This window comes from Gangjinia marincola (genome assembly GCF_039523415.1).
GTDB lineage: Bacteria > Bacteroidota > Bacteroidia > Flavobacteriales > Flavobacteriaceae > Gangjinia > Gangjinia marincola.
In genome coordinates this window covers 589,380-647,050 of record NZ_BAAAFG010000016.1, presented here as the reverse complement: position 1 = coordinate 647,050, position 57,671 = coordinate 589,380, and the positions used below count along the sequence as shown (strand labels likewise).

Below are 57,671 nucleotides of genomic sequence, written 5' to 3'. Positions count from 1 at the left end.
TGATAAAGGGTTTAGTATATCTGAAAAACATAAAACTGAAGGGTTAAAAAATGTAGTTGCAAATACGGGTTTAAAGGGGAGATGGCATGTCCTTCAAGAACGCCCAAAGGTGATTTGCGATACAGCGCATAATCAAGAAGGTTTAACACTGGTGTTGGATCAGCTGGCTCAGGAAAATTATAAACACTTGCATATAGTTCTGGGAACCTTAAGAGATAAAGACTTATCAAAATTATTACTTCTTTTTCCAAAGACTGCGACTTATTATTTTTGTTCACCTACCGTAGAGCGTGGACTAGCGGCAGAGGTTTTGAAGCGAGAAGCTGAAAAATACGGCTTAGCTGGTAGCGCGTTCAGCTCAGTTCTAATTGCATATAATGAAGCAATTAAAGAAGCGAATCAGGATGACGTTATATTCATAGGAGGCAGCACTTTTACGGTAGCCGAAATTGTTTGATATTTTTTTAAATTTATTTTTCTACATAGAAAAATACGCTATATTTGCACCCGCTTAGGGCAATTAGCTCAGTTGGTTCAGAGCACCTCGTTTACACCGAGGGGGTCGGGGGTTCGAATCCCTCATTGCCCACGAGAAAAATCCTCATCTTTTTTGATGAGGATTTTTTTATTTTGGGTAAATATCTGAGTCTTGAGATAATAGAGTTTAGTATATTTGTGAAGTAATAGGAGTGTTAGCTCAGTTGGTTCAGAGCACCACCTTGACAGGGTGGGGGTCACTGGTTCGAATCCAGTACACTTCACGTAAAGCATAATCCCGATCCATTGCAAAATGGGTCGGGATTTTTAGTTTTGGAACAAGTAAAGCAGAGCTTTGAGATCGTGGAAAAACTGAAAATTCCAGAGTTTGCGTTTAGCGGATTAGAAGTAGAATTGATTCTGGATGCAAAATAAATCTAGCGCACCTCTTATTAAAAAGACAGTTCAATCTATATGAACCGCATTTTTTATTCAATGAGGTCAACGATTCGTTCTAAGGCCATTCCGCGTGAAGCCTTAATGAAACAATAGGTATTTGAAAAGTTGACTCCTTTCAAAAAAGCTTCGGCTTCATTATAATCACTAAAGCGTTTAGTTTTTTGTTCTGTAGAACTAGTTTGTCCAAATGTTTCTCCAATCAAAATTAGCTGATTTATGTCACCGGATTCAGCTAAATTAACAATGGCCTGATGTTCTTCTAAGGCAGTTTTTCCAACTTCAAACATATCGCCAAGAATTGCAATTTTATAGGAATTGGCTACTTTAAATAAGTTTTCTAAGGCAGCATTCATACTGGTGGGATTTGCATTATAAGCATCTAATAAAATAGTAGCACTGTTCTTTTTAATGATCTGGGATCTGTTGTTTCTAGGAACATAATTTTCTATTGCCTTTTTTATCTCAGTAACAGAGACGTTAAAATTAGCAGCAATCGCACAAGCCGCGGCAATGTTCGAACAATTATAAAAGCCTGTGAGATTACTTTTGATTGTGACTCCATTAAACCTAACACTGGCAAATTCTGTCTCTGGTAAATAGTCTATTGGATAATCGGCAGTTGAACTACCAAATGTATTACGTTCTATTCCGGCTGATTTTTCCAGTTGAATTCGATCATCGGCATTTACAAAAGCCGTTTTATTATGTAATCTTAGATGATCGTAGAGTTCACTTTTGCCTTTTATTACTCCTTCTATTCCGCCGAAACCCTCAAGATGGGCTTTACCATAATTTGTGATCAATCCATAGTCCGGTTGTGCAATCTTAGAGAGAGCTTGAATCTCTTTTTGATGATTTGCCCCCATTTCGACTACGCCTATTTGAGTAGACGAGTTCATCGACAGCAACGTCAATGGAACACCTATATGGTTATTGAGATTTCCTTTGGTAGCTGTAATATTAAATTGTGCAGAGAGGCAGGCGGTGATGAGTTCTTTTGTGGTTGTTTTTCCGTTGCTTCCGGTTAGGGCGATCACCGGGATACCTAGATAATTACGGTGATAACTTGCCAGTTCTTGCAGGGTTTTTAAAACATCATCTACTAGTATAAGGTGATCATTTTTTTCATCTATTGTTTCATCTATTGTTTCATCTATGATGGCGTAAGTAGCTCCATTTTTTATTGCTTCCCTAGCATATTGATTACCGTTGAAATTCTCTCCTTTTAGTGCGAAAAATAGTTTATTTGGTTTAATTGATCGAGTGTCGGTAGATATTCCGCTACTGTTGAGAAATTTTTGGTGTAAATTCTTGATATCAATCATGGTATTCTATATTATAAAAAAACCCTTTTCAGGTTACTGAAAAGGGTCAAATTATGTATTATAATTCAAATAATTATCCGCGTTGACGTTTATTACCTTGAGATTTAGAACCAACTCTAGACATTGCATTTCTAAATCCAATATAATCTGTTGCCATATCTTGTGGAAAGTATCTACGTTGCGCTGGGTCTAACCAGTACGCTCTATCTCTCCATGATCCACCTTTGTACACTCGAACCTGATTGTCTATTAACGATGTTCTGGTGCCACTTCTATCATATTCTCTAGTCATTTCATCCATTTTCACCTCACGTGGGGCGATAATGGTATCTGGAACCATTACATACTCACCATCGATGTACTCTTCGCGCTCACCGTACGTTGTATCATATACTGTTCTTGTAGCTTTACCCACTGATTGAATTGGGGAGTTATACATCCTTTTTGACGCGGGTATTTCTTCTCCATTATTTCCTTGGTTGTAGTAACGCGATGAGGCTCTGTCGCCGTCTCTAAAGTCACGGTTATCACTTTCAGAGAATTGTGTTCTTAGGTACGTTTCATTCTCATCTACGGGAACATTAACGATCTCACCAGGTAAGTTTCTGGCAATAATGCGACCATTGCTTAAGGTATCATAGACAACAGTTTGCGGGTCTACAACAACTACCTGTCCTAAACTATCAATAGCGTTTTTAGTGTAAACGTTACCACGGTAGTAATTAAAATCATTAAAATCATCATCCACAACCGGGCGATAAACATCTGCAACCCATTCTGCAACATTACCTGCCATGTCAAAAAGTCCATAGTCATTGGATTCGTAAGACATTACCTCTGCTGTGATATCAGCGCCATCGTCACTCCAACCAGCTATTCCTCCATAATCTCCATCACCTTGCTTAAAGTTAGCTCTTTGATCTCCACGTCCACGTCTTGAAGAAGTACGCGTATATTTTCCGTCCCACGGGTATTTTTTTCTTCCGCGATAAGAATTATATTCTCTCAATCCTATCAGACCTAAAGCAGCATATTCCCATTCAGCTTCAGTAGGAAGTCTGTATTCAGGTTGTAAAACACCATCTTTTCGTTGAACATATATTCCAGTTGTTGTACTGTCACGTTCTAGTCTTCTTTCAACAAGTCTACCTTGTAATAGTGAATCATTACCTCCATAAACTTGAGTCGGCGCATTAATGTATGTTTCTGTGTTGAAAGGAATATCTACTTCTCCTTTTTGAGCGGCGTATCTCGCGCCTCGTGTACTATATCCCTGTTCTTCAAGAATTAATTCGTTTACACGATCTGTTCTCCATTGACTAAATTCGACCGCTTGAATCCAATTAACTCCTACAACAGGATAATTTCTATAAGCCGGATGGCGCAAGTAATTATTAATCATAGTTTCATTGTAGCCTAGACGATTTCTCCACACTAACGTATCTGGAACAGCACCATTATAAATATTCATATAGTTTGGCTCACTGGGAGGAAATGTACTCTTTAACCAGTCCAGGTATTCAAGATACATGAGGTTAGTAACCTCTGTCTCATCCATGTAGAAGGATTGAATGTGCTGTTGTGACGGGGAGTTATTCCAGTCGTGCATCACATCATCTTGAACTCTACCCATAGTAAAGGTTCCTCCTTCAATAAAAACTAAACCTGGGGCGGTAGTTTGTTCCTGATAAGAGGTATTGTACTGAAAACCTCCATCTCTACTGTTGAATTTCCAACCTGTAGCTCTGGATGAATCTTTGTAATCTCTTGAATTATTACAGCTGGTTGCGATGGCAACCATCATTATTACTGTAAAAATTCTGAAAACGACAGTCATTTTCATAGTGTATAATTTGTAGGCTTTAAGGGCGCAAGATAATAATTAACCCTTAATTAGCAATATGAATTATTTTTTTACTCCAGATTGCGCCAAATTCTTACAGAATAAACGCTATTGATACTGCATTATTACTCCTTAGGTATTATTTTTGTTTAATTGAATACTACAGCATTTTATTTAGCGTTTTACAGACTCATGAGAGGTTTTTTAACTATATTTTTATTATTTCTCTTTGTTACACTTCATGGTCAATCGAGAAAAATTGAGGTCGATTGGGGTGATAATTCCCGTATTAAAGCACGTAGTATGATTCAGCGTTTTGGTGATTTTTCCCATCCAACGCTTTACTTTTCTGCCGATGAAAAGACTATTTCATATACTTATCAAATAAAAACGACCGAACGTGGTCTAAATAGTAGCATTGAGCTTAAGAATGTAGTTTATAAAACAATATCAGCAAATGAGTTGGAGGGTCTAGATGTAGCTAACGTACCATCAAAAATAGATGCCAAGGTTTTTTATTCCTCTGCGCGTGGGGTAGGTTATAAAACTATTAGGTTCAATCCTATTATCAAAAAGGGAAATACCTATCAAAAAGTTGTTTCTTACACATTCCCTGTGCCATTGAACAGGACCTCTACTCAGTTGAAAGTAGAGAATAAAGCTCAAGCCATAAGCAATTCTGTTTTGGCAGAGGGCACCTGGAGGCGATTCTATGTAGAAGAAAACGGCATTCAACGGATTGACAGAGGCTTTTTAAGTAACCTGGGTTATAACGTAGGCACTATAGATCCTTCTAAAATTAAAATTTATAGTTACGGAGGTAGAATGATGCCTTATCTTAATTCAGATAATTTGTTCTATGACATCCCTCAACTAAGTATAGAAGTGGTGGGAGGAAACGATGGTAGTTTTGATTCGGGGGATTACATCCTATTTTATGGCGAAAGCACACGTGGCTATAATCCTGAATTTAAAACCCATGTAAATGCATATACAGATCGTGCTTACTATTATATCAGGGTAGAAGGCGACAATGGCAAACGCGTGACTCCTTACAATGAGCCAATTGGAATTCCCCAGCATGTATTGACATCATTCACTGAGCGACAATTCTACGAGTCTGATGAAGAAAACCCCGCTAAAGCCGGACGCAGGTGGATAGGTGACCGCTTTGATATTCAATCTGAACGCACCTATAGTTTTGATTTTGCTAATCTGGTTCCAAATTCTACGATGAGGGTAATTCCTTTCACAGCATCAGCGTCCAATGGCGGATCTCATACCATATCGGTCGATGGGCAGGAATTGATAACAGTGGGCTACGGGAATAGTCTAGCCAATTTTAAAGATACTAATCCTATATCAATCCCTGGAAAAGAGTCTTTTGATATTACACTCACATATAATAATGAAGGAAACCCCAGCAACATTGGGTATTTAGATTTTTTAGCGGTAGAGGCTCAGCGCCAACTTAGGTCGGCGGATAAGCAGTTGATATTTTCTAATGAAGAAGTAGAAACTCTTTCTGGTATAGGAGAATATAGGATTGAAGATGCACAAAATATTTCTGCTGTTTGGGATATAACATCTCCTTACAGTGTTTCTGCCATTTCAAACACAGATAATTCATCATTGCTTACATTCAACGCTCCAATGGGGACTAAGAAATTGTATGCTGCTATTGAGGAAGGTAAATTCTTTACCCCGAGAATAGATAACACAAGTCAGGTTTCTAATCAAAATTTAAAGGGAACCATATTTAATAACGGTCAGGGAGGTTTTGAAGATATAGATTACCTAGTGATCACGTCACAAGAATTAAAAGCCCAAGCAGAGCGATTAGCGCAACATCGCGCGGAATCAGATAACTTGACTACAAGAGTTGTCACGTTAGATCAGATTTATCATGAGTTTGGTCCGGGAGCACAGGATATCGTGGCGATACGTAATTTTGTAAAGTATGTATATGATAATGCTTCCGGAGACACTAATAGATTAAAATACTTATGCTTATTCGGTGATACATCGTTGGATTATAAGAACAGATTACGCGATAATAATAATATTGTCCCTACATATCATGCATTTGTAAGTAACTCTGGAGGAGCTGCAAATTTTATGTCAGATGATTTCTTCGGGATGATGGACGCACAGGAAGGAAGACTTGATACAGAAAATAGTGTTAACAAACTAGATATTGCTGTGGGGAGAATCTTAGCAGATACGCCCCAGTTGGCTAAAGAAATGGTGGATAAAATTATTGCATATGAGACTGAACCTTCGTACGGTCGCTGGAGAAACAACTTTGTTTTAATATCAGACGATGTTGATGAAGTTTGGGAGCATAGTGATATTCAAGTAGAGCTGGATTCTCTGGGAGATGATCTGTCTCTCCGGCAACCTTTTATTAACGTATATAAAATTCATAGTGATGCATTTCTACAAGAATCTTCTGCAGGTGGTGATCGCTACCCCAGGGTAAATGAGGCGATTGCGAATGCGGTAGAAGTAGGAGCATCTGTCATCAATTATTTTGGTCATGGAGGAGAGGATGGACTTGCCAAAGAATTTATTGTTACTAAAGGGCAAGTACAGGATTATAGCAATACAAACAAATATAATCTTCTTATCACCGTAACCTGTGAGTTTACACGATTTGATAATCCTTTGAGAAAGACCGCCGGAGAATACAATTACTGGAATCCCCAGGGAGGGTCTATTGCAATGATCACCACCACAAGAACGATTGATGCTAATAATGGTGACATCATTAATGACACCTTAGCGCGCTACCTTTTTAACTATGATAATAATCTAGTCCTGGATACTGCAGCTGAATCATTTAGAAAGGCTAAGGTAGAATTATCCAGTAGATCTAAGCGTGTCCTATTTTTTGTGGGTGATCCCGCCTTGAAAATTGCATTCCCTAAGCCAGAAATCCAATTAACGGCCATTAACGACTCCCCAATAACTAATGGAATTGAACAAATTAAGGCCCTGGATAAGGTGAAGATCTCTGGAAATTTAGTGAACAGCTCTGGTCAAGTGGTCACTAATTATAACGGAACACTAGAAACAACTATTTTTGACAAACGCATTGCCAGAGAAACATTGGCGAATGATAATGTTTCAAACGGCGGAAATGTACTAAAGCTTCAATTTACCACATTGGGGAATATCATATATCGTGGTCAGGCATCCATCACCAATGGGTTATTTGATTTTGAATTTGTCGTACCTAAAGATATTCAGCTAAATGTAGGTAAAGGGCGAATTAGCTTCTATGCCAAGCGTGAGGGAGTATTAGAAGATCAACGTGGATATAATAATGATATTTTAATTGGAGGATTAAATGAAAATGCTCCAGAGGATAATATAGGGCCAGAAATTGAGTTATTCATGAATTACGAAGGATTTGTATCTGGCGGGATTACGAATGAGAGTCCTTTTATCATTGCCAAACTTAGTGATGAGAATGGAATTAATACTACCGGTGGGGTGGGACATGATCTAATTGCTTATTTGGATGGAGATGAAAGTAATCCTTACGTGGTAAACGATTATTACGAATCTAATGTTGATGATTTTACAAAAGGAACCGTTAGTTATAAATTAAGGGATATTGAGCCAGGTTTACATACATTGACGTTTAGAGCCTGGGATACCTATAATAATTCAGCTACTTCAGAGATTCAATTTGTAGTGGCAGATGACCAGGGAATAAAAGTTGAGCATGTGTTGAATTATCCCAATCCTTTTACAAGTTATACCGAGTTTTGGTTTGACCACAATCGCCCTTTTGAACCCTTAGAAGTACAGGTGCAAGTTTTTACAGTTTCAGGGAAGATCGTTTGGTCTAGAAATCAAACCATTGTAAGTGAAGGACGGTCAAGAGACATTACGTGGGATGGCAGGGATGATTTTGGAAGCCGAATAGGAAAGGGAGTCTATGTTTATAAATTAACTGTACGATCCACTCTAACCAACAAAAAAACAGAGAAGTACGAGAAGCTTGTTATTCTCTAATAGATTTAAATATATTTGTCCTCATTAGAAAAATTATGAAAAACACGTTTTTAGTATTCATCGGTCTATGTCTAATTTTAGCACAACCTTTACGTGCACAGGATGATGAAGTAGGTATTGATGAAAGAACCATTACCACTGCTGTCCCTTTCTTATTAATTGCAGGTGATGCCCGGGGAGCAAGTATGGGAGATATGGGTGTAGCTACTGGACCAGATGCATTTTCACAACAATATAATCCTGCAAAATATGCGTTTGCCGAAAGTGGTCAGTCAATAGGATTATCGTATACACCTTACCTTAGAGAAATCGTAACAGATATTAATCTGGGACAGTTATCGTACTATAATCGCTTTAATGAGAAATCAGCTTTTGCAGCAAGTTTACGTTATTTTTCTTTAGGTGAAATTTTTTTACGAGAGAGCTTTGAGTCTGAAGAACGCCCCGTAGAGCCTAATGAGTTTGCCTTTGATGTCACATACGCATTGAAACTAAGTGAGCGGTTCTCTATGGGAGTTACAGGACGAATGATTTATTCTAATTTGAGAATTCCGTCAGGTCCGGGATCAGAGGATTCAACACCAGCAGTCACTCTTGGGGTAGATGTATCTGGGTACTATCAAAGTGAAGAAATCGTGTTCAATAATTTTGACGGTAGGATACGAGGTGGGTTTAATATTTCGAACATTGGTCCTAGATTAAGCTATGATGATAGCGGTCAGGAAAGTTATTTACCGACCAATTTAAGATTAGGTGGTGGATTTGATTTTATTTTAGATGCTTCTAACAAAATTGGAGCATTTGCCGAAATAAATAAACTACTTGTTCCTACTCCACAGGACTTCAATAACGACGGAGTTTTAGATAGTACTGATGCAGAAGAGTATTACGATATCAATGAATTTAGCGCAATTATCACATCATGGGGAGATGCACCCGGTGGATTTAGTGAAGAATTAAAAGAAATTACATGGGCTCTTGGAGCAGAATATACTTATGAAAATTCGTTCTCTCTACGTGCGGGTTATTTTAACGAAGCAGAAGATAAAGGGTTTAGAAAATACCTAACGGTTGGGGCAGGTTTTAGATATACTTCAATTAAAATCGACATGTCCTACCTTTTTAATACAGCACCGGCTGTGGTAAATCCATTAGAAGGAACGCTTAGATTTAGTTTGTCTTTTGATTTTGGACAAACGTATGACGAATACTAGTCATACTGTAAAATTTACTTAAACAACGCGTCATTACTCTGTAATGGCGCTTTTTTGTTTATCTTGGAATTTAAATTCTCAATGATATAAATGGAAACTATTACAATTACAACTTCCTTTAAGGTGTTTGAGGATGTTAACGAATTACCCGAGAAAATCCAGGCACTCATGAAGCAAGCTGTTGAGGCAAGAAACAATGCCTATGCTCCTTATTCTAACTTTCAGGTAGGGGCGGCTGTTTTATTAAAAGGGGGCACTATTGTTCAAGGAAATAATCAGGAGAATGCCTCTTATCCATCAGGTTTATGTGCAGAGCGAACCGCCATTTATGCAGCAGGCGCAAATCATCCAGGTAAGAGAATAGTAGCAATAGTTATAACAGCAGCATCAAAAAATCATCCCGTTACCGCTCCGGCAGCGCCTTGCGGTGCTTGCCGACAGGCTTTAATAGAATACGAGAAAAAACAGCAAAAAAGTATACCACTCTACTTTATGGGTGAGTCAGGCAATATTATTATGGCCAATGCTGTTGCAGACTTGCAGCCCTTAAGTTTTGATTCTGCACTACTATAACGATTTCTTTAAAAGATACGCAAAGAGTTTCAGAATGAGCATTTAAATATTATTTTTGTTACTTGTCCATACACCAACGACGCGATTCTTTAAAATCGAATTGCAAAAAGATTGAATATTATTTATGAAAAAGGTTACCAAAGAAACCTACCTTAATTGGTATGAAGAAATGCTTTTCTGGAGAAAATTTGAAGACAAACTTGCGCAGGTGTATATCCAGCAAAAAGTAAGAGGATTTCTTCATTTGTATAACGGGCAAGAAGCTGTTTTAGCAGGTTCTCTACACGCGATGGATCTTTCTAAAGATCGTATGATTACCGCTTATCGCAACCACGTCCAGCCTATAGGGATGGGTGTTGATCCTAAACGTGTCATGGCAGAGCTTTATGGAAAAGCAACGGGTACATCTCAAGGATTAGGTGGATCTATGCACATCTTCTCGCCAGAACATCGCTTTTATGGTGGTCATGGAATTGTAGGAGGTCAAATACCTCTTGGAGCGGGATTGGCATATGCAGATAAATATTCTGATCGTGATAATGTAACCTTATGTTATATGGGCGATGGAGCAGTGCGCCAGGGATCGCTTCACGAAACATTCAATCTAGCAATGTTGTGGGAATTACCGGTGGTGTTTATTTGTGAAAACAACGGTTATGCCATGGGAACCTCCGTTGCACGAACTGCGAATCATACCGATATATGGAAACTTGGATTAGGATATGAAATGCCTTGTGGTCCTGTGGATGGTATGGATCCGGTAAAAGTTGCTGAAGCAGTAGATGAGGCCATTGAGCGAGCACGAACAGGTGGCGGACCTACTTTTTTAGAGATGAAAACGTATCGATATAGAGGACATTCTATGAGTGATCCTCAAAAGTACAGAAGTAAAGATGAAGTGGGGGAGTATGAAAAAATAGATCCTATTACCGTAGTAAAGGATGTTATTTTAGAGAAGAAATATGCTAAAGAGGAAGAATTAGAAGAAATAGTGAAACGCGTAAAAGATAGGGTTAAAGAATGCGAGAAATTTGCCGAAGAATCTGATTATCCTTCAAAAAATGTGATGTATGACAGCGTTTACGAACAAGAAGATTATCCATTTTTAAACCATAAACCACAGTAATCATGGCAGAGATCATAAATATGCCGCGTTTGAGTGATACCATGGAAGAAGGTGTTGTTGCAAAGTGGTTAAAACAAAAAGGAGATAAAGTAGAGGAGGGCGATATTTTAGCTGAAATTGAAACCGATAAAGCCACCATGGAGTTTGAATCCTTTCATGAGGGAACCTTACTTCATATAGGCGTAGAGGAGGGAGAAACAGCTCCTGTAGACACTCTTTTGGCCATTATTGGCGAAGAAGGAGAGGATTATGAAAACCTTTTAAATGGCTCTAATGACTCTTCATCCCCGTCAAGCGGAAACGAAAACGATCATAAAGAAGAGGATACCTCCCAGAATGAGAAGGGAGAAAGTATTGATGATCAGGCTGAAAATTCTTCAGGCTCTGAAGCATTGCCAGAAGGCGTTGAAATTATTACCATGCCACGTTTAAGTGATACGATGGAGGAAGGTACAGTGACAGCCTGGCTCAAAGGTGAAGGCGATGAGGTTGAAGAGGGTGACATTTTAGCTGAAATCGAAACCGATAAAGCCACGATGGAGTTTGAATCATTCTATTCAGGGACTTTGCTTAAAATAGGGATTCAAGAGGGAGAAACGGCAAAAGTAGATTCTCTGTTGGCGATCATTGGGCCCGCAGGGACAGATGTTTCCGGTATTAACAGCGTTCCTTCAAAAGAGCCTAAAAAAGAAGAATCTTCAAAAGAAGAAGTGAGTTCAGATACATCTAATCAAGATGTAACTTCAGATTCATCTTCGTCTTCTCCCGACACTTCGGGATCAAATAAACGAATTTTTGCATCGCCTTTAGCCAAAAAGATGGCAGAGGATCGTGGAATTGACTTAGCTTCGGTTATTGGTAGTGGTGAAAATGGTCGTATCGTTAAAAAAGATATTGAAAACTATAAGGAAGAAGCTAAAACAAGTAGCTCAGCTTCCGCGCAAGCGAAACCTCTTTCTGAAAAAACAGCAGAGACGGGTTCTGCTGCGTCATATATTATGCCGGTAGGAGAAGAGGGATTTGATGAAGTGAAGAATTCTCAAATGCGTAAAACTATTGCAAAGCGTTTAGGAGAGTCAAAATTTACTGCGCCTCATTATTATCTTACGATAGAGATTGATATGGCAAATGCGATGGCTTCACGCAAGCAAATTAATGAAATGCCAGAGGTAAAAGTGTCATTTAATGATATGGTCATTAAAGCGAGTGCGATGGCCTTGCGAAAACATCCTAAGGTCAATACCCAATGGAGAGATGATGTTACGGTTATCGCTAGGCATATTCACATGGGAGTAGCGGTTGCAGTAGATGATGGACTTGTGGTTCCTGTGTTAAAATTTGCTGATCAAATGTCTATGACTCAAATAGGAGGTCATGTTAAAGATCTTGCCGGTAAAGCCAGAAACAAAAAACTACAACCCAATGAAATGGAGGGAAGTACTTTCACGGTATCTAATCTTGGAATGTTTGGCATAACAGAATTTACCAGTATCATCAATCAACCCAACTCGGCGATTTTATCCATTGGTACTATTGTTGAAAAACCAGTGGTTAGAAATGGTGAGATTGTGGTTGGAAACACGATGAAAGTTACTTTAGCGTGTGATCACCGTACCGTTGATGGCGCTACAGGAGCTCAGTTCTTACAGACCTTTAAAACATATATGGAGAACCCAGTTACAATGTTAGCCTAAGGTTTTACATAGAATAACATTTACACGCCTGATTAGTTTTCTAATCAGGTTTTTTTATCTTTAATTTTAATAAAACGTACATTCGTTCATGAAACCAATCAGCAATTTTTTTCTGGTAATTACTTTATGCATTGCTGCAAGCTGTTCCACTAAAATGGCCACTGCAGATGCTGTCAAAGATCATATTAACTATTTAGCCTCAGATGAATTAAAGGGTCGTGAAACCGGCTCACCTCAAATCGCAAAGGCTGCCTCGTATATTGAAAATCAATTTAAAGTCCATAAGGTTTCTCCTTATTTTGAGAACTATCGCGATGATTTTCAATCTAATGGCGACCGTGCGTTCAATATTGTTGGTGTAGTTGAAGGAACCGATCCTGAACTTAAAAATGAATTAGTCGTGATTGGTGCGCATTACGATCACATTGGAACAAAAACAGCAAAAGATGGCGATAGCATTGCTAATGGTGCTAATGATAATGCATCGGGAACTACAGCTGTTCTTGAAATGGCAAAGTATTTCGGTAAAAAAAGATCGAACAAACGAAGCTTGGTCTTTGCATTATTTTCTGCTGAAGAAAAAGGGCTGCTAGGATCTAAGCACATGGCAAAGCGCATGAAAGAAAGTGGAGCTGATATTTACACGGTCTTTAATATTGAAATGATTGGTGTTCCCATGACTACAGATTATTTGGTTTACTTAACAGGATACGAATTTTCAAATATGGCAGAAGAATTAAATGCTGTGGCAGATAGTTTGGTAGTAGGTTCGCTACCAAAAGCAAAAGAATATCAGCTTTTTAAACGTTCAGACAATTATCCTTTTTATCAGGAATTTAATATTCCGGCGCACACCATCAGCACGTTTGATTTTACTAATTTTGATCACTATCACGGCGTCAATGATGAAGCAGAATTGATGAATATGGATCATATGGCCAAGGTGATCAATGCTATGATTCCTGCAATTGAAAGGATGAGTAACACCCCTACTAAAGTGATTACATTATATGAGTAAATATATTATTATTACAGGTACGAGTAGAGGAATAGGGTTTGAACTAGCAAAATATTTTGCGATAAAAGGTCATACGGTATTAGCGCTTTCGCGGAATTCTACTGCGATAAAGTCCTTAAATCATACTAATATTATCGCTATTGATTTTGATCTATCTCTAGCTGAAGATTATAAAAAAGTAAAAAACGTTGTGTCAGACTGGCCTCGGGTAGATATTCTCATTAATAATGCCGGAAGCCTACTCAATAAGCCTTTTGCAGAAACCTCAATGGTCAAATTTAAACAAGTGTACGAAGTTAACGTGTTTGGTGTGGCTCAACTTATTCAAACTGTTTTACCGTTTATGTCAAAAGGAGGCCACGTGGTTACGATTAGCAGCATGGGTGGTATCCAAGGCAGTATGAAATTCCCTGGCCTTGCCGCCTATAGCTCTTCAAAAGGAGCAGTAATTACCCTTACAGAACTTTTAGCAGAAGAGTACAAAGAAACCGGGCCTTCCTTTAATGTGATCGCATTAGGCGCCGTTCAAACCGAAATGCTAGAAGAGGCTTTCCCCGGTTATGAGGCTCCTGTTTCTGCCCAGGAAATGGCAGACTATATTGGTCACTTTGCGCTAACGGGAAACAAATTTTACAACGGGAAGGTATTGCAAGCATCAAGTACAACCCCTTAAGATGAAGGAAACTTTACGTAAATATTTACCAGATCGTGCAATAGATCCTGTTTTTGAATTAATTAAAACTAATCAAGTATATTTAAAGATTGTCAATGAGAGAAAAACCCGCCATGGGGATTACCGTAAGCTTCCAGATGGGTTACATCAAATAACAGTTAACGGTAGTTTAAATAAATACCGTTTTTTAATTACGCTTATCCATGAGATTGCTCATCTAGTGGCTTTTCAAACATATGGAAGGAGAATTAAACCTCACGGACAAGAATGGAAAATGACATTTACGCGCTTAATTCTTCCGTATATTAATCCGGCGGTATTTCCTAATAATCTTTTGCCTTTACTGGCACGACATTTTAAGAATCCAAAAGCAAGCAGTGACACCGATGCGCATTTGACAGTAGCTTTACAGCGCTACGATCAACCTACTGACAAAAGCTATATATTTGAACTTCCTTATGGGAGTACATTTAGACTGTATAACGGTAAGGTATTTAAACGTGGTAATCAACGTGTCAAACGATATGAATGCGTCGAATTAACCACCGGGAAAGTATACCTGTTTCAGCCTAATGCACAGGTAGAATGGATAACGACCTAATGAAATCAATGAATAAAAATTATTATGCTGTCTTAATGGCAGGTGGAGTGGGATCGCGGTTTTGGCCGGTAAGTAGAGCCGCTTTTCCTAAGCAATTTCACGACATGCTGGGGACGGGGGAAACGTTGATTCAACGTACTTATAAAAGGCTCTCTAAGATCATTCCACCTCAAAATATTTTAATCCTTACGAATGCAAAATATGATGAGCTGGTAAAGGAGCAACTAGAAGGAATCACTGATCAACAAATTATCCTTGAGCCTGCAATGAGAAATACGGCTCCTTGTATTTTACTATCAGCCTTAAAAATTCAAAAAGAAAATCCAGATGCGTTGATGGTGGTAGCACCAAGTGATCACTGGATAGAAGATGAAGCCGCGTTTGTAAAGGACATTCAGGCTTCTTTTGATGCCTGTCAGCGAGAAGATATGTTAATGACCTTAGGAATCACGCCTACTTTTCCAAATACCGGGTACGGCTATATACAATATGATCAAAATGAAGCATCACAGATCAAACCGGTACTTCAGTTTACTGAAAAGCCAAATGTAAAAAAAGCTGAAGCTTTTATAAAGCAGGGTAATTATTTGTGGAATGCCGGCATTTTTATCTGGAGTGTATCTTCTATTGTACAGGCTTTTCAGCAAAATCTGCCTAAGATGTTTTCTCTGCTTTACAGTGGGATCGATTATTTAAATTCAGAGAAAGAACAAGAATTCATTAATAGCGAATATCCTAAGGCTGATAATATTTCTATTGATTACGGGATAATGGAAAATGCCGAAGATGTGCGTGTACTCCCTGTTAATTTTGATTGGAACGATTTGGGAGCATGGGGTGCCTTATACGACAAGCTAGAAAAAGATGCTAATGATAATGCCGTGGTCAAGGCTAAAACGGTTTTGAGAGAATCCCATGGTAATATCGTAAAGACCAATAGAGAAAAAGTAGTTGTGATCGATGGATTAGATAACTATATCGTGGTGGATGAAGAAGATGTACTAATTATCGTACCTAAAAATAAAGAGCAGGATATCAAAAAAATAAGATCGCAAGCTCAAGAAAAATATGGTAATCATTTAGGATAAATACCATGGATGAAAAAAAATATACTCCGCCAGATGCGCACGGCGAAACAGATGCTCAACGTGCCGAGGTTGCCGAAAAAATGCAGAGTACCTGGGATAGTTTTAAAGATTTTCTCACAGGAATACTTAATATCGCACAGGAAACTGATAAGGAGCAATCTATTGAAGATATCAAAAAGGATATACCTTTTAGAGGTCATACCGCCTGGATATTAGTTTTTGCCATTTTTGTAGCCTCTATCGGACTTAATGCTAACTCAACCGCTGTAGTTATCGGAGCGATGTTAATTTCACCTTTAATGGGACCCATCGTAGGAATGGGAATGTCTATTGCAATAAATGATCTGGATACATTAAGACGGTCTCTTATTAATTTTGGGGTGATGGTGGTATTGAGTGTTTTCACCGCTTTTCTGTTTTTTTGGATTTTTCCATTAGATGATGAATCATCAGAGTTACTTGCGCGAACCTCACCAGACGTAAGAGATGTATTGATTGCCTTTTTTGGCGGATTGGCCTTGGTCATTGCTAAAACAAAAAAAGGATTAATTACAAGTGTTATTGTAGGAGTTGCTATCGCTACAGCCTTGATGCCACCCCTTTGCACAGCCGGGTTTGGACTGGCAATATGGAATTTGGAATATTTTTTTGGGGCGATGTATTTATTTACAATTAATACAATCTTTATAGCCTTATCTACATTTATCGTGCTCAAAATTCTTCGTTTCCCCATGCAGCGCTACGCAAATTCGAAACGTCGAAGAAGAATATCACAGTTGGCTTCACTTGTAGCAATTCTCGTCACGATACCTGCCATTATAACTTTTGTTAAGGTATATAGAGAAAGTAATTTTAAAAACGATGTGCAAGCTTTCATAGAGAATGAATTATCTGGTATACCTAATGCAGAATATATAAAGCGAAATGCGAGGTTTGAGTATAATCCCGGCGGAATTTCAACATTAACTTTTTCGACATTTGGATTGGATCAAATACCCGATGAGACTGTCGCTTTGCTTCAAAACAGGATGCGAGATGAAGAGTACAGTCATCTTGATAACACGTTGCTTCAGTTCAAACAAAACACCAATAAAGGATTGAGTGAAATGCGGTATATGCAAGAATTACGTGCGCGTGATTCACTGGAGTTAATGTCTCAGACCGAAAAAATTGTATTCCTTGAAAGTAGAGTAAGACAATTATCAGAATTAGAAAAGCTTCAAATCCCTTTTGAAGATATTACAAATACTGCCAAGATAAATTACGAGGGATTAAAGGCGTTGAGTTTTTCTAATACTATCATTTCTACGTTTGACAAAATAGATACTGTCCCCATGTTTTCTTCAGTTTGGTATGATAGCATACCTAAAAAACAGGTTGAGACAGAAAAGAAAAAATTAGCGACGTATTTAAGATATCGTCTCAAAATTGATAGCTTGATTGTGCAATAATTACAGCCCTTTGAGCTGAGCTTTTCGCACTTTTTTGAATAGATTAGAAGAGTAGACAAAATCAGTTACAGTTTTATTATCTGTTTTAAAGATTTCATCTTTGGTCCCCGTCCATTTAAGATCACCAAACTGTAAAAAGATAATACTTTCTCCAATCTCCAGTACAGAGTTCATATCATGTGTATTGATAACAGTTGTAATATCGTATTCTCGTGTAATCTCTTGTATAAGGTTGTCAATCACAATAGCTGTTCTTGGATCTAATCCAGAGTTGGGTTCATCACAAAATAAATATTTAGGACGGTTAACAATGGCGCGTGCTATGGCTACCCTTTTTTGCATACCACCGCTAATTTCTGACGGATATTTGTCATCTGCACCATCTAAATTAACCCGATCAAGAACTTCCTTAACGCGATGATTCATTTCGGTAATCTTTTGTTTGGTAAACATTTTTAGTGGGAACATCACATTTTCAGCCACCGTCATAGAATCAAATAATGCACTACCTTGAAAAACCATTCCCATTGACTTTCTAAGTTCCCGTTGCTGTTCTTCAGACATATCCATGTAACGATCTCCATCGTAGTGAATGGAACCTTGCTCAGGCCTAAATAAACCCAAGAGGCATTTTAAGAATACGGTTTTACCTGACCCTGAAGTACCAATAATTAGGTTTGTCTTTCCGGTTTCAAAGGTAGCATCAATACCATGCAGAATTTCTTCTCCATCAAACGATTTGTGTATATTTTCTACTTTAATCATTAGCCTAAGAATAATTGGGTGACAACAAAATTGGTTAAAATTATAACAACAGAGGTCCAAATGAATGAGGTTGTACTTGCCTGTCCAACCTCAAGGGCCCCTCCTTTCAAATAGTAGCCATGGTACGCAGGAATTGTTGCTAAGATAAAAGCGAATAAAAATGTTTTAATAAATGCATAAGCCAGATGAAAAGGAATAAATTCTTCTTGTAATCCTGTAAGAAATTGTGTGGATGAAATAAATCCTCCAAAAATCCCTGCCATATAGGCTCCTAAAATACCCATAAACATTGCAATAGCAATTAAAAATGGATATATCAACATGGCGATAATCTTAGGTAAAATGAGATAGTTAACTGAGTTAATTCCCATAACTTCGAGTGCATCGATTTGTTCAGTGACACGCATAGTACCAATACTGGAAGTTATATACGACCCTACTTTACCCGCCATGATTACTGAGATAAAAGTGGGCGCAAACTCGAGAATTACAGATTGACGGGCAGCAAAAGCGATTAATTGTTTTGGTAAAAGAGGGTTATTAAGATTTAGCGCCGTCTGTATTGCGACAACTCCACCAATAAAAAATGAAATAAATACAACAATTCCTAAAGAGCTAATGATCAAATCTTCGACTTCATTAAAAATCAATCGCTTCATTACCGAAGCTTTTGTCATTCTTCTAAAGATATTTTTTATCATTAAAATATATCTTCCGATATCAGTCAAATATGTCATAGTGAATTTTTGGTCACGCTAAAATACTAAAAAGCAAGGTAGGGTATTTAACTTTATACTTTTGTTAGTAGAGCGTAAGAATTGGTATTTTTGTTTTACTCTTAAATAAGGCTATGAAGAAATATATATGCGCACTATTTTTTATCATTATTATAGGATGTGCTACTGTAAAAAAACATGAAAATCCAACAATACCAGCTACCAGTTCCAAAGACGCACCAGAGTTGGTAGTAGGTGTCGTAGTTGATCAAATGCGATACGATTATTTAACACGTTTTTGGTCAGATTATGGTGAAAACGGCTTCAAGCGATTGGTAAAAAATGGGCATACATTTACCAATGCTCACTTTAACTATATTCCTACATATACCGGACCCGGTCACGCTTCAATTTTTACAGGAACCACACCCAGTGTTCACGGAATAATTGCTAATAACTGGTTTAACAAGTTTGAGGATCAGATGGTGTATTGTGCGGGCGATCCAAAGGTGAGTCCTGTGGGTACATCAAGTGACGCAGGTAAAATGTCACCCCATCGTATGAAAACCACATCGGTTGCTGATCAAAATAGATTACATACGCAAATGCGCGGAAAAACCATCGGTATTTCATTAAAAGACCGTGGAGCCATTCTACCAGCAGGTCACAGTGCTAATGCGGCATACTGGTTCTTAGGGAAAGAAGAAGGGAGTTGGATCACGAGTACGCACTACATGAAAAAATTACCTGATTGGGTGATGCAATTTAATACTTCCGGGAAAGCTCAATCCTACCTCAAAATGTGGAAGCCAATAAAGAAACTAAGCATGTATTCTGAAAGTGGTCCAGATGATAATAGGTTTGAAGGTACGTTTAAAGGAAAGGATAAAGCCATTTTTCCATACGATCTAACAGCCTTAAAAGATAAAAATGGTGGATTAGATATCATCAAGTATACTCCTTTTGGTAATAGCTTGACGACAGACTTTGCTATCGCAGCAATAAAGGGAGAGAAGCTAGGAGAAGATCAATATACAGACTTTTTAACCGTAAGTTATAGCAGCACAGATTACATTGGACATAGATTTGGCGTAAACGCAGTCGAAACGCAAGATGCATATGTGAGACTGGATCGTGATATTGCACGATTGCTTTCAGAAATTGATCTCGCAGTAGGTAAAGGTAACTATACGGTATTTCTTACTGCCGATCATGGCGGTGTTCACGTACCTTCCTATTTAGCTTCAAGGAAAATTCCTTCTGGTTATTTAAATGAGAAAGAATTCAATGCGAACATTAAGAAGTATGTAGAGAAAAAATTTGGAACCGATAGTTTGATTAGAAATATCTCTAACTATCAAATATTCTTTAATTATCAAGTTATCGACGAACTGGAAGTAGATATGGGTGAACTTCAAAAGAAATTAGCACATTATATCGCTCAATTTCCTGAAGTAGATCGTGTATTTACCCGTAATCAGCTTCAGGATACGAATTTCTCTAAGGGAATGGGTTATTTGATACAACAAGGGTTTCACCAGCAAAGAAGTGGTGATGTTTTTATAGTGCTCAATCCTGCTACGATTGCATATTCTACCACAGGATCAACTCATGGAACGGGTTTTACCTATGATACTCATGTACCTTTACTGTTTTATGGTAATGGTATCAATAAAGGAAAAACAAATCGTCAAGTAGAGGTAATTGATATTGCACCAACAATTTCTTCCATTTTGGAGATTGCATTTCCCAATGGTGCTACTGGCAAAGTTCTGCCAGAGGCTATTTCAAAAGGACTTTAAATTATTATTAAGATAATGAAAATTCCTCTTGGTTTATTTTTGCGTCAAATAGTGAATAGCCCCAAATGAATAAACAGCACATTTTAACCTTAACTTTTTTCTTCAGTACGTTTTTACTCAACACGATTTACGGTCAAAATAAATCAGATACTCTTACAACGTTTGAAACCATAAAGTATGATGGGGTTTCTATCTTTAATGGGATAACCCACACGTACTCTAGACCTTTTCATTGGCAACACGATGATTTTGTAACCTTATCTCAAGTTGCCTTAGGAGCGGCTTTTGTTTTTGCGTTTGATGATCCATTGAATGAAGCATTTAATAAGCAAAATGAAGATATACCTCAGTTGGTCAAAGATGTGGGCTTTAGATTTGGTAAACCGCTATTTAACTATGGAATGACCACGGGAATTTACACCATAGGTCTGCTAGCTAAGAGCGAAAAAATAAGAAGAACGGGGGTGCTCCTAATTACTGCAAATACCACTGGGGGACTATTGCAAACGTTGACAAAAACTGTAGCTGGCAGGGCGAGACCTGCAGCTGGTGCTAAAACAGATTGGAGGCCTTTTGATAATTCAGCAGAATACCATTCGTTTCCATCTGGACACGCTATACTTGCGTTTACAACCATGTATGCACTGTCTAAACAGTTTGAAAGTAAATGGATAAAAGCAGGGTTATTGGCTCTGGGATCCATTACACCTATTTCCAGAATGTGGGCTAATCAGCATTGGGCTTCAGACGTATTCCTGGGGATAGCAATTAGTATTTTCACCGTGGATAGTGCTGATAATTATTTGAAAAAGTCTCAGCGTTATGCGCAAGACCATAATTTAAACAAAATAAGTTGGCGTTTTACGGCCGGTGCCGGTCAAGTAGGTGTTATTGGTACGTTTTAACCTAATTTCTTAAGGAGATTTCTCCATCGATATGCTCTAATAAATGCTCCTTGCTCTTTAGAAACAATTGGTTTACTATCCATTGTTTTTGCTCGTTTGAATCCTTTTAGGTAGTTTGAAAAATAGCCAATACTATTTTTATTCCATGCCATTTTTAAGGCCGTAATCATAGCCAGAGCGAACGAATACCTTAATTTATATAAGGCTTCACCTTGCTTAAGAGCTTGGGCATTTGAATAGTTATGACCAGTGGGTCTAAGGTGTCTTACGAGCAGCTGCTCTGTCACTGTTACTTTCCAACCAAAAAACCGTGCTTTTAATTCGTCTGCCGTATCCCATCCCATCGCTTCATCAAGTCCGCCGACTTCTTCAAAACAGGCTTTGCGATAGGATTTTAGCGCCCCTCTAATGTGATCTTTATTTGTGGCGCCTTCAGTAATCCATTTGCTTCCATTAAAAACAGTACAAAGTCCTGCAGCCATACCCACACGAGGATCGTTAGCATAAATGTTGACGATTTGTTCAAGATATTCCTTCGGAAAAATTAAATCTGCATCAAATTTACAGATCACGTCATACGCTTGTGAGGCATGTTTTAACCCCTCATTAAACGCATTGATCACCTTACTCCCCGGAAGATGTTCATCGCTAGAGCTATTTTTTACGACTGAAAGAAATTTATGTTGCTTTGCATAATCTGAAGCGATATTAAACGTTTGATCACTAGAATTATCATCTACCACAATTAGTTGCACCGGCTGAAGCGTTTGTGCGAGAATAGAATCTAGTGTTTGTGCTAGAAACTCTTCTTCGTTGTGTGCGGATATAACAATGCAGATGTTCATGATGCGTTTCGTTCTGCATAGATCAAATAATACCTAGGCGTAACTAAACGTAGTAGAGGTCTTACTCCAAATTTTTTGACAGGATGAGTAAATTTAATTCGCTTTTTGATGTTCCATCCTGTTTTTTCCAAAATCCAATCTAATTGCCAGTCTTCAAATTCGTGATAGTGTCGATCCCATGGATCTGTTTTACTTTGATATGCAGCTGAAAACCAAAGTCTAAGCGGCACACTAATAAAAAGTTTATCTGCTTTGATGCTTTTTAAAACCTCATACGGATTCAGTATATGTTCAAATATTTCAAAAGCAGTTACTGCATCGTAGCCAGACTGAGTTAATGCTTCTCGTGACTCATCTAAGTCTTCTCCCGTAGTATTGGTAACAGTATACCCCTGCTTTTGCATGATGTCACTAAAGGGGTTAGAAACTCCAAGATCCAAGATTTTTGCCGGTGGCTGAAGTATTTCCGTAAGGAAATCAAGTGTTTCTTTAAAGCGTTTTGAGGGATAAGATCCTTCGTACATAAGCGTTTTACCACAGTGCTACAGCAATGCGATGCATTATAACGTAAATATAACTTACGCCAGTGGGATTAATATTTATACACCATGGCGTTGATATTCATACCAGCGCCAACACTTGCAAATATAATAACATCTCCCGGGTTGAGGTTATCTTGTTGAATTTCTCCCTGCAAATAAAGATCATACAGGGTAGGTATAGTTGCTACACTGCTATTGCCGAGTTTAGAGATGGACATGGGCATAATATGATCTGGCATGGGCTTATCGTATAGCTTATAAAAGCGCGCTACAATAGCTTCATCCATTTTTTCATTTGCCTGATGAATAAAAATCTTTTTAATACGGTCAATGCTTACTCCACTTTCATCCACACACTCCTTCATGGCGAGAGGCACATTTGTTAGTGCAAAGTTGTAAATCTTCCGCCCGTGCATTTTGATATAACGCGTATCATTTTCTGGCTCTGCATAGCTTTTTCCTGAAAATAAATAGTACGCTTCATCTGCTGCAAACGTGGCAGTTTTATGGGTGAGAATGCCTCCTTCTTCAGCTGTTCCTTCGATAATAGTAGCACCCGCACCATCGCTGTAAATCATAGAGTCTCTGTCGTATTTATCTACAACGCGTGAGAGCGTTTCAGCACCAATAACCAAGCAACGCTTTGCAATTCCACTTTTAATATAGGCGTTAGCCTGTATTACACCTTCTACCCAACCTGGGCAGCCAAATAAAATGTCGTAGCCTACACAACTTGGATTTTTAATCCCAAGGCTGTGCTTAATGCGTGATGCTAAACTGGGAAGGATATCGCTTTGAACAGAATCGCTGCGTACGTCTCCAAAGTTATGAGCAACAATAATATAGTCTAAGGTTTCGGGATCAATGCCGGCATCTTCGATGGCTTTCTCGGCAGCAAGGAAACCTAAATCCGAAGCAGTTTGATGAGTTTTTGCGTAACGTCTTTCGGCAATACCTGTTATGGCTTTGAATTTATCGATAATAACATCAGTCGAATAATTAATTTTTGAGCCATCCGTATTGAGAAAAGTGTTTTCCATAAAGGACTCATTTTTCTCAACGTGCTGCGGAATGTAACTTCCAACACCGGTAATCTTCACTCCCATATTCCTTTTTTTTGGCTAAATTAATTATATCCCCTTGAATTACAGACGTAAATATACCTTAGCTGGAAAATTTTTAAGGATTTGATACTTTTTACTTCTTAATGTTACGAAATCGTTAACTTAAATTAGGCAGAAAACACAACAGAAGAAAAAAGCTGAAGAATGAATTTGATCTTCAGCTTTATATTTATAATCAGATCACCGTTTAGGCTTCCATATATTCTTCAATAGGAGCACAGGTACAGATCAAATTTCGGTCTCCATAGGCATCATCAACGCGACGAACTGAGGGCCAGAATTTATTTGTATGCAGATAGTCTAACGGAAATGCTGCCTTTGATCTTGAGTAAGGTAGATCCCACTCATCTGCGGTAATCATTGCTAGCGTATGCGGTGCATTTTTTAGTGGATTACTTAGGTCATCTTTAGACACCTCATTAATCTCTTTTCGAATAGCGATAAACGCATCACAAAAACGATCTAACTCTTCTTTGCTTTCACTTTCTGTAGGTTCAATCATCATGGTTCCCGCCACTGGAAACGAAACCGTTGGGGCGTGAAATCCATAATCCATTAAACGCTTGGCAATGTCAGTAACCTCAATCCCATGTTCCTTAAATGGTCTGCAGTCTATAATCATTTCATGAGCTGCTCTACCACGTTCACCAGCGTATAAGACATCAAAATGTCCATTAAGACGCTCTTTAATATAGTTTGCATTTAGGATAGCATATTCCGTCGATTTTCTAAGTCCGTCAGTCCCTAGCATTTTAATGTAGCCATAGGAGATCAAGCAAGCCAAAGCTGATCCCCAAGGTGCCGCGGAAATAGGCGTGATAGCTTGTTCACCGCCTGTAGGAATTAAGGGATTAGTTGGCAAAAACGGAACTAATTGTTCTGCTACACAAATAGGTCCTACGCCTGGACCTCCACCTCCATGTGGGATCGCAAATGTTTTATGTAGATTTAAGTGACATACGTCAGCTCCAATCGCTCCGGGATTGGTTAATCCAACCTGTGCATTCATGTTGGCACCATCCATATACACTTGACCACCATTATCATGGATTAACTGGGTGATTTCTTGAATTGCAGACTCAAACACCCCGTGTGTAGAAGGATACGTCACCATTAGCGCGGCCAGATTATCTTTATGCGCAAGGGCTTTTTCTCGTAAGTCATCTACATCAATATTTCCATCTGCAGATGCTTTAGTAACCACTACTTTCATTCCCGCCATTACCGCACTCGCCGGATTGGTACCGTGTGCCGATGAGGGAATTAAACAAATATTACGGTGGTCATCTCCTCTGGATTGATGATAGGCTCTAATGGTCATAAGCCCGGCAAATTCACCTTGTGCACCGGAGTTAGGTTGAAGCGATGTGCCGGCAAAACCGGTGATTTCTGTAAGGTAGTTCTCTAAATCCTTAAGCATAAGTTGATATCCTTCTGCTTGTTCTACCGGTACAAACGGATGCATATTACCCCAACGATAATCACTAAGTGGAAGCATTTCTGCAGCTGCATTAAGCTTCATAGTACAAGATCCCAACGCAATCATAGAGTGATTAAGTGCGAGATCTTTGCGCTCTAAGGATTTAATGTAACGCATCAAATCGGTTTCAGAATGATAAGTGTTAAATACTTTTTCGGTCAGGATATCATCTGTACGTTTTAAAGCTTCGGGCAGAATGCTATATTCTCCTATTTCAGTAATTTCTTCGGCTTTCTTGTCGGCATATTCTGCAAATACAGCTACGATTGCAGATAAATCACTTAAAGATGTAGTTTCGTTTATAGAGATCGCAACTGTTTCCGCATCAGCGTAATAAAAATTAAGCTCATGGCGTTCTGCAATTGCTTTAATCTTTTCAGCATCTACTTTTAACTGGATCGTATCAAAATATGTTTCGTTAGCCTGATAAATTCCTAAATTTTCTAATGCGTCAACCAGCGTCGCTGTCTTTTGATGCACTTGATGTGCAATATATTTTAGTCCGTTTGGGCCATGATATACTGCGTACATACCTGCCATTACTGCAAGTAGCACCTGTGCAGTACAAATGTTTGAAGTGGCTTTATCGCGTTTAATATGTTGTTCGCGAGTTTGTAACGCCATGCGAAGCGCACGGTTGTTATCCATATCACGAGTGACTCCAATAATTCTACCGGGTATATTTCGTTTATATGCTTCTAAGGTAGCAAAATAAGCAGCGTGAGGACCACCATAACCCATAGGAATACCAAATCGCTGAGTAGTACCTACAACAACATCAACGCCTAGATCACCGGGGGGAGTAAGCATAACCAAGCTAAGAATGTCTGCAGCAACGGCAATCTTGATTCCCTTCTCTTTTGATTGTTTTACAAAATGTGCATAGTCATATACCTTACCAGATTTACCGGGATACTGTAATAGCGCACCAAAATATTCTTGGGTAGGTTCAAAATTTTCGTGATCACCAATGACCAGTTCGATGTCCAGTGGAATCGCTCTTGTTTTAAGTAAATCGATGGTCTGTGGCAGAACTTCTTCAGAGACAAAAAACTTGAGCACGTTGTTCTTTTTTTGCTCCCTATCTCGAACTCCAACTAATAATGACATTGCTTCTGCTGCTGCAGTTGATTCGTCTAATAAAGATGCATTTGCTAACTCCATGCCGGTAAGTTCGGTGATCATGGTTTGATAGTTAAGCAAGGCTTCTAAACGTCCTTGAGCGATTTCAGCTTGATACGGCGTATAAGCAGTATACCATCCCGGATTTTCTAAAATATTACGTTTTATAACCGCGGGGGTGATAGATTCATGATAGCCCAATCCAATGTAAGTCTTAAATAGACGGTTTTTAGCAGCAAGTTGATTGATGTGATTAGAAAATTCATACTCGCTGAGCGGAGTGGGTAAATCCAATTCTTTTTTTAATCGAATCCCATCCGGAATGGTTTCAAACATTAACTGTTCCATGGAATCAACACCAACTGTTTCAAGCATAGAAAAAACATCTTGAGGTCTAGGACCTATGTGGCGTAACGCAAAGCTATTTGTATTCATCATCACATCAATAAATAAAGTGCAAAAATACAGCTTTTACACCTAACAAATCATAAAATTGGTTAAGGCACTATTGTAATTTTTCAACTGTTGTTAAGAATTATCCCCAATAGTCTATTTTTGTTAGGTGAGGAGCTTAAAAAAAGTGTTTAATATTTATGTAGATGGCAGTATTCACGTGGCGTTAGCTGTGGTGTCTCTGATTGCAGTTTCGCATTTCTCTTTGCGTTTTGTTGTAGCAGATGCATATTATTTTTTTGTTTTTTTCGCTACAATCTTAGGGTACAATTTTGTGAAATATTGGAGCAGATGGAAAAAGGCAATTTATCCTCATAAATTGTTTAAGGATACATTTTTTTTGGTGAGCTTATTTTCTTTTGTTGGAGCTATGCTTTTTGGAATTTATTTAGGGTCCAAAACACAAATTTTTATGGCGGTCTTATGCGGGGTTTTAATCGCCTATACATTACCGTTACCCAGGCAAAAGAAAAGCTTAAGGACATTCACAGGGATAAAAGTTATTGTAGTTGCATTGGTTTGGACTGTGGTCACGGTAATTCTACCAATAATAAACGCTAACTTCCCGCTTTCTGAACGCGTTTGGTTGGAAGCCAGTCAACGGTTTTTATACGTATTTGCAATCACATTACCTTTTGAAATTAGAGATATGCATGAAGACAGATCGGTGTTGGGATCTATTCCTCTCTTGATTGGTGTAAAGCAAACAAAAGCAGTAGGCAGCTTTTTGATAATTATCTTTGTTGTAATGGAATTTATAGGAAACTCCTCTTTAAAGACAGTATGGATTACTGGTGTGATAGGTTTAATGGGATTAGTAAGTGTGCTAAGAATTAAAGAAAAACATTCTCGTTACATCACTTCTTTTTGGATAGAGGGGATACCTATATGTTGGTTTGTTACTTTGTGGTTAGCACAGGGTTAAAGTCTGTTAAACCAAGAGTTGTCATCACTTCCATGCTTATTTTTGTAGAAATTTAAATTAAATAATGATGAAAATAAACTACACTATTCTAGTGCTTTTTTTAGCTACACTTTTGAGTAATGCTCAATCAATATTAGTTGAAAATATAGCAGATGATACAGATGATATAGAAAATAGCTCCCCGGCAGTATTCAATGTTTATAACGGAACACTATTTTTTAGGGCTAGAACGCCAGATTTAGGCTTTGAGTTATATAAATATGACGATACGCAAACCGTTCAATTAATTGAGGACATACGACCTGGGGATGACTCAAGTACACCTGGTAATTTTATTGATTTTAATGGAAATCTTTACTTCACTGCATATAATGTAGATCGGGGAGGACAGGATTTTTATTTTACAGACGGAACCAATGTAACCGCTGCTCCCATGTATGCCGCAGGATTTGCCGGTCCACAAAATCCTAAACTGCTAGATGGAGTGATATATGTTATCGGAAGAAACGAAACCGGAGATAATAATAGGTTGTTAGCTTTTGACGGAACAACAGGGACAGAAGCTCAAGATAATCAAGCCGGGGAAGAGACTATTTTTGGCGGTAATATTATTTCGTACAATGATAAATTGTTGTTGTATATGAATTATTCTGAAGATGATGCAACCGTAGGAAATGAATTGTATGAATATGATCCTACCGTAGGGATATTCACATTAGTAAAAGATATTGAAATAGGCACGGGAGACTCTGGTATTTCAAACTTTACGCTATTAGATGGTGCAGTCTATTTTGAAGCCGAAGGAGGTTTATACATAACAGATGGCACCGAAGCAGGTACAACAGATGTCGAAGCAGCCACGAATGCCAATATCGACGGAGTAAATAACTTGTTTGTTTGGGATGGTAATCTATATTTTGAAGGAGATGATGGTACCGGTGATGAACTGTGGAAGTACGATCCTTTCTTGGATGAAGTGTCAAAAATTAGCGATATCTCTGGAGACAATGAAAATCACGATCCATCCGATTTTGCTGCTTTTGACGGATTTTTATACTATGCCGCAGAGGATGGAAATGACGGTGAACGCCATATCTGGAGAACAGATGGTACAACTACAAGTCTAGTGGATGATAGCGTGACAGATGTAAATGATTTAACACTTTATGATGGCGTGATCTATTTTAGAGCCGATGATCAGGGTGGCAACGGAATTGAACTTTATTCGCTGGATCCAAATAACTTGTCTATCAATGAAGTTAGTCTTTCAACTGTTTCAACCTATCCCAATCCTGTAAATAACAGACTTAATTTTAGTGAAGACATGACAGGTGGAACCTATACGATTACTGATCTTACGGGTAAATCGGTAGGGCGAGGAACTTTATTAGGAAAGGAACTGGACATATCATTATCTACAGGTGTTTATATGCTACAGGTAGAGAACAAAACGCAACGTTTTACACAAAAACTCATCGTAAAATAATCAATTTCTCCTTACATTTAGCTCTGTTTAGGATATCCTGAACAGAGCTTTTTTATGCGGAATTTTGTAATCATCATATCACTAATTTTTTTTAGCGTACAATTATGGGCGCAAGAAGAACGCCTGATCACAGGAACAGTTCTTTCAAAATCAGATAATATTCCATTACCGGGAGCCAGCGTTAGAGTTAAAGGTACGGGCGTAGGAGTAATCACTAATTTTGATGGAGAATTTACGTATTTAATTAAGGCCGAAAATATTTCTGCGACCACATTGGTCATTAGTTTTCTGGGGTATCAAACCAAAGAAATAACAGTAGGTAATCAATCTACCTTTACCATTTATCTTGAAGAAGACGTGAGTGCATTAGATGAGGTAATCATTACCAGTTCGTACGGCACAAAAAAACTAAAGCAAGAAGTGGTCGGTAGTGTCTCCCAAATCAATACCAAAGAAATCAATACGTTTGAAGCCTTTGAGAGCGTTGATCAATTGTTAGAAGGCCAAGTTGCAGGAGTCCTCATCCAAGGGAATCCTCAAACCGGTGCACCGGTGACCATTGATATTAGAGGACAAGGCACTTTAACCCCATTAAACGGTAATATGCTTTCTACTTCACGTCAACCCTTGATTATTATTGATGGAATTGTGGTAGGAGAGGAAATTGCCATTGACAACATGCTATTTTCGGGGACTGGAGCCTTTGATGAAAGCGGATTGAATCCTCTTGCCAGAATTTCTCCTGAAAATATCGAATCCTTCACCGTGCTTAAAGATGCCGCAGCCGTTAGTCTATATGGAGCTGATGGCGCAAACGGCGTGATATTAATTACGACCAAGACCGGAAGAAAGGGAGCTCCAAAAATTAATTTTTCGGTGCAATCCGGTATTTCTGAAGCAATTAACCAAATCACCTACCTCAACGCAGATCAGTACAGAACTCTCCTCAATCAATACGAACAAAACCTTGGGCAAGAGTTAAGTACTTTTGATGAAAGCATTGACACAGACTGGTTTGACTTGTTGAACAATTCGGGATTCTTTTCTCGATATCAGCTCAGTGTTTCAGGAGGGGGTGAAAAAATAGCTTATCGGGTAGGAGGGAGTTATTTATTTAATGATGAAGCCCAACGTGGCAACGAATTTGAAAACATTAGCCTTTCTTCAAATGTCACATTTAATCATAAAGATTTTTCGGCAGCATTGACCTTTAGTCCAAATTTCATCAATAAAAATCAACCTAACACCTTATTTGGGTATGCCTACCCTTCGGCATTACCGGTTTTTGATGAGGAAGGAAATTTTGCCGAGTTAGGCATTAGAGGGAGTGGTCATCCCCTGGCAGTCACAGAACAGAATAGAAACCGTACCGAAACCTCCGGATTTTTAAGCGGTCTAAACTTGTCTTACACAGTATTGGAGGGATTAGATATTTCAACGTTTTTCGGCATAGATTATAATAATAAAGATCAAGATCGGTGGTTTTCTGGGGCAAACGAATCCGGAAGAAGATCAGGAACATTTGAACTTAATGGGGAGACCTATCCAAATTGGGGTGCAAGAGTAATTAATAATAGAGAATCCTATCGTTGGAACTGGCGTGCGCAGGCATATTATCAAAAGAAATTTAGGGATGAACATACTTTTGATGGTCTTTTGGGGATAGAGACCTTTGATGAAGTTACCAAGGTGAGTAGAGCTTTAGCCACAGGTTTTCTTGATTTTGAGAGAGTACAACTTATTTCTGAAGCTTTAGGAGGACAAAGTTTTAATCAAGACGGGAGTGAACGCAGCGGGATTTCTATCTATTCTCAATTCAATTATGACTATAAGAGTAAATATTTTCTTTTGGTCAATGCAAGGCAGGATGAAAGTTCGGCCTTTGGTGGTGATGTGGATACTGCCATAAATATTGGTGCCGGAGCGAGTTGGGTGATCAGTGAAGAAAGCTTCTTTAACAAGGATAATGGAGTGAACTTTTTGCGCCTAAGGACAAGTTATGGCTCAACGGGTAATTCCAGAATAGGATCGTATCGTGCATTAGGATTATTTGACTACGATGAGGACGATCTGGGATATAATGGCAACATTGGCGTTGCATTCCCCGACGAAAGTTCTCCGCCAAATGATCAGCTGGGATGGGAAAAGAATATTAAATTCAATGCCGGGATAGATATTGGAGTATTCAATAATAATCTTCAGGCTACGGTTGAGGTGTACAATGAAAATCTAAGGGACTTAATCGTTTCTCGTGATGTCCCGCATGAAAGTGGATATGCCACGGTTCAAATTAATGGCGCCGAAATGTATAATCGTGGTGTAGAATTTTCCCTTACAGGGAACCTTAGGTTTGCTGAAAAATTCTCCTGGAGAAGTAGCTTTAACTTCGCCAGAAACTTTAACGAAATCACAGATTTGAGAGGTTTAGGATCAGATGAAAGTGGTGCCGAACTTGCCAGGGCACAACGTATAGGATCTAGTACCTCTGCGATTTGGGGCTATGAATACGAGGGAGTAGACCCTGCAACCGGAACAAATTTATTTAGCGTTAATGGTGATCTTTATGACAACGCCACCTTGAATAACGCCTTTGATGAAAAAGATTGGGTTGAACTTGGGAATAGTCAACCTGATTTTTTTGGAGGATTTAGAAATACGTTTACATTTTTTGATCGATTCTCTTTAGCGGTGATGATGACCTACTCTTGGGGAACAGATATTTTAGTGGGGGACGAACTCATTGACTTATATCGATTACTACCAACTAGAAATTTATCCACCAACGCGCTCAATTATTGGCAGGAGCCGGGCGACATTACATTCAATCCGAGAGTAGACAATAACCTAATCGTGAATAACAGTTCTAAATATGTATATGACACTTCTCATATACAACTAAGAAATATCAATCTAAGTTATGTGCTTCCGCTAAAAAGCCAAACCTATTTTAAAAACACTTCGGTGTTTATAGACATATCGAATGTTGCCTATTGGTATAAAAATGAAGCATTAGATGGATTAAATGCAGCCAGAGAGTTTAGATTTATTTATCCACAATCCAGAACCATAACCTTGGGCTTAAGTACAAATTTTTAGGATGAAAAAATGCTATTACATACTTGTGTTGATATTCGCGATAGGATGCGAGGATTTTTTGGACAAAGAACCTGTTGATGCTGTTTCATTCAATGAGCAGTTAGGTTCTTACGCAGGCATGCAAGAAGTGATGAATGGCACCTACATTCAATTAGAAGCTGTCATTAGAGAAAGAGAATTCTATACGTATGCGGATCTTTTAGGAGGGAATATCACTTTTGCTCCAGTTGAGGAAGAACGACCCGTCAATGTCGAAAATAATGTCGAAAACATCTACACCTTTAATGATCGAGAAGAAGATTCTGATCTGGCATCGGTCTATCAAAGCTTCTACGAAGTTATTAATAGTGCAAATTTAATGCTTGACTATGTAGATAATTTAACCGATGCCTCTACTGCTCAAAAGGATCAAATTAAAGCCGAAACACTAGCCATAAGAGCATTCACTCACGAACAATTACTTAGATTATACGGTCAGCATTATTTGTTTACCGCAGATGCTTCTCACCTGGGTATTGTATACAACACTGAACCTCAAGAACCGGGAGTAGATTTTTCGGCAAGAAAAACAGTAGCCGAAAGTTACGCGCTCATCATCGCAGACTACCAACAAGCGTTGGATCTTATTACCTCCGAAAGTGTCTTGCCTCTAGGTCCTAATTATAGCTATTTTTCCCAAGAAAGTATAACAGCCTTGCTTATAAGAGCGTACCTCAATGCAGCAAACTGGCAAAGAGCGGCAGATCTAGCAGAAGAATTCATCGCAGAGACCTCCATCCCGCTCATGATTACCGCGAATTACGTGGCAGAATGGGAACAGCCCAATGCACCTGTGAGTGAAGTCATTTTGGAGTTGAGTTTACCCACAGATAATGGTGGAGATGTAAGTGGAAGCTTGGAAGGGACGTTTGGATACACCCCGGTAGAATGGGGACGTTTTGTAGCCTCCCAAGATCTTAGATCCCTTTATGATCCGTTGGATGTACGCAGCGATTTATTTATTGCCGAAGACATTATCACGACCATCAATCAGGAAAATATACCCGTGACCTACTATTGGACCAAAAAATTTCAGGATAATCCCGGTACGATCATCATGCGTCTCTCTGAAGTTTACCTTATCGCCGCCGAAGCTCAAGCGCGCCTGGGCAACGATAACGTAGCACAAAATTATCTCTATACCATTGTGCAAAGAGCAAATCCAAGCGTAACTCCGGTGACGGCAACCGGTCAGGATTTACTGGATGCCATCCTCTTGGAGCGAAGAAAAGAATTAGCCTTTGAAGGACACTATTTTTATGATCTCGCACGCTTTGAAAAAGATGTGATAAGAGATACCTTTGGTGGAGATTGTATTGCACAGCAATGCAATTTATTGTATCCCAATACTAGATTCGTACTCCCCATACCGGAACGTAATCTTAATTTGAATGAAAATTTAGTGCAGAATGATGGGTATTAAAAAGTATATAAGTTTCTTACTGATAACGATCACATTTTTCTCTTGTAAAGAGGATGATTTAGATGCATATAATCAATTGACAGAACCTTTTGTAAGATTCGATCTAAAGCTGGATAATAATGGTATGCCCTTTGAGTTTCCTTCGATTTCTAATCTTACAGAGCCTGCAAGCGAATATACACACCGATCACTACGCGAGGTAAAAATTCCAATTGCCTTATCCCACGCCAATCTTACCCAAGAGGTTGACGTTGTGGTAAGCCTTACCTCTCAAAACCTTACCGAAGGGCAGGACTACTCCCTGCTTAATCAAGACCTTATTTTCAGCTTTAACAAAGATAAACTTGTTGACACTATACGCATTTTACCATCCAGAAGATTTAATGAAGATGAGGTAAATCAACTATCCTTCGAGATCGAACAAGTTTCGGACGAGGAGGTAAACATAGGCTACCCAAACACGATCAATCCTGCCACAAAAGTAGATGTTACTCTTAGGGATACGTTTACAACGATTGGTTTTCCGCAAGAAAATAATGAAAGTATATCCGGGCAATCAGGCACCGAAGTATTTTTTGATGTATTATTTGAGAATGGATTATTTAAAGATGAGCTTGAAGATGTTGACTTATTTGTAGAAAATCCGGGATTTGACTATACCTTGGCCGAATTTCCTTTTGAAGATGGTGATCGAAAAATAACATATCAATTGACCTTAAATGAAACTATTGAAGAGAATGAGTTGTACATCGTATCTCTCTTTAAATTAAATCAGGTAGACCAGTATATTCAGGTGGGTAGTTCTAGTTATCAAGTGCAAATTCCATTAGATGTTCCCAGAGAAGTAAGTGTCAATACTGCCGCGAATTTTTATGATACTAGCAATCAATTTTATCGTACGTTTGGAGAAAACTGGTTAGATGCGAATGATGATGGCATCTGCGCCTGGTCCGCATTTAATCAATTTACTTATCCCGTTGAGGTAAATGAGGATAATGAGTTTGCTGTTTTAGGAGAAGGATCAGACACACCAGGTGATACGAGTGATGATGTCTACTATCATGCCTTTCAAGTAAGATTCGGTTCACCCACACCAGGGAATACTACCAATTCATTCAATCTTAAACGTTGGTTTAATAATGAATCCAGTAATGCCTCAGTCTCTCCCGGATTTAATTTTAACCCTTCACTAGAATTTATCCCCAATGATGAAGGAACCAGTACAACCTCTGGCAGTGTACAGGTTATACCTACTTTTGGTACGATTTCTGGAGATGGTAATTCCTATTGCATAGGGTTTCAAGGTGAAGGAACATACCAGGAAGTAGAACCGGAAATTTTCCAAATACAATTGACGCTTAGAGCGACAAATAATGAACTTTTTTGGGGTACGGTAGAAGCAACATACGTGATCTATAATACTAGTAATTTTGACGAACCCGACCCTTTAGCCGAATCCTGCTTTGGACCAATTAATTTATAAGATGAACATTAGAATACTTCTTTCTCTGCTATTGTTATCGGGATTCTTTTCGTGTAAAAATGAATCTAAAAACGAGGCAGCATCATATAGCAAAATTGCTGATTTAAGAGAAAGATACAGCAGTGGCGATTACCGCAAATGGCCAGCCCCAGTACTGGATTCATTGATTGATAAAACCACGTTTGAGGATATAGGTGTTCTCCCGGATATGCCGTATCCTAAGGATAATCAAAAAAGCAAACAAAAAGAAAAGCTGGGTAAATTACTTTTTTTTGATCCCAGGCTTTCGGTAAGCGGTCAAATAGCTTGCGTTTCCTGTCACAATCCTGAACTTGCCTGGACAGATAACATCACCAGATCATTTGGACATGATCGACAGACCGGTAGGCGTAATGCAATGACCATTCTTAATACGGGCTACGCCGAAAAGTTGTTCTGGGATGGTAGAGCGAACAGCTTAGAACATCAAGCCATGTTTCCCATCGCAGATCCTGTAGAGATGAATGAAGAGCTGCCTAAAGCCGTTCAACGCATTGCGGCTCTTAAAGGGTATCAAGCACAATTTAAAAAGGCTTATGGAGATCCTGAAGTTACCTTAGATCGAATTCAAAAAGCCATCGCATCTTTTGAGCGTACGATAAAAAGTCCGCCAAGTAAATTTGACCGATTTGTCTCAGGAAAGTCAGATGCTTTTAGTGATCAGGAGGTAAATGGTTTGCATTTGTATCGCACTAAAGCACGATGCATCAACTGTCATAACACACCCTATTTTAGTGACAATCAATTCCATAATGATGGTCAAACTCTATTTGGAACCAAAGATGAAGATTTTGGCAGATATTATGTTACGAATGACGTGGTGGATATTGGAAAATTCAAAACACCAACACTCAGGGAAGTAAGCAGAACTGGACCCTGGATGCATCACGGTAATTTTCCTTCTCTTCTGGATGTAGTTCAATTCTACGATCTGGGAAATCCCTCTCCTATTCAGAAAAAATATTTGGGAACTCCAAGAGATACTTTGATCCCAGAAAACTCTCCCTTGTTACAAGAATTAAATTTAACTAAAACCGAAATAGAGGATCTCATTGCCTTCATAGAAACTTTATCTACTCCTACCCGAAGAATGAGGGCTCCTAAGCTCCCGCAATAAAAAAGAATCAGTACTTGTTTTGAATCAACTGTTCTAGTTTTCGCTTCTCCCGCTGGCTCAAAAACTGTGGTTGATGTGTCGCGAACTTTTTAGAAAAAAGGCTGTTTAACGTATGATAACGATCGCATAATTTACAGTGCAGGTTGTGTACGTATAATTTGACCTTCTCCCAACGGGTAGCCTCGTTATACTGTAGTTTTTCGCTATACTCAATTGCCTTTTGACAGGATACTAACATACTTTTTTCAAATTCTAATCTAACCAACTTTTTTTCATGCAATCCATCATGGCTTTTCTCGCCCTATGGATCATCACCCATAAATTAGACGCAGTAATCTTTAAATCATTACAAATAACTTCAGTATCAAATTCGTCAATGGTTTTAAGCTTAAAAATCTGCGCTTGCTTAGGTGGCAGTAAAGCCAGGCAATCCATGATAGCAAGGCTCAACTCTGTATTTTCTAAGTTATCTTCAGCCGTTTTGTCATATGGATCAGCAACGCGTTGTTCCAGCCAGCTACCCTCTTCATCTTGATAATCGGGCATGCGAACTTCGGCTTTACCCTTAGCAGAATTTGATTTTCTGTAATAGTCGATTATTTTCCGCTTTAAAATAGAAATCAGCCAAGTGCGCTCATGGGCTTCTCCTTTAAAATTATCTTTGGCTTTTAACGCAGCTAAAAAGGTTTCTGAAATTAAATCCTGCGCAAGCTCACGATCATTTACCCGCGTAATAGTATAGTTAAATAAGTAATCGCTGTAACGCGAAACCCACTCGCTTGGATTTATAGCCGTTGAACTCATATTTTATTTGATTCTGTTCAAAAGTAGTAAACGAAAATTAAAATTCCTTATTTTACCACTGTATGAAAACCTTACTCGTCATAGGTCACGTTTGGCCAGAGCCTACTTCATCTGCTGCCGGTAGACGAATGCTTCAACTCATGAGTGTTTTTCATAACGCAGGATATCACATTGTTTTCGCCTGTGCGGCGGAAAAGTCCAGCTATGCTACTGAGTTTTTGTTCCCTGTGGACGAGGTAGAAATACAACTCAATGATGCTATGGCAGATGATTTTCTGCGGAAGCTTAAGCCTGACGTTGTACTTTTTGATCGTTTTATGACCGAAGAGCAATACGGGTGGCGTGTGGCAGAACAGTGTCCAAAAGCTTTACGCATTTTAGATACTGAAGATCTCCACTTTCTTAGAAAAGCCAGAGAAAGCACATTAAAAGAAAGCCGTAACGTATTACCGGAAGATTTTTTAACCTCAGTTCTTGCTAAAAGAGAAATTGCCTCTATCTATAGATGCGACTTAAGTCTCATTATTTCAACTTTTGAAATGGAATTGTTAAACACCCTATTTGGCATAAAAAAGGCGTTACTTTTTTACTTACCATTCTTAGTTGATTGCTCAAGCTTACCCAAAAAGACTGATTTGCCGGGGTTTGGTCAGCGTCAACATTTTATAAGCATTGGTAATTTTTTACATGCACCCAACAGGGATGCCGTACAGTATCTTAAACGAGAAATTTGGCCGCTGATTAAAAAAGAGCTTCCGCAGGTTGAAATACATGTCTATGGGGCATACGCCAAGCAGCGGGATGAGCAATTAGAAGATAAGGGCACTGGGTTTTTGGTAAAAGCCCGGGCAGAAGATGCTTACGAGGTCATTCAATCTGCTAGAGTGATGCTGGCACCGCTTCGATTTGGCGCCGGACTCAAAGGCAAATTGTTGGACGCTATGATTTGCGGTACACCATCTATTACCACCACCATAGGTGCAGAGGGCATGCAGGATCCACTTGAGTGGTGCGGAGCGATTTGCGATGATCAAAAAGTCTTTGCCAAAGAAGCCATACAACTTTATCAAACTCAGGAAGATTGGGAAATAGCTTCTGACCGTGGACGGCAGATCGTGGAACATGAATTTGACCAAAAACGATTTATTCCCAGATTTTTGGAAAGACTGAATGATCTTACTAAGCATATCAAAACCCACCGACAGCACAATTTTATCGGGAGTATGTTGCTGCACCACTCGCTTCAAAGCACTAAATATTTGAGTAAATGGATTGAGGAGAAGAATCAAAAATAGGTGATTTTGTCATTCCTGCGCAGGCAGGAATCTCAATAGTAATGGTCTCTATAAATCAAATACATTCCTGCCTTGCTCCTCCGCTAGCCTCATTCGCCATAGTAGCAAAGCTACGAAGGCCGAGAAGCTTCGGCGACACGCGGACGCAGGAATGACAGATCGTAAAATGATAATGACTTTGTGAAGCTTCGTGCTTCTTTGCGCAGCTTTGTGAAACAGATTAGTTTAGTGACTCGAAATATAGATAAGATTCCTATCTAAGTGGGAATTTATCATCCCGGCAGTAATCCCGCTCTCTTCAACAGTGCATTGGGATCTGGTTTTCTTCCGCGAAAGCGAACATACAATTCCATTGGATCTACAGTGCCGCCTTGTGAAAGCACAAAATCTTTAAACTTTCGCGAAACTTCTGTATTAAAAATCCCTTCTTCCTGAAAATAGGCAAACGCATCAGCATCCAATACTTCTGCCCATTTGTAGCTGTAATAACCCGCAGAATAGCCACCTTGAAAAATATGTGCAAATGAGGTGCTCATGCAATTTTCGTTGACATCTGGATACAGCTTAGTTTGCTCAAAGGCGCTATTCTCATGCTCTTTAACATTGGTTACTTCACCGGGATCCTCACCATGCCATGCCATGTCTAGCATCCCAAAGCTCAGCTGACGCAAGGTTTGCATGCCTTCATGAAAATTGCATGATGCCTTGATTTTTTCAACATATTCTGTTGGGATCACTTCTCCGGTTTCGTAATGGGTGGCGAAGAGCGCTAAGGCTTCTGGTTCATAACACCAGTTTTCTAACATTTGGCTGGGTAACTCTACAAAATCCCAATACACCGATGTGCCAGAGAGGCTAGGGTAGGTGGTGTTTGCCAGCATGCCATGCAGCGCATGCCCAAATTCATGAAACAGCGTGGTAACTTCATTAAATGTAAGTAAAGAGGGTTTGCTTGCTGTGGGTTTGGTAAAATTACAAACGATCGAAACATGTGGGCGATCGTTGTTACCGTCACGTATGGATTGAGGTTTGTATGAAGTCATCCAGGCACCACCCCGTTTACCAGGACGTGGGTGGAAGTCTGCGTAAAATAACGAGACAAATTCACCTTCTGCATCAAGCACATGATAGGTTTTTACCTCTTTATGATAGACTTCGATATTATCAACTTGTTTAAACGTCAAACCAAATAGTTTTTGAGCTACGGTAAATACTCCGTTGATGACGTTTTCTAATCTAAAATAAGGTTTGAGCGCTTCATCATCCAGATTGAACCGTTTTTTCTTAAGCTTTTCAGCATAATAGGCGCCATCCCATTTTTCTAAAAATGGGAGTTGATCCAATTCTTTCGCAAAATCAGTAAGCTCATTAAATTCTCTTATTGCAGCGGGCTTCGCTTTTTGAAGCAGGTCAAGCAAAAAGTTCTGCACTCCCTGCGGACTTTTGGCCATTCGTTCTGCCAAAACAAAATCAGCGTGCGTATCAAAACCAAGCAAATTGGCTCTTTGATGACGTAAAGATGTGATTTCTAGTACGATTTCCTGATTGTCTAACTCGTCGCCATGAAACCCCTTTGCTCCAAAAGCAATAGAAAGTTCTTTGCGTAGTTCCCGGTTATCGGCGTATTTCATAAATGGAACATAGCTGGGATAGTCCAGCGTAAATATCCAACCTTCTTTGTCTTTACTTTTCGCCAATTGAGCGGCCGCTTCTTTAGTACCTTCGGGGAGGCCGCTAAGTTTAGCTTCATCAGTGATGTGGAGTTCATAGCGATTTGTTTCTGCCAACACATGTTCCCCAAACGTCAGCGATAATTTAGAAAGTTGCTTGTCGATTTCACGTAAAGCGTCTTTGTCTTCATGAGAAAGATTAGCCCCATTACGAACAAAAGCCTTGTATTTTTTGTCCAGCAACATCTGCTGTTCAGAAGTAAGATCTAACTCTTTTTGTTGCTGAAAAACAGCATCAACCTTTTTAAATAGCGTTTCATTAAGCAGCAAATCATTTTTAAAATCGGTTAACCAGGGGGAAACTTCTTGCGCAATTCGCTGAATATCTTCATTGGTTTCTGCACTATTGAGGTTAAAAAAGATAGAGGTGATGCGATCCAATTGCTCTCCTGAAAATTCTAAGGCTTCAATCACATTTTGAAATGTAGTAGCTTCGGTAGAACTGGTGATGGTTTCAATTTCTGCCTTAGCAGCTTTTATCGCTTGTTCTATCGCAGGTTTAAAATGATCGGTTTTGATTTGCTCAAATGGAGCTTCGTTAAAAGGTTGGAGTAGGGGATTATCTTTCATTGATTAAAAAATCAGCTGTGTAATTTGTTCGTTTAAATGACAGTGTGAAATCTTCGACTTCTTTTTTTATTTGTATCCTAAACTTGGTTTATTTAGATGTTTAGCGCCTTCAATTACTTTCTGTTTTAAGGACTCCTTATAGGCAATAATCCGCTCTTGAATTTCTGAATTTTGACTGCCCAGAATTTGGGCGGCCAGGATTCCCGCATTTTTAGCTCCATTAAGTGCTACGGTTGCAACCGGGACTCCGCCTGGCATTTGCAAAATAGAAAGGACAGAATCCCAACCATCGATTGAATTGCTCGACTTTACCGGTACGCCAATTACAGGAAGGGGAGAAAGGGAAGCAACCATCCCCGGCAAGTGAGCGGCTCCACCGGCACCTGCAATGATGACATGATAGCCATTTTTATGCGCATTCTTACCAAAATCTACCATTTTCTCCGGCGTACGATGCGCAGAAACTATATCTACATCTACTTCAACAGAGAGTTCTTTTAAGATATCAATGGCATCTTGCATGACAGGTAGGTCACTAGTGCTACCCATAATTACGGCTACTTTTGGCATAGGTGTATATTTAAGGATTACAAAGATAAACTTTCTAATGCGCTTTAAGAAAAAAGGGTTTACTAAAGCTAGAAAATGCGGGAAGTATTACGGGATTAGTTTCTCAAAGCACATACTATTTTCCATTCCTTTATACTGCCCGTAATTAGGAATTTGTGAGTAGCCATTTTTTTGGTAAAAGTGAATTGCCTCTGTTTGACGCTTTCCTGTTTCTAACACAGCACGCGTATAGGAAATCTCTTTTGCCCATTTTTCTAAAGCTGTTAATACAGCAGCTGCAACTCCCTGATTACGAAGATTAGGGGTAACGAACATGCGTTTAATTTCTATACTGTTTGTATCAAATCCTTTGAATGCTCCGCAGCCTATTGGTTGTTCATCACTATAGGCTAAGATTACATGCTTTAATTGATCCCTGCCGTTGAACTGATTGTAGAACTCGTGTTCATCACCATCGGTTACTTTTAGGTAAGCATCTAATTGGCTGACCAACCCAATAAAATCTGGATGATCGCTAGTTGTTTTAATCAGCCGTATCATACCTTACTTAGCGACTACTTTGATGGTTTCTTTTACTTTTTCGGCAATAGATCTTGCCTTATTAATGTCTTTATTAACGATAGTAACATGTCCCATTTTTCTAAAGGGTCTTGTTTGGCGTTTACCGTAGATATGAGGAGTCACGCCTTCTAAGCGCATAATCTCTTCAATGTTTCTATAATGTACATCGCCGGTATGATCTTCAGCTCCTACCAGGTTTACCATAATTGCTCCTATTTTGCTGGCTGTTTCTCCCAGCGGTAAATCAAGAATAGCGCGAATATGTTGTTCGAATTGATTAGTAATGCTCCCTTCAATGCTATAATGGCCACTATTGTGAGGGCGTGGTGCAACTTCATTGACTAGAATCTCATCATCGTGAGTTTGGAATAATTCTACGGCAAGTAAACCTACATGTTGAAGTTTTTCAGAAACCTTCATGGCGACGCTTCGGGCTTTTTGAGCGACTTTATCGTCAATTCTGGCTGGGCAGATCACATATTCTACCTGATTGGCTTCGGGGTGAAATTCCATTTCTACCACAGGATAGGTTTTGATTTCTCCGCTAGGGTTTCGGGCAACGATAACGGCCAATTCGTGTTTGAAAGGGATCATTTCTTCGGCTATACAGGGTACATTTGGGATATTATGCAGATCAGCATCAGATTTAATGATCATTACTCCTTTACCATCATACCCACCTGTAGTGCTTTTCCAAACAAAAGGGTAAGAATGAGAAGCGTGTTGGATTGCTTCCGCGGAAGCGAAATAGGTCCCAGAGGCTGTTGGAATATCATGATTTTGATAGAAGTTCTTTTGTCGCGCTTTATCTTGAATAACGCGTAATGTCGAAGACGAGGGATATACCTTTTTACCTTCCTTTTCTAAATGTTCTAATGCGTCTACATTCACCAGTTCGATCTCAAAGGTGAGCACATCTACTTTTTGTCCAAATTTAAGCACAGTGTCGTAGTCCATTAAATCGCCTTGCTCAAAATGATTACAAGCAATGCGTGATGGAGCGTCTGCGCTGGGATCGAGTACGTAGGTCTGGATGTCGTATTTGCGCGTGTCATACAACATCATTTTGCCCAATTGACCACCGCCTAGAATACCGAGTTTAAAATCTGAAGAAAAATACGAATGCATGAAATTGAATTTGATGAGGTAAAAATAGGCTTTTTACAGGATTGGACTGATAAGATCGTTTCTAAGCTTTTGAATATGTATCTTTGCCCCTTAGTACAGTTTTAGATGAAATTACACGATTTAACCTTTGAAAAGTTCATTGATGAGCACGAAATAGAAAAAGCGATTAGCAAGGTTTCTGCGCAATTGAACAAAGACCTTAAGGATACTCGACCTGTATTTTTAACTGTGCTTAATGGTGCGTTTTTATTTTCGGCAGAATTGGTGAAACGTTTTAAAGGGGCGTGTGAACTGAGTTTTATAAAGGTCGCATCTTATGATGGATTGACGCAGCGAGAGGATATCTCTACGGTGATGGGGGCAGAACCCAATTTGAAAGCTAGAACAGTAGTGATCGTAGAAGATATTGTGGATACCGGCAATACCATTGAGGCCATTATCGCCATTTTAGAAAAAGAGGGCGTGAAGCAAATCAAGATTGCTTCTTTATTTTATAAGCCTGAGGCCTATCAAAAAACATATCCTGTCGATTATATTGGATTAGAAATCACAAATGATTTTATTGTAGGTTTTGGACTGGACTATAAAGGGCTGGGCCGAAACTTAAACCATATTTATAAATTAACATCAACACAAGACATGACTAATTTGGTGCTTTTTGGCCCTCCGGGAGCCGGTAAGGGAACACAGGCCGAAATTTTAAAACGTAACTACGATTTGATTCACATTTCAACGGGTGACGTTTTTAGATATAATATAAAAAACCAAACAAGCCTGGGAATGACCGCAAAGTCTTACATCGATAAAGGGATGTTGGTTCCAGACGGTGTGACTATTGATATGCTACGGGCAGAAGTGGAGAAAAATCCGGAAGCAAAAGGATTTATTTTTGACGGATTTCCCAGAACTAAAGCGCAAGCTAAGGCCTTAGCTGAATTGCTGAATAGTATGGGAACCGAAGTGAAAGCCATGATTGCGCTAGAAGTTGATGATGAAGTTTTGGTAGAGCGTTTATTGGAACGTGGAAAATCTTCTGGGCGAGCAGATGATGCCAACGAAGAAGTGATTCGTAATCGAATAAAAGTGTATTACGCTGAAACAGCTATTTTAAAAGAGTATTATCAGGCAGAAGACAAATATTACGGTATTAATGGTGTGGGCTCTATTTCAGAAATCACAGATCGATTGAGTACTGTGATTGATCAGTTGTAGATTTATTTGAGAGGTGGCTTCGACAAGCTGAGCCACCAGTAAAATTTTAGTGAATAAGATTCCTGCCATCGCAGAGGATAAAAAGATTTCCGCTTTCGCGGAAGATAAATATGACAGAAGGAAATTTTGTAGACTATGTAAAACTTCACCTCTTTTCAGGAAAAGGGGGTAAAGGTTCTGCGCATTTAAGACGTGAAAAATATATCCCAAAGGGAGGACCGGACGGCGGTGATGGAGGTCGGGGTGGTCACGTCATCTTAAAAGGTAGTGAGAATCTTTGGACGCTGTATCACTTAAAGTTTAAACGTCATATCAAAGCCGAAAATGGAGGCGACGGGAGTGGTTCAACCAGTACAGGAGCAGATGGAGAAGACCAAATCATTGAGGTCCCATTGGGAACCGTAGTTCGCGACTCTGAAACACAGGAGATTATCTATGAAATTGTTGAAGACGGTCAGGAGATTATTGTCGCCAAAGGCGGAAAGGGGGGGAGAGGGAACGCCCACTTTAAATCCTCTACGAATCAGACTCCGCGTTACGCTCAACCCGGTATTCCCGGTGAAGAAATTGATATTACTATTGAGCTTAAAATCTTGGCAGATGTAGGTTTGGTAGGATTTCCAAATGCCGGTAAGTCCACCTTGTTATCCGTCATTACCGCCGCCAAACCTAAGATTGCAGACTATGAGTTTACAACGCTAAAACCCAATCTAGGCATTGTTAAATACAGGGATTTTCAAACTTTTGTGGTAGCAGATATTCCCGGGATTATAGAAGGTGCAGCAGAAGGAAAGGGAATAGGTCATCGATTTTTACGCCATATTGAACGTAACTCGGTGTTGCTGTTTTTGATTCCGGCAGATGCAGATGATATTAAAAAACAATACGATATTTTACTCGATGAGCTAAGACGTTACAACCCTGAAATGTTGGATAAAGAACGCCTGGTGGCGATATCTAAAAGCGATATGCTGGATGATGAGTTAAAAGCAGAGCTCAAAGAAGAATTAGATACTACCTTAGATCAACCTTATCTGTTTATTTCTTCTGTCGCACAGCAAGGCCTAACGGAATTAAAAGATGAGCTTTGGAAAATGCTTACCATACAAGAAGTTACAGATAATGAAAAGGCATCAGAAAATTATAATTCCTAAAAATTTACGCGGTATTTATTAGGATGGAATTCATATTTCAAGCATACAGAAGATTACATCATCCAAAAAAGATCTTTTTTCTGTCGTGTTTCTTTTTTTTATCTTTTGCGTTACTTTTCTCTCAAACTAATATTGAGCAAGCAGAAGAACTTTACCATCAAAAAGAATATCTCAAGGCAAAACCACTGCTAAAAAGCTATCTTAAGGCAAATCCTACTGATGAGCGCACACAAATGTATTTAGGAGACATTGCGATGTTTCAAAAAGATTTTGAGCGTGCGTTAGAGTACTATACACTTTTAGTAGAGCGTTTTCCGAACAATGCAGATTATCAATTCCGATACGGGGGAGCTTTGGCGTATCACGTGCAGGAGATGCCAAAAGTAAAAGCTGTATTTTACGTAGACGATATCGAGGAGTCTTTCTTAAAAGCCGCAAAACTTGATCCAAGTCATATTGAAGCAAGATGGGCATTGATTGAGTTTTACATTCAGTTGCCTTACCTCTTAGGAGGCGGAGAAGAAAAAGCCTTAATCTATGCCAAAGAATTAGCTGAGTTGTCTAAGGTAGATGGGCATTTGGCCAAAGGATATATCGCAGACCAAAACGATCGAAAAAAAGATGCCGAATATCACTATAAAAAGGCGGTAGAAATTGGTGGCTCTATGCATACCTACGATAAACTAAGTACGCACTACGAGAAAAGTGGGAATGCTCAAAAATCTTTAGAGACAAAGCTGTCGGCCAAAACAAAACACAAGCGCAATCAGCTCAACTATCAAATTGGACGCATTGTGGCCGAATATAATTTAGATGCCGAAACAGGGATCACAGCCTTAAATGAATTCATTGAGCGACATTCGTTTCAAGATAGCGTAGGGAAAGAATGGGCGTATTTACGTTTGGCTCAAATTTACCGTAAAAATGGAGCTAAAAGTCAAGCTGAATTATGGGTTAAAAAAGCCTTGACTGAAAGAGAAGACTTTAAGGAAGCAAAAATAGAGCGGGAAAATATATCAAAACTTTAATAATAATTGGGCGTCATTGTAATATTGCAATATTACAATGATGTGAAACTCAATCTGCTTTTTAAATCCTGTAATGGTATACGTATCTTTACCATTTAGAAGAATTTTATGCGAATACATTTTATTGCGATTGGTGGTAGTGCAATGCACAACTTAGCATTGGCACTTCATCATAAAGGAGATCAAATTACAGGAAGTGATGATGCCATTTTTGAACCTTCTAAATCACGCTTAGAGAAATTTGGTTTGTTGCCTCAAGAATTCGGGTGGTTTCCTGAAAAAATAGATAAAAATCTGGATGCCGTGATTTTAGGCATGCATGCAAAAAAGGATAATCCTGAACTCCTTAAAGCGCAGGAACTCAATCTTAAAATTTATTCGTATCCTGAGTTTCTATACGAACAGGCCAAACAAAAAACACGGGTTGTTATTGGCGGATCACACGGAAAGACTACTATAACTTCAATGATCTTACATGTGATGCATTATCACGGAAAAGCGGTGGACTACATGGTAGGCGCACAGTTAGAAGGATTTGACACCATGGTGCATCTTACCCATGAGAATGATTTTATCGTATTAGAGGGCGACGAATACTTATCATCTCCTATCGACCGAAGACCAAAATTTCATTTATATAAACCGAATATTGCGCTGATCAGCGGAATAGCCTGGGACCATATTAATGTGTTCCCTACTTATGAAAATTACGTAGAACAGTTCGAGATATTTGCTGAAGAAATTAGTAATGGCGGAATCTTAGTCTATAACGAAGAAGATGCGCAGGTAAAGCGAATAGCTGAAGCTGCGACTAAACCCACCAGAAAACATGGCTATGTGATTCCTAATTTTCAGGTTGAAGATGGTGTAACTCTTTTAGAAACTCCCGATGGCTTTATGCCGGTTGATATTTTTGGTCGACATAACTTAAGTAATCTAGCAGGAGCAAAGTGGATATGTCAACATATGGGTGTTGATGAAGAAGATTTTTATGAAGCCATTGCCACCTTTAAAGGAGCCTCTAAGCGACTTGAGAAGATTGCAGAAAATAAATCGTCTCTGATTTATAAGGATTTTGCGCACAGTCCTTCTAAGGTTGCAGCGACCACGGCAGCGGTAAAAGAGCAATATCCTAATCGAAGATTAATTGCATGCCTGGAGCTACATACCTTTAGTAGTCTGACTCCGCAATTTTTAGCACAATATAAAAATGCTTTGAACCCTGCAGATATTGCCATGGTATTTTATTCTCCCGGGGCTGTTGCTTTAAAAAAACTGGATCCGATAAGTAAAGAGGATATTAAGACGGCTTTTGGCAGAGATGACCTACAGGTGTTTACTGATCCTACACAATTCAAATCTCAGCTTTTTAAGGAAAAACTAGATGATGCTGTATTACTCATGATGAGTTCTGGAAACTATGGGGGATTGGATTTGACAGAGCTTAAAAATCTTCTGTAATAGATTATTTTGTTATGATTTGGTGGTGATGATCAAACAAATCATCTATAAATGCTCTCACAGAATTTTGTTGAGATTGAATTAGCTCAGCTTTGGCAAGTGCTTTATCTCTTTTCGCTTTATCCTGCGAAAATTTGAATTTCCCTTCCCACGAAGTGATTTCAATCTCAAAGCCAATGATATAATCTAGCGCAGCTTCCATTCTGGGATTATTCTCAGCTAACACATAAGCGGGATTGTCTCCTTCTAAAAAAGAGGTCATCCTTATAAGTGTTTCCCTTACCTGATCTCGATCCTTAAGTAAATGTATTTTTCCTTTTACATGAACTATGATGTAATTCCATGTGGGGAGTTGAGTAGTACTAAGAATACTCGGTGAGATGTAGGTTTGCGGCCCATGAAATACAGCGGTCGCAGAGCTATCATTAATTAAATGATTCACCTGTGGATTAAATTTATCAATGTGTGCAACTAACTTACCATATTTAGAATCATCAGCTTCGTAAATCAAAGGGATATGCGTAATGTGTGCTTCATCATCTTTAGCGGTTACCAGAGTTCCTAAGGGGTAATGCTGTATAACCTTAATAATATTTTCAGGATTCTGCTCTTGGTGATGAGGTGGGGGGTATTTGTTCATTAGGTATTGTTCTTAAACTCCAAATTGCCTAAAATGATGGTCTAAATGTTTGTATTGCATTTGACCCCATTGGGCTACAGTAAAGTGACCAAATACCGGGTGCGGATCCCAATTTTTCTTCTCCTTTTGGTCGTGAAATCTATTTATCAAGCCTGAAAGTATATCTTTTTCTTGTCCAAAATTTTTGTCTTCTATTACTTTAAATCTGGCTGGAGTGGGTAAATTCTTTTTCCATTCACTATCATTGTAGAGCGTTTTTTTAAAGAACTTGCCCATAATTTTCATAAACCAGCTTGGTTTTTCCAGCGTATGCTCTTTAAGAGCAAGAGCTAACGGAAGCTGACAGTGGTGCAACATTTGACTCACCGTCATTTTACCCCATTGGCGTTCACTAGATTCGTCAAGTTGATTTAGACGAGAAGTGATTTCAGCATAGGTGTTTTCTTCGAACAGAGACTTCATAAAAATCAATTTTGAGGTTGATAAAATTACATTTTTTATCTTTAACAAAATAACAATCTATGTCAGACTCTTCAGCGTCTTTTTCGATTAAGCATTGGGCGCTTGATGATCGCCCCAGGGAGAAGTTGCTTCAAAAAGGAAAAGCTTCTTTGAGCGACGCAGAGCTTATTGCTATCTTGATAGGATCAGGAAGCAGGACAGAAAGTGCAGTGCAGCTAAGTCAACGTATTTTGGCTAAAGCCGAAAATAATTTAAATGTTCTTGGAAAGTTTTCTGTACAGGAACTCATGAAATTTAAAGGGATAGGTGAGGCTAAAGCGATAAGTATAGTCGCAGCCTTAGAATTAGGGAAAAGAAGAGCAGCAGAAGATGTCGTTAAGCAGAGTAAAATAGGAAGCAGTCGGGATGCATATCATGCGCTTGAACCTCTACTTTCAGACTTACCTCATGAGGAGTTTTGGATTGTATTTTTAAACAATTCGAATAAAATTCTTCAAAAAGAACAATTAAGTAAAGGTGGTATTACGGGTACGTTGGTAGACGTACGTCTCTTATTTAAACGTGCATTAGAATTAGGCGCTACAGCATTGATTTTAGGACATAATCATCCTTCTGGTAATACAAGCCCTAGTAATGAAGATAAAAAAATCACTCTAAAAATTAAGGAAGCCGGTGAAGGTTTAGATATTAAAGTGTTAGATCATATTATCGTCACACAAACTTCTTACTTTAGCTTTGCAGATCAAGGCCTGCTTTAATCTTAGTTATGATACTGGTATACACCCCAAAGCTTACTTCACGCATTACCTATATTTTCAAGCATATTTGTCAGCATCTGTTGGGGATCGAAGCAAGGCTGACGTCGATTATAGATGAATTTGTAGCGCATGAAGGACCAAAAATATCCTATGGTCAAAAACGACTAGGTAACGAGTTTTTTGTAAAACAACATGGTTTACTGCATGAGCAAGGTTTTTCAGATGTTACGGTTAAAGTCCAGCCATGGGATGACACGATTTGTTTTTTTAAAGTTTCAGAGAATAGTGATTTGCCGTTTGACATATTTTCAGCCTCCTTTTATTTATTGAGCCGTTATGAAGAATATATGCCACATGTTAAGGATTCAAAAGGAAGATTTCCTGCAGAAGAGAGCCTTGGATATAAACACAATTTTTTGGACTCTCCCGTAATTGACATCTGGGCTCAGAAATTTTTAAGTCTCTTGCAAAAACGTTTCGACGTGATCGTCGATAAACCTATTTCTAAACCTGAAACTATTTTAACGGTAAAAGAATTATACCGTTATCAGCAAAAAGGGATTTTACGCACCGTGGGGGGATTTATTACAGATTTATCTACATTTAATTTACAGGGAATTCTAACGCGTATAAAAGTACTCTTAGGAGGTAAAAGTGATCCTTATGACCATTATGATGACTTAATAGATTTTAGTAAAACCAACCAGATCAATTTCACATTTATGTTTCAACTGAGCGATTTTAGTATCGACAACCGAAATATAAATTTTCAGCGTGTTAAATATAGATCTCAAATTAAATCTTTGGCAGATTATGGATCAGTAGGTTTACATGTAGGAACATTTGCGATTAAGCGGCAAGAAGTTCTTAAAAAAGAAAAGCTACGGCTTGAAGATATTACGAATGAAGCGCTCAAGAAAACAATTGTCAGTGAGAATGAACTTAATTTACCAGACTATTTTAATCATTTGGTGTTTTTAGAAGTTGAGAAAGACTACTCTATGGGATATCCCAATAAAATTGGATTTAGGGCTGGTACATGTTCACCATTTTTATTTTATGAAATCAATTATGAGCAAATTACTCCTTTAAAGGTAGTTCCGTATGTTTTTCATGATTATACACTAGGAATAGAAACGCGTGATCAGATGAATATGCAGTTAGTTAGAATAAAAAATAAATTAATTCATGTAGAGGGTAAATTAGTAATGATATTTTCTAACAGTACTTTTGAGGACGAAAAGAAAAGAGAAGATGTATTTAGTTTAATCAAGTTTCAGCATGAAAAATAAGGAAATACAGCATATTTTCTTCGATTTAGATCATACGTTATGGGATTTCGAAAAAAATTCTGCGCTAGCCTATGAGGATATTTTTGAATTACACGGACTTTCAATCAATCTCGAAAAATTTATTGCCGTTTATAGTCCCATAAATTTTGAGTATTGGCGATTGTATCGAAATGATAAGATTTCAAAAGGAGAATTGCGTTTTGGACGTCTCGATAAAGCGTTTAGGACCTATGGTCAAGAAGTTTCAGCTACGATGATTGATCGATTAGCTAAAGACTATATTACATATTTACCCAAAAATAACTACTTATTTCGAGGATGTATTGAGGTATTAGAGTACCTTAATGACCGCTATAGCCTACATATTATTACCAATGGATTTGAAGAAGTACAGCATAAAAAGCTTAAAAAGAGCAACATTGATCACTATTTCAAAACAGTGACAACCTCTGAAGATGCTGGCAAGAAAAAACCGCACCCTTTAATATTTGAAAAGGCGATGCAAAAAGCAAACGCTAGTCCGCAATATTCTTTGATGGTAGGGGATTCCTATGAGGCAGATATATGCGGTGGCCGCGATTTTGGTCTGGATACGGTTTATTTTAATCCTAAAGGTGAGGTGACAGATTCACGTTCAATCAGTAGGTTAGAGGAACTAAAAAATATCCTTTAATTTATGTATGTTTGACGCGTAATGTGGGGAATACTAAAAAACAATATGATGAAAATTAATTATCTGATTTTATTTATACTACTAAACTTTTTTGGATGTAAAATTTATGCTCAAGATGTAGACAATTACAAGTATGTGGTAGTTCCTTCGAAATTTGACTTCTTAAAAGAAAGAGATCAGTTTAGATTAAATTATATGACTGCTTATTTATTTAAGCAAAATGGTTTTGACGCATATTTAGATGATCAGCCTCTACCCCAAGATTTAAAAGACGAAAAATGTTTGGCGCTTTATGCAGATATTGAAGAAGATTCTAATTTATTTGTCACTAAAATTAAAATAAAATTACGTGACTGTAATGGTATGCCGGTATATTCTTCGGATGAAGGAAGAAGCAAGGAGAAAGCATATAAAGAGGCATATCAAGAAGCGCTCAAACGGGCTTTCGAATCTTTATCCATTTTGTCATACTCCTATAACGGTATTGTAGAAAAATCATTTGGCACACTATCCTCTGATGATGCAAGTAATGAAAGTCTAGATCAATCAGAGAATTTGATGTATAAACACAAAGATCAGGTCTACAATCTAAAGAAAATAGAAGATGGTTTCGTGCTACAACCTAGTGGTGAAGATGAAGAAATAAAATTGATTCAAACAGAATCTGGTAATTATATTTATTTTGACGGCGATATTCAGGGAGTAGCTAATTTTAGTAGTAAAAAGGATATTGTCGTTGAGTATTTAGATAAAGCTACCGGTAAGCTGGTTACATTAATGTATATCGTAAAAAATTAGTAGCGATAGGTTTTCTTCCAGCGTTCTTTTAAAAAAAATCTGATTTGATCCTCCCTCTTCGAGGTGCCGGGTTCATAAAATTTTGTGCCGCTTATTTCTTGAGGTAAGAAATTAAACTCCACAAAGTTATTTTCATGGTTATGAGCGTATTGATAACCTTCACCATATCCTAAGTCTTTCATCAGCTTGGTGGGTGCGTTTCTTATTTCTAAAGGAATGGGCAAATTACCGGTTTCCTTGACTTTTCGCTGTGCTTCATTGATAGCTATATAGGTTGCATTACTTTTTGGAGAGGTAGCCAGATAAACTGCACATTGACTTAAAATAATACGCGACTCAGGAAAGCCAATCAAAGATGCAGCTTCAAAGGTTGTGGTTGCTATAACTAGAGCTGTAGGATTTGCATTTCCAATATCTTCACTGGCTAGAATGATCATTCTACGTGCAATGAATTTAACATCTTCACCACCTTCAATCATTCTGGAGAGATAATAAACCGCAGCATTAGGATCACTGCCTCGAATGGATTTTATAAAAGCCGAAATAATGTCATAATGTTGTTCACCTGTTTTGTCATATAATACAGTAGATTGTTGCGCTTTCGCGGAAACTAACTCGTTGGTGATTACAATTTCTTCTGAAACCACTGAATTAACGACTAATTCAAAGATATTGAGTAATTTTCTGGCGTCGCCACCACTAAGCCGAAGCAGAGCTTCGGTCTCTTTAAGGGTAATTTTCTTTTTTTGTAAAAGGATGTCTTTTTGAATAGCGATTCGAAGAAGTTTGTCAAGTTCTTCACGTTCAAAATGTTTTAAGACATACACCTGACATCTAGAAAGCAGCGCAGAGATTACTTCAAAACTGGGATTTTCTGTTGTAGCACCAATTAAGGTTACCCAGCCTTTTTCTACTGCGGCTAGCAGAGAATCCTGTTGTGATTTGCTAAACCGATGAATTTCATCAATAAAGAGAATAGGGTTTTTAGTGGTAAAAAGACCTTCAGACTTTTTTGCTTTTTCAATGACTTCGCGAACATCTTTGACTCCGCTATTTATGGCACTTAAGGTATAAAAGGGTCGGTCTGTTTCTAAAGCGATAATGTTGGCTAGGGTCGTTTTTCCTACTCCGGGTGGACCCCATAAAATGATAGAGGGTATGTTCCCACCGGTGATTTGATGGTATAATGCTCCATTAGAGTCTACCAAATGCGATTGCCCTAAATAGTTTTGAAGGGTTTTAGGTCTAAGTCGTTCTGCAAGGGGTTGATTCATCTCGTAAAAATAGCATTTCTATGACAAGTTTTCACCTTCTCAAAATCGGAATGTTTATTGACTATCTTCAAACGTGAAAAAATCAATACCTATCATACCCCCTAAGGTTATCCTATTGCCAGCGTTATTTGTATTACTGATGTGGTTGGTGTATTGGGTTGAAGTGCGATTTCATCTTAACTTCAATAGTTGGGGAGTTTATCCAAGGCGATTATCAGGTATTGTTGGAATTTTATGTAGTCCGTTTATCCATGGAAGCCTCACACATTTATGGCACAATACAGTGCCCATTTTAGTATTAACAAGTGCTTTACTTTATTTTTACCGGGGAGTGTCTCTAAGGGTTTTTGTACTGGGATATATTCTTACGGGGCTTTTAACCTGGATTATTGGTAGAGCATCGTTACACATAGGTGCCAGTGGGATAATCTATATGCTGGCAGGTTTTTTATTTTTTAAAGGAATTTGGGCAAGGAACTATCGCTTGGCGGCGGTGTCCTTTATAGTTGTTTTTCTCTACGGGAGTTTAATTTGGGGAACTTTGCCTTATGATCCTAAGATTTCATGGGAGGGGCATTTATCCGGTTTACTATCAGGAATCCTTTTAGCCATTTTTATTAGAGATAGGATTGAGTTTGCAAAAAAGTATGCGTGGGAATTAGAGTCCTACGATGAGACTAAGGATCCTTTTATGAGGCATTTTGATGAGGATGGAAACTTTGTGGAGTGGGAGGAGGAGTAACTTATTATTTATAAAGGAATTAAACTCTTCTTATTCTACTGTGATTATTTTTTCTCTTATACTGTTATATACATTAAAATAAAAAACTCCTAGACCAAATATTCTCGTAATTAAGATTTAAAAGGTCATAAATAAAGGGCTTAACTTATTTTAAGAGATTGCTAAATAAAAATAGATATCACATGTTAGTCTTCTTCATTAACTATTTCTATACTAAAACGATAGCCATCAGAATTAAATTGTAAACTTGAGACTCCCGGTATGAAGCCACTTCCATCATCAAAATTTTGAAAGGTATATGTTGTGCCATCAAAAGCTACGGTAGTTCCTTCAAAATCAAATTCATCGCCTTCAATGATATCATCTGCAGATATATTAAAGGTATTAGCCAAATCCTCTATAGAGATATTTAACACTAAAGGAAAATTACGATATGTATTAAAAGGAATAGTATCTGATGATACACCCTGAGAGACTCTACTTACACTAAGAGAATAAGTCTCCACATCTTGATAGGCGTCAATAACAGCCTTAAAATCCTGTATGTTTGAAGGATTAATATTAATATCTTCATCAATTACTTCAAAAGTTACGATAGCGGCATTTTCTAACACTTCTAATCCGGTTTTTTCGTCATCCTCGCATGATGATACTATAAAAATTAGAAGGACAAACAGTTTTGTTAGCTTATTTTTCATTCTTTTGGATTTTTAATCAATAAAATTTTCATCATTATTATCCCAAAACACCTGATTTGTAATATTTTGTTGGCTAATGTTATTATTTAAAGTGACTGTTCTGGCAGGATACTGCAGAACCCTGGGAAAAGCACCCGTTGATAAAATGACCTGTGTTCCTTGTATAGCACTTGGTAGACCGGTTCGCCTGTAATTGTTATAAGCTTCTATTCCATTACCCCATAGCGCAATGTGGTACTGCGTAATAATAATATCGAGTTTCTCTATCTCAGAATTTGCAGGGTCATCGTACTCGTTTAAAATAGTATTTACAAAATTGTCAATTTCATCTTGAGAGGGTGTAAAGTCTGTGTCTGAATTCTCGTTGAGATCTCCAAAGGGAATAACCTTGTCTATAGATTTTCTAATTCCGTTTTCTAAGTATTCTCTCGCATTACCTACTGTTCCAAGTGTTAAAGCAGCTTCAGCTTTCATGAACTCGACAAAAGAGGATAGGAGTAAAGGTCTTATTCCCTCTCCTTGACCACCATCCTCTGGATTTGTTCTATCGGCTGAGTTATCATCAAATCTTCCTCCAACGGGATAGGCACCCCAGGTAGTATTTCTATTGAACATTCCATTCGTAGTGAATGAACCGTCACCGTGATCTCTCCCATAATATCCATCGCCAATATAACAAAGCTCTAATTCCAAATCGATACAGGGCAAATCATTATTTGGGGGATCAAGAGTTCTTTGTCTATAAAAATAATATCGTAATCGGGGATCATCTGAACTCTTCAAAATATTCATGTAGTTATTACTCATGAAGCTTGTTGAACCATTATTATAATTAGCAACAAAAGATGGATGACGGCTATCATTGGGAGTTGAAACGGTAAGGTATTGAAAAGCAAAGTCCTCGTTCTCGTTTTCAATAAGAAGATCTGGCTCATTTAGTAAATCGTTAATACCATCTCTTGAAGCCTCTTCATTGACTAATCTTGTTTGAACCAACATTTTCAATTTCAATGAGTTAGCGAGTTTAAGCCAGTTTTGTCGACTATTATCTCCAAAATATAAGTCCTCTTGAATTGGTGGAGCATTTTCTATACTTAAATTGGAAATCGCTTCATCTAACGTGACCATAGCTCCTGCATAGACATCTTCCCCTTCATCTACTTTTGGATTTAAAATACTCACATCATTTGCTTCTGAGAAAGGCACTTTACCAAAAAGGTCAACTAAGGTAACCAGTGTATATGCTCTCATTACTTGTCCTGCTCCAGCATGCGTATAAAACTCTCTTTCTTCTGCAACGGATTCTAATAGAATTGTATCCTCAAAAACATCTGCATAAGCTAACCTCCAAGCAGTATTTAAACCTGCCGGATCAAAAAAATATTCTCCAAAGAGATGGGTCATTCGTGAATAATCCATGGCTATCCCATTCACTTGGCCAATAAAAGAATTAAAATCTAGCTGAATTTGGTTGATTAAGAAATCAGGATTAGCCTCTTCAGGATTGACATTATTAGGATCATCTAGTACGTCTAATTCTGTAGTTTCACACCCGTTTAGCAAAACTGTTAATATCACTACGACTGTCGTTAGGCCTATTTTAATATTATTGTTCATAATGTGCATTTAAATTAGAAACTTGCTTTGATTGCGAATCCTACACTTTTAGCTGAAGGAGAGGTTTGGAAATCTAATCCGCTTGCGTTCCCTACACCTGTACTACCAACTTCTACATCATAATTTAAGGCATCTGGAAAATTAATCGCGTCAAACCATAAGTTTTGACCGTAAAGCTTAAGACTTAGAGAACCTAAGGGTGTTTTTTCCAATAATTTAGCAGGTAATTGATAAGACATGGACAATTCTCTTAGTCTTATTAGTGAGCCGTCAA

Annotated in this window: 48 protein-coding genes and 2 tRNA genes (2 of these 50 cut by a window edge); 31 read left to right on the top strand and 19 right to left on the bottom strand. The window is 38.4% G+C overall.

The window, feature by feature from the left end; translation table 11 throughout:
• The 3 genes from ABD000_RS13955 to ABD000_RS13945 all read left to right on the top strand — a co-directional run.
• A protein-coding gene (locus ABD000_RS13955) for a bifunctional folylpolyglutamate synthase/dihydrofolate synthase (protein WP_343768854.1) crosses the window boundary here: on the top strand, window positions 1-457 show its 3' end. 761 nt of this gene lie to the left of the window's left edge; only the last 457 of its 1,218 coding nucleotides appear in the window; its start codon lies beyond the left edge, outside the window; it ends in the stop codon at window positions 455-457.
• 57 nt (window positions 458-514) lie between these two features.
• Window positions 515-589: transfer RNA gene (locus ABD000_RS13950), tRNA-Val, on the top strand.
• Window positions 590-686: 97 nt separating this feature from the next.
• Window positions 687-761, top strand: a tRNA-Val gene (locus tag ABD000_RS13945).
• Window positions 762-965: 204 nt separating this feature from the next.
• On the opposite strand, the gene ABD000_RS13940 is transcribed toward ABD000_RS13945, so the two are convergent.
• A complete protein-coding gene (locus ABD000_RS13940; RefSeq protein WP_343768852.1) occupies window positions 966-2,261 on the bottom strand; it encodes a UDP-N-acetylmuramoyl-tripeptide--D-alanyl-D-alanine ligase in 1,296 nt (431 codons plus the stop codon).
• Between the two features lie 73 nt (window positions 2,262-2,334).
• The gene (gene gldJ, locus ABD000_RS13935; protein ID WP_343768849.1) at window positions 2,335-4,104 is read right to left on the bottom strand and encodes a gliding motility lipoprotein GldJ; all 1,770 of its coding nucleotides are present in this window, start codon (window positions 4,102-4,104) and stop codon (window positions 2,335-2,337) included.
• A 192-nt stretch (window positions 4,105-4,296) separates the two neighbouring features.
• Here gldJ and porU point away from each other — a divergent pair, with 192 nt between their 5' ends.
• The 10 genes from porU to ABD000_RS13885 all read left to right on the top strand — a co-directional run bounded on the left by porU (window position 4,297) and on the right by ABD000_RS13885 (window position 17,568).
• A complete protein-coding gene (porU, locus tag ABD000_RS13930) occupies window positions 4,297-8,130 on the top strand; it encodes a type IX secretion system sortase PorU (protein WP_343768847.1) in 3,834 nt (1,277 codons plus the stop codon).
• A gap of 35 nt (window positions 8,131-8,165) precedes the next feature.
• The gene (porV, locus tag ABD000_RS13925) at window positions 8,166-9,344 is read left to right on the top strand and encodes a type IX secretion system outer membrane channel protein PorV (RefSeq protein WP_343768845.1); all 1,179 of its coding nucleotides are present in this window, start codon (window positions 8,166-8,168) and stop codon (window positions 9,342-9,344) included.
• Between the two features lie 90 nt (window positions 9,345-9,434).
• Complete coding sequence (gene cdd / locus ABD000_RS13920; protein ID WP_343768843.1) at window positions 9,435-9,917, top strand: cytidine deaminase; 483 nt, start codon at window positions 9,435-9,437, stop codon at window positions 9,915-9,917.
• Between the two features lie 124 nt (window positions 9,918-10,041).
• On the top strand, window positions 10,042-11,043 hold the full coding sequence (pdhA, locus tag ABD000_RS13915) for a pyruvate dehydrogenase (acetyl-transferring) E1 component subunit alpha (RefSeq protein WP_343768840.1): 1,002 nt from the start codon (window positions 10,042-10,044) through the stop codon (window positions 11,041-11,043).
• 2 nt (window positions 11,044-11,045) lie between these two features.
• On the top strand, window positions 11,046-12,737 hold the full coding sequence (locus tag ABD000_RS13910) for a pyruvate dehydrogenase complex dihydrolipoamide acetyltransferase (protein WP_343768837.1): 1,692 nt from the start codon (window positions 11,046-11,048) through the stop codon (window positions 12,735-12,737).
• Between the two features lie 88 nt (window positions 12,738-12,825).
• Window positions 12,826-13,755, top strand: a complete 930-nt coding sequence (locus tag ABD000_RS13905; RefSeq protein WP_343768835.1) for a M28 family metallopeptidase — start codon at window positions 12,826-12,828, stop codon at window positions 13,753-13,755.
• Window positions 13,748-14,428 (top strand): SDR family NAD(P)-dependent oxidoreductase, encoded by a 681-nt coding sequence (locus ABD000_RS13900; RefSeq protein ID WP_343768833.1) that lies wholly within the window; start codon window positions 13,748-13,750, stop codon window positions 14,426-14,428. Before ABD000_RS13905 ends, ABD000_RS13900 begins: the two co-directional genes overlap by 8 nt.
• A 1-nt stretch (window position 14,429) precedes the next feature.
• Window positions 14,430-15,029: a SprT-like domain-containing protein gene (locus ABD000_RS13895; RefSeq protein ID WP_343768831.1), complete on the top strand. Its 600-nt coding sequence runs from the start codon at window positions 14,430-14,432 to the stop codon at window positions 15,027-15,029.
• 8 nt (window positions 15,030-15,037) lie between these two features.
• On the top strand, window positions 15,038-16,117 hold the full coding sequence (locus ABD000_RS13890) for a mannose-1-phosphate guanylyltransferase (RefSeq protein WP_343768829.1): 1,080 nt from the start codon (window positions 15,038-15,040) through the stop codon (window positions 16,115-16,117).
• Between the two features lie 5 nt (window positions 16,118-16,122).
• Window positions 16,123-17,568, top strand: coding sequence for a DUF389 domain-containing protein (locus ABD000_RS13885; protein WP_343768827.1), 1,446 nt, complete (start codon window positions 16,123-16,125; stop codon window positions 17,566-17,568).
• Here ABD000_RS13885 and ABD000_RS13880 read toward each other — a convergent pair whose 3' ends face one another.
• Window positions 17,569-18,333, bottom strand: coding sequence for an ABC transporter ATP-binding protein (locus tag ABD000_RS13880; protein WP_343768825.1), 765 nt, complete (start codon window positions 18,331-18,333; stop codon window positions 17,569-17,571).
• Window positions 18,333-19,070, bottom strand: coding sequence for an MlaE family ABC transporter permease (locus ABD000_RS13875; RefSeq protein ID WP_343768823.1), 738 nt, complete (start codon window positions 19,068-19,070; stop codon window positions 18,333-18,335). The genes ABD000_RS13880 and ABD000_RS13875 overlap by 1 nt, the downstream gene beginning before the upstream one ends.
• 113 nt (window positions 19,071-19,183) lie before the next feature.
• Here ABD000_RS13875 and pafA point away from each other — a divergent pair, with 113 nt between their 5' ends.
• Window positions 19,184-20,851 (top strand): alkaline phosphatase PafA, encoded by a 1,668-nt coding sequence (gene pafA / locus ABD000_RS13870; RefSeq protein WP_343768821.1) that lies wholly within the window; start codon window positions 19,184-19,186, stop codon window positions 20,849-20,851.
• 65 nt (window positions 20,852-20,916) lie between these two features.
• Entirely contained in the window at window positions 20,917-21,756 is an 840-nt protein-coding gene (locus ABD000_RS13865) for a phosphatase PAP2 family protein (protein WP_343768819.1), read from the top strand.
• On the opposite strand, the gene ABD000_RS13860 is transcribed toward ABD000_RS13865, so the two are convergent.
• From ABD000_RS13860 to gcvP, 4 genes are all read right to left on the bottom strand, one after another.
• Entirely contained in the window at window positions 21,753-22,601 is an 849-nt protein-coding gene (locus tag ABD000_RS13860; RefSeq protein ID WP_343768817.1) for a glycosyltransferase family 2 protein, read from the bottom strand. The two genes, ABD000_RS13865 and ABD000_RS13860, sit on opposite strands and share 4 nt — an antisense overlap.
• The gene (locus tag ABD000_RS13855) at window positions 22,598-23,125 is read right to left on the bottom strand and encodes a methyltransferase domain-containing protein (RefSeq protein ID WP_343768815.1); all 528 of its coding nucleotides are present in this window, start codon (window positions 23,123-23,125) and stop codon (window positions 22,598-22,600) included. Before ABD000_RS13855 ends, ABD000_RS13860 begins: the two co-directional genes overlap by 4 nt.
• A gap of 68 nt (window positions 23,126-23,193) precedes the next feature.
• The gene (locus tag ABD000_RS13850) at window positions 23,194-24,249 is read right to left on the bottom strand and encodes a 3-oxoacyl-ACP synthase III family protein (RefSeq protein WP_343768813.1); all 1,056 of its coding nucleotides are present in this window, start codon (window positions 24,247-24,249) and stop codon (window positions 23,194-23,196) included.
• A 205-nt stretch (window positions 24,250-24,454) separates the two neighbouring features.
• The gene (gene gcvP, locus ABD000_RS13845) at window positions 24,455-27,304 is read right to left on the bottom strand and encodes an aminomethyl-transferring glycine dehydrogenase (RefSeq protein ID WP_343768898.1); all 2,850 of its coding nucleotides are present in this window, start codon (window positions 27,302-27,304) and stop codon (window positions 24,455-24,457) included.
• 145 nt (window positions 27,305-27,449) lie between these two features.
• On the opposite strand from gcvP, the gene ABD000_RS13840 reads away from it, so the two are divergent.
• From ABD000_RS13840 to ABD000_RS13815, 6 genes are all read left to right on the top strand, one after another.
• Entirely contained in the window at window positions 27,450-28,247 is a 798-nt protein-coding gene (locus ABD000_RS13840) for a UbiA prenyltransferase family protein (RefSeq protein WP_343768811.1), read from the top strand.
• 67 nt (window positions 28,248-28,314) lie between these two features.
• Window positions 28,315-29,733 carry a T9SS type A sorting domain-containing protein gene (locus ABD000_RS13835; protein ID WP_343768809.1) on the top strand — a complete coding sequence of 473 codons (1,419 nt, stop codon included), beginning with the start codon at window positions 28,315-28,317 and terminating at the stop codon, window positions 29,731-29,733.
• Between the two features lie 54 nt (window positions 29,734-29,787).
• Window positions 29,788-32,829, top strand: a complete 3,042-nt coding sequence (locus ABD000_RS13830) for a SusC/RagA family TonB-linked outer membrane protein (protein ID WP_343768805.1) — start codon at window positions 29,788-29,790, stop codon at window positions 32,827-32,829.
• A gap of 1 nt (window position 32,830) precedes the next feature.
• Window positions 32,831-34,291 (top strand): RagB/SusD family nutrient uptake outer membrane protein, encoded by a 1,461-nt coding sequence (locus tag ABD000_RS13825; protein ID WP_343768802.1) that lies wholly within the window; start codon window positions 32,831-32,833, stop codon window positions 34,289-34,291.
• Window positions 34,278-35,774, top strand: coding sequence for a hypothetical protein (locus ABD000_RS13820; protein WP_343768799.1), 1,497 nt, complete (start codon window positions 34,278-34,280; stop codon window positions 35,772-35,774). The genes ABD000_RS13825 and ABD000_RS13820 overlap by 14 nt, the downstream gene beginning before the upstream one ends.
• 1 nt (window position 35,775) lies before the next feature.
• A complete protein-coding gene (locus ABD000_RS13815) occupies window positions 35,776-36,930 on the top strand; it encodes a cytochrome-c peroxidase (protein WP_343768797.1) in 1,155 nt (384 codons plus the stop codon).
• Between the two features lie 252 nt (window positions 36,931-37,182).
• Here ABD000_RS13815 and ABD000_RS13810 read toward each other — a convergent pair whose 3' ends face one another.
• Window positions 37,183-37,734 (bottom strand): sigma-70 family RNA polymerase sigma factor, encoded by a 552-nt coding sequence (locus tag ABD000_RS13810; RefSeq protein ID WP_343768795.1) that lies wholly within the window; start codon window positions 37,732-37,734, stop codon window positions 37,183-37,185.
• Between the two features lie 62 nt (window positions 37,735-37,796).
• On the opposite strand from ABD000_RS13810, the gene ABD000_RS13805 reads away from it, so the two are divergent.
• Window positions 37,797-39,029, top strand: coding sequence for a glycosyltransferase family 4 protein (locus ABD000_RS13805; RefSeq protein WP_343768792.1), 1,233 nt, complete (start codon window positions 37,797-37,799; stop codon window positions 39,027-39,029).
• A 272-nt stretch (window positions 39,030-39,301) separates the two neighbouring features.
• Here ABD000_RS13805 and ABD000_RS13800 read toward each other — a convergent pair whose 3' ends face one another.
• The 4 genes from ABD000_RS13800 to ABD000_RS13785 all read right to left on the bottom strand — a co-directional run bounded on the left by ABD000_RS13800 (window position 39,302) and on the right by ABD000_RS13785 (window position 43,588).
• Window positions 39,302-41,329: a M3 family metallopeptidase gene (locus ABD000_RS13800; protein WP_343768790.1), complete on the bottom strand. Its 2,028-nt coding sequence runs from the start codon at window positions 41,327-41,329 to the stop codon at window positions 39,302-39,304.
• 66 nt (window positions 41,330-41,395) lie between these two features.
• Entirely contained in the window at window positions 41,396-41,899 is a 504-nt protein-coding gene (gene purE / locus ABD000_RS13795; protein WP_343768788.1) for a 5-(carboxyamino)imidazole ribonucleotide mutase, read from the bottom strand.
• Between the two features lie 87 nt (window positions 41,900-41,986).
• A complete protein-coding gene (locus ABD000_RS13790; protein WP_343768785.1) occupies window positions 41,987-42,439 on the bottom strand; it encodes a GNAT family N-acetyltransferase in 453 nt (150 codons plus the stop codon).
• 3 nt (window positions 42,440-42,442) lie between these two features.
• Complete coding sequence (locus ABD000_RS13785; RefSeq protein WP_343768783.1) at window positions 42,443-43,588, bottom strand: 5-(carboxyamino)imidazole ribonucleotide synthase; 1,146 nt, start codon at window positions 43,586-43,588, stop codon at window positions 42,443-42,445.
• Window positions 43,589-43,693: 105 nt separating this feature from the next.
• On the opposite strand from ABD000_RS13785, the gene ABD000_RS13780 reads away from it, so the two are divergent.
• The 4 genes from ABD000_RS13780 to ABD000_RS13765 all read left to right on the top strand — a co-directional run bounded on the left by ABD000_RS13780 (window position 43,694) and on the right by ABD000_RS13765 (window position 48,443).
• Complete coding sequence (locus tag ABD000_RS13780; RefSeq protein ID WP_343768780.1) at window positions 43,694-44,800, top strand: adenylate kinase; 1,107 nt, start codon at window positions 43,694-43,696, stop codon at window positions 44,798-44,800.
• Between the two features lie 110 nt (window positions 44,801-44,910).
• A complete protein-coding gene (gene obgE / locus ABD000_RS13775; protein WP_343768778.1) occupies window positions 44,911-45,954 on the top strand; it encodes a GTPase ObgE in 1,044 nt (347 codons plus the stop codon).
• A gap of 23 nt (window positions 45,955-45,977) precedes the next feature.
• Window positions 45,978-46,982: a tetratricopeptide repeat protein gene (locus tag ABD000_RS13770; RefSeq protein WP_343768775.1), complete on the top strand. Its 1,005-nt coding sequence runs from the start codon at window positions 45,978-45,980 to the stop codon at window positions 46,980-46,982.
• A 108-nt stretch (window positions 46,983-47,090) separates the two neighbouring features.
• The gene (locus ABD000_RS13765; RefSeq protein ID WP_343768773.1) at window positions 47,091-48,443 is read left to right on the top strand and encodes a UDP-N-acetylmuramate--L-alanine ligase; all 1,353 of its coding nucleotides are present in this window, start codon (window positions 47,091-47,093) and stop codon (window positions 48,441-48,443) included.
• A gap of 4 nt (window positions 48,444-48,447) precedes the next feature.
• Here ABD000_RS13765 and ABD000_RS13760 read toward each other — a convergent pair whose 3' ends face one another.
• Window positions 48,448-49,083 carry an FMN-binding negative transcriptional regulator gene (locus ABD000_RS13760; RefSeq protein ID WP_343768771.1) on the bottom strand — a complete coding sequence of 212 codons (636 nt, stop codon included), beginning with the start codon at window positions 49,081-49,083 and terminating at the stop codon, window positions 48,448-48,450.
• Window positions 49,084-49,095: 12 nt separating this feature from the next.
• A complete protein-coding gene (locus tag ABD000_RS13755) occupies window positions 49,096-49,545 on the bottom strand; it encodes a DUF1569 domain-containing protein (RefSeq protein ID WP_343768769.1) in 450 nt (149 codons plus the stop codon).
• A 59-nt stretch (window positions 49,546-49,604) separates the two neighbouring features.
• Here ABD000_RS13755 and radC point away from each other — a divergent pair, with 59 nt between their 5' ends.
• Genes radC through ABD000_RS13735 form a run of 4 tightly spaced genes read left to right on the top strand, consistent with a single transcriptional unit; the run spans window position 49,605 to window position 53,066 of the window.
• On the top strand, window positions 49,605-50,303 hold the full coding sequence (gene radC / locus ABD000_RS13750; protein ID WP_343768766.1) for a RadC family protein: 699 nt from the start codon (window positions 49,605-49,607) through the stop codon (window positions 50,301-50,303).
• 8 nt (window positions 50,304-50,311) lie between these two features.
• Complete coding sequence (locus tag ABD000_RS13745; RefSeq protein WP_343768763.1) at window positions 50,312-51,595, top strand: DUF7033 domain-containing protein; 1,284 nt, start codon at window positions 50,312-50,314, stop codon at window positions 51,593-51,595.
• Window positions 51,585-52,268 (top strand): YjjG family noncanonical pyrimidine nucleotidase, encoded by a 684-nt coding sequence (locus ABD000_RS13740; RefSeq protein ID WP_343768760.1) that lies wholly within the window; start codon window positions 51,585-51,587, stop codon window positions 52,266-52,268. Before ABD000_RS13745 ends, ABD000_RS13740 begins: the two co-directional genes overlap by 11 nt.
• Before the next feature lie 45 nt (window positions 52,269-52,313).
• Window positions 52,314-53,066, top strand: coding sequence for a hypothetical protein (locus ABD000_RS13735; protein ID WP_343768755.1), 753 nt, complete (start codon window positions 52,314-52,316; stop codon window positions 53,064-53,066).
• Here ABD000_RS13735 and ABD000_RS13730 read toward each other — a convergent pair.
• Window positions 53,063-54,340 carry a replication-associated recombination protein A gene (locus tag ABD000_RS13730; RefSeq protein WP_343768751.1) on the bottom strand — a complete coding sequence of 426 codons (1,278 nt, stop codon included), beginning with the start codon at window positions 54,338-54,340 and terminating at the stop codon, window positions 53,063-53,065. The genes ABD000_RS13735 and ABD000_RS13730 overlap by 4 nt on opposite strands.
• Window positions 54,341-54,413: 73 nt before the next feature.
• Between ABD000_RS13730 and ABD000_RS13725 the strand changes: the two genes are divergently transcribed.
• Entirely contained in the window at window positions 54,414-55,082 is a 669-nt protein-coding gene (locus ABD000_RS13725) for a rhomboid family intramembrane serine protease (protein ID WP_343768748.1), read from the top strand.
• Window positions 55,083-55,267: 185 nt separating this feature from the next.
• Here ABD000_RS13725 and ABD000_RS13720 read toward each other — a convergent pair whose 3' ends face one another.
• The 3 genes in view from ABD000_RS13720 to ABD000_RS13710 are tightly spaced (at most 14 nt apart) and all read right to left on the bottom strand, a layout consistent with a single transcriptional unit that may run on beyond the window.
• A complete protein-coding gene (locus tag ABD000_RS13720; RefSeq protein WP_343768746.1) occupies window positions 55,268-55,780 on the bottom strand; it encodes a hypothetical protein in 513 nt (170 codons plus the stop codon).
• 12 nt (window positions 55,781-55,792) lie between these two features.
• Complete coding sequence (locus ABD000_RS13715; RefSeq protein WP_343768742.1) at window positions 55,793-57,397, bottom strand: SusD/RagB family nutrient-binding outer membrane lipoprotein; 1,605 nt, start codon at window positions 57,395-57,397, stop codon at window positions 55,793-55,795.
• A gap of 14 nt (window positions 57,398-57,411) precedes the next feature.
• On the bottom strand, window positions 57,412-57,671 hold the 3' end of the coding sequence (locus tag ABD000_RS13710) for a SusC/RagA family TonB-linked outer membrane protein (RefSeq protein ID WP_343768739.1). It continues 3,028 nt past the right edge of the window; only the last 260 of its 3,288 coding nucleotides appear in the window; its start codon lies beyond the right edge, outside the window; the stop codon is at window positions 57,412-57,414.

Excerpts from the sequence above, each read along its gene's own strand:
- ABD000_RS13940 (WP_343768852.1), bottom strand. The coding sequence starts at position 2,261 with ATGATTGATATCAAGAATTTACACCAAAAATTTCTCAACAGTAGCGGA.
- gldJ (WP_343768849.1), bottom strand. The coding sequence starts at position 4,104 with ATGAAAATGACTGTCGTTTTCAGAATTTTTACAGTAATAATGATGGTT.
- porU (WP_343768847.1), top strand. The coding sequence starts at position 4,297 with ATGAGAGGTTTTTTAACTATATTTTTATTATTTCTCTTTGTTACACTT.
- porV (WP_343768845.1), top strand. The coding sequence starts at position 8,166 with ATGAAAAACACGTTTTTAGTATTCATCGGTCTATGTCTAATTTTAGCA.
- cdd (WP_343768843.1), top strand. The coding sequence starts at position 9,435 with ATGGAAACTATTACAATTACAACTTCCTTTAAGGTGTTTGAGGATGTT.
- pdhA (WP_343768840.1), top strand. The coding sequence starts at position 10,042 with ATGAAAAAGGTTACCAAAGAAACCTACCTTAATTGGTATGAAGAAATG.
- ABD000_RS13910 (WP_343768837.1), top strand. The coding sequence starts at position 11,046 with ATGGCAGAGATCATAAATATGCCGCGTTTGAGTGATACCATGGAAGAA.
- ABD000_RS13905 (WP_343768835.1), top strand. The coding sequence starts at position 12,826 with ATGAAACCAATCAGCAATTTTTTTCTGGTAATTACTTTATGCATTGCT.
- ABD000_RS13900 (WP_343768833.1), top strand. The coding sequence starts at position 13,748 with ATGAGTAAATATATTATTATTACAGGTACGAGTAGAGGAATAGGGTTT.
- ABD000_RS13895 (WP_343768831.1), top strand. The coding sequence starts at position 14,430 with ATGAAGGAAACTTTACGTAAATATTTACCAGATCGTGCAATAGATCCT.
- ABD000_RS13890 (WP_343768829.1), top strand. The coding sequence starts at position 15,038 with ATGAATAAAAATTATTATGCTGTCTTAATGGCAGGTGGAGTGGGATCG.
- ABD000_RS13885 (WP_343768827.1), top strand. The coding sequence starts at position 16,123 with ATGGATGAAAAAAAATATACTCCGCCAGATGCGCACGGCGAAACAGAT.
- ABD000_RS13880 (WP_343768825.1), bottom strand. The coding sequence starts at position 18,333 with ATGATTAAAGTAGAAAATATACACAAATCGTTTGATGGAGAAGAAATT.
- ABD000_RS13875 (WP_343768823.1), bottom strand. The coding sequence starts at position 19,070 with ATGACATATTTGACTGATATCGGAAGATATATTTTAATGATAAAAAAT.
- pafA (WP_343768821.1), top strand. The coding sequence starts at position 19,184 with ATGAAGAAATATATATGCGCACTATTTTTTATCATTATTATAGGATGT.
- ABD000_RS13865 (WP_343768819.1), top strand. The coding sequence starts at position 20,917 with ATGAATAAACAGCACATTTTAACCTTAACTTTTTTCTTCAGTACGTTT.
- ABD000_RS13860 (WP_343768817.1), bottom strand. The coding sequence starts at position 22,601 with ATGAACATCTGCATTGTTATATCCGCACACAACGAAGAAGAGTTTCTA.
- ABD000_RS13855 (WP_343768815.1), bottom strand. The coding sequence starts at position 23,125 with ATGTACGAAGGATCTTATCCCTCAAAACGCTTTAAAGAAACACTTGAT.
- ABD000_RS13850 (WP_343768813.1), bottom strand. The coding sequence starts at position 24,249 with ATGGGAGTGAAGATTACCGGTGTTGGAAGTTACATTCCGCAGCACGTT.
- gcvP (WP_343768898.1), bottom strand. The coding sequence starts at position 27,304 with ATGAATACAAATAGCTTTGCGTTACGCCACATAGGTCCTAGACCTCAA.
- ABD000_RS13835 (WP_343768809.1), top strand. The coding sequence starts at position 28,315 with ATGAAAATAAACTACACTATTCTAGTGCTTTTTTTAGCTACACTTTTG.
- ABD000_RS13830 (WP_343768805.1), top strand. The coding sequence starts at position 29,788 with ATGCGGAATTTTGTAATCATCATATCACTAATTTTTTTTAGCGTACAA.
- ABD000_RS13825 (WP_343768802.1), top strand. The coding sequence starts at position 32,831 with ATGAAAAAATGCTATTACATACTTGTGTTGATATTCGCGATAGGATGC.
- ABD000_RS13820 (WP_343768799.1), top strand. The coding sequence starts at position 34,278 with ATGATGGGTATTAAAAAGTATATAAGTTTCTTACTGATAACGATCACA.
- ABD000_RS13815 (WP_343768797.1), top strand. The coding sequence starts at position 35,776 with ATGAACATTAGAATACTTCTTTCTCTGCTATTGTTATCGGGATTCTTT.
- ABD000_RS13810 (WP_343768795.1), bottom strand. The coding sequence starts at position 37,734 with ATGAGTTCAACGGCTATAAATCCAAGCGAGTGGGTTTCGCGTTACAGC.
- ABD000_RS13805 (WP_343768792.1), top strand. The coding sequence starts at position 37,797 with ATGAAAACCTTACTCGTCATAGGTCACGTTTGGCCAGAGCCTACTTCA.
- ABD000_RS13800 (WP_343768790.1), bottom strand. The coding sequence starts at position 41,329 with ATGAAAGATAATCCCCTACTCCAACCTTTTAACGAAGCTCCATTTGAG.
- purE (WP_343768788.1), bottom strand. The coding sequence starts at position 41,899 with ATGCCAAAAGTAGCCGTAATTATGGGTAGCACTAGTGACCTACCTGTC.
- ABD000_RS13790 (WP_343768785.1), bottom strand. The coding sequence starts at position 42,439 with ATGATACGGCTGATTAAAACAACTAGCGATCATCCAGATTTTATTGGG.
- ABD000_RS13785 (WP_343768783.1), bottom strand. The coding sequence starts at position 43,588 with ATGCATTCGTATTTTTCTTCAGATTTTAAACTCGGTATTCTAGGCGGT.
- ABD000_RS13780 (WP_343768780.1), top strand. The coding sequence starts at position 43,694 with ATGAAATTACACGATTTAACCTTTGAAAAGTTCATTGATGAGCACGAA.
- obgE (WP_343768778.1), top strand. The coding sequence starts at position 44,911 with ATGACAGAAGGAAATTTTGTAGACTATGTAAAACTTCACCTCTTTTCA.
- ABD000_RS13770 (WP_343768775.1), top strand. The coding sequence starts at position 45,978 with ATGGAATTCATATTTCAAGCATACAGAAGATTACATCATCCAAAAAAG.
- ABD000_RS13765 (WP_343768773.1), top strand. The coding sequence starts at position 47,091 with ATGCGAATACATTTTATTGCGATTGGTGGTAGTGCAATGCACAACTTA.
- ABD000_RS13760 (WP_343768771.1), bottom strand. The coding sequence starts at position 49,083 with ATGAACAAATACCCCCCACCTCATCACCAAGAGCAGAATCCTGAAAAT.
- ABD000_RS13755 (WP_343768769.1), bottom strand. The coding sequence starts at position 49,545 with ATGAAGTCTCTGTTCGAAGAAAACACCTATGCTGAAATCACTTCTCGT.
- radC (WP_343768766.1), top strand. The coding sequence starts at position 49,605 with ATGTCAGACTCTTCAGCGTCTTTTTCGATTAAGCATTGGGCGCTTGAT.
- ABD000_RS13745 (WP_343768763.1), top strand. The coding sequence starts at position 50,312 with ATGATACTGGTATACACCCCAAAGCTTACTTCACGCATTACCTATATT.
- ABD000_RS13740 (WP_343768760.1), top strand. The coding sequence starts at position 51,585 with ATGAAAAATAAGGAAATACAGCATATTTTCTTCGATTTAGATCATACG.
- ABD000_RS13735 (WP_343768755.1), top strand. The coding sequence starts at position 52,314 with ATGATGAAAATTAATTATCTGATTTTATTTATACTACTAAACTTTTTT.
- ABD000_RS13730 (WP_343768751.1), bottom strand. The coding sequence starts at position 54,340 with ATGAATCAACCCCTTGCAGAACGACTTAGACCTAAAACCCTTCAAAAC.
- ABD000_RS13720 (WP_343768746.1), bottom strand. The coding sequence starts at position 55,780 with ATGAAAAATAAGCTAACAAAACTGTTTGTCCTTCTAATTTTTATAGTA.
- ABD000_RS13715 (WP_343768742.1), bottom strand. The coding sequence starts at position 57,397 with ATGAACAATAATATTAAAATAGGCCTAACGACAGTCGTAGTGATATTA.